The organism is Psychrobacter sp. ANT_H59 (assembly GCF_008369225.1).
GTDB lineage: Bacteria > Pseudomonadota > Gammaproteobacteria > Pseudomonadales > Moraxellaceae > Psychrobacter > Psychrobacter cryohalolentis.
On sequence record NZ_VOBE01000002.1, the window covers coordinates 1 to 57671 of the forward strand.

The 57671-nt window shown below is 42.4% G+C and carries 46 protein-coding genes and 4 tRNA genes (1 of these 50 running past the window's edge); 24 read left to right on the top strand and 26 right to left on the bottom strand.

Features of this window, described 5'->3' with window-relative positions; all coding sequences use genetic code 11:
• The 8 genes from FQ083_RS03090 to FQ083_RS03125 all read right to left on the bottom strand — a co-directional run.
• Positions 1 to 108 (bottom strand): GTP-binding protein (locus FQ083_RS03090; protein WP_227679051.1); only part of this gene is annotated, 108 nt, incomplete at its 3' end.
• A 483-nt stretch (positions 109 to 591) separates the two neighbouring features.
• Positions 592 to 666, bottom strand: a tRNA-Thr gene (locus FQ083_RS03095).
• Positions 667 to 783: 117 nt separating this feature from the next.
• A tRNA-Gly gene (locus tag FQ083_RS03100) sits at positions 784 to 857 on the bottom strand.
• Between the two features lie 85 nt (positions 858 to 942).
• Positions 943 to 1026, bottom strand: a tRNA-Tyr gene (locus tag FQ083_RS03105).
• A gap of 67 nt (positions 1027 to 1093) precedes the next feature.
• A tRNA-Thr gene (locus FQ083_RS03110) sits at positions 1094 to 1169 on the bottom strand.
• 475 nt (positions 1170 to 1644) lie between these two features.
• A complete protein-coding gene (locus FQ083_RS03115) occupies positions 1645 to 2778 on the bottom strand; it encodes an FHA domain-containing protein (protein WP_149408800.1) in 1134 nt (377 codons plus the stop codon).
• 82 nt (positions 2779 to 2860) lie between these two features.
• Positions 2861 to 3715, bottom strand: coding sequence for an RsiV family protein (locus tag FQ083_RS03120; RefSeq protein WP_149408801.1), 855 nt, complete (start codon positions 3713 to 3715; stop codon positions 2861 to 2863).
• A 189-nt stretch (positions 3716 to 3904) separates the two neighbouring features.
• Entirely contained in the window at positions 3905 to 5500 is a 1596-nt protein-coding gene (locus tag FQ083_RS03125; protein ID WP_011512790.1) for a peptide chain release factor 3, read from the bottom strand.
• Positions 5501 to 5818: 318 nt separating this feature from the next.
• On the opposite strand from FQ083_RS03125, the gene FQ083_RS03130 reads away from it, so the two are divergent.
• The 6 genes from FQ083_RS03130 to FQ083_RS03155 all read left to right on the top strand — a co-directional run bounded on the left by FQ083_RS03130 (position 5819) and on the right by FQ083_RS03155 (position 13287).
• Positions 5819 to 7171 (top strand): MBL fold metallo-hydrolase, encoded by a 1353-nt coding sequence (locus FQ083_RS03130; protein ID WP_149408802.1) that lies wholly within the window; start codon positions 5819 to 5821, stop codon positions 7169 to 7171.
• A 290-nt stretch (positions 7172 to 7461) separates the two neighbouring features.
• Positions 7462 to 7875 carry an Ohr family peroxiredoxin gene (locus tag FQ083_RS03135; RefSeq protein ID WP_011512788.1) on the top strand — a complete coding sequence of 138 codons (414 nt, stop codon included), beginning with the start codon at positions 7462 to 7464 and terminating at the stop codon, positions 7873 to 7875.
• Positions 7876 to 8114: 239 nt separating this feature from the next.
• A complete protein-coding gene (gene polA / locus FQ083_RS03140) occupies positions 8115 to 11081 on the top strand; it encodes a DNA polymerase I (protein WP_149408803.1) in 2967 nt (988 codons plus the stop codon).
• A gap of 192 nt (positions 11082 to 11273) precedes the next feature.
• Positions 11274 to 11804 (top strand): hypothetical protein, encoded by a 531-nt coding sequence (locus FQ083_RS03145; RefSeq protein ID WP_149408804.1) that lies wholly within the window; start codon positions 11274 to 11276, stop codon positions 11802 to 11804.
• A gap of 118 nt (positions 11805 to 11922) precedes the next feature.
• Positions 11923 to 12711 carry an SDR family NAD(P)-dependent oxidoreductase gene (locus FQ083_RS03150; RefSeq protein ID WP_149408805.1) on the top strand — a complete coding sequence of 263 codons (789 nt, stop codon included), beginning with the start codon at positions 11923 to 11925 and terminating at the stop codon, positions 12709 to 12711.
• 219 nt (positions 12712 to 12930) lie between these two features.
• Positions 12931 to 13287: a hypothetical protein gene (locus tag FQ083_RS03155; RefSeq protein ID WP_020442752.1), complete on the top strand. Its 357-nt coding sequence runs from the start codon at positions 12931 to 12933 to the stop codon at positions 13285 to 13287.
• Between the two features lie 85 nt (positions 13288 to 13372).
• Here the strand turns inward: FQ083_RS03155 and hemH are convergent, their stop codons facing one another.
• Entirely contained in the window at positions 13373 to 14392 is a 1020-nt protein-coding gene (gene hemH, locus FQ083_RS03160) for a ferrochelatase (protein ID WP_149408806.1), read from the bottom strand.
• Positions 14393 to 14904: 512 nt separating this feature from the next.
• Here hemH and FQ083_RS03165 point away from each other — a divergent pair.
• From FQ083_RS03165 to FQ083_RS03180, 4 genes are all read left to right on the top strand, one after another.
• Positions 14905 to 16227: a homoserine O-acetyltransferase MetX gene (locus FQ083_RS03165; RefSeq protein WP_149409147.1), complete on the top strand. Its 1323-nt coding sequence runs from the start codon at positions 14905 to 14907 to the stop codon at positions 16225 to 16227.
• Positions 16224 to 16841 carry a methionine biosynthesis protein MetW gene (metW, locus tag FQ083_RS03170; RefSeq protein ID WP_149408807.1) on the top strand — a complete coding sequence of 206 codons (618 nt, stop codon included), beginning with the start codon at positions 16224 to 16226 and terminating at the stop codon, positions 16839 to 16841. Before FQ083_RS03165 ends, metW begins: the two co-directional genes overlap by 4 nt.
• 402 nt (positions 16842 to 17243) lie before the next feature.
• The gene (locus FQ083_RS03175; protein WP_149408808.1) at positions 17244 to 17825 is read left to right on the top strand and encodes a tetratricopeptide repeat protein; all 582 of its coding nucleotides are present in this window, start codon (positions 17244 to 17246) and stop codon (positions 17823 to 17825) included.
• Between the two features lie 268 nt (positions 17826 to 18093).
• Complete coding sequence (locus FQ083_RS03180) at positions 18094 to 19152, top strand: rhodanese-related sulfurtransferase (RefSeq protein WP_149408809.1); 1059 nt, start codon at positions 18094 to 18096, stop codon at positions 19150 to 19152.
• Between the two features lie 123 nt (positions 19153 to 19275).
• On the opposite strand, the gene serA is transcribed toward FQ083_RS03180, so the two are convergent.
• Positions 19276 to 20502 (bottom strand): phosphoglycerate dehydrogenase, encoded by a 1227-nt coding sequence (gene serA, locus FQ083_RS03185; RefSeq protein WP_149408810.1) that lies wholly within the window; start codon positions 20500 to 20502, stop codon positions 19276 to 19278.
• A gap of 399 nt (positions 20503 to 20901) precedes the next feature.
• Here serA and FQ083_RS03190 point away from each other — a divergent pair, with 399 nt between their 5' ends.
• Positions 20902 to 22344: an FAD-binding oxidoreductase gene (locus tag FQ083_RS03190; RefSeq protein WP_149408811.1), complete on the top strand. Its 1443-nt coding sequence runs from the start codon at positions 20902 to 20904 to the stop codon at positions 22342 to 22344.
• A gap of 318 nt (positions 22345 to 22662) precedes the next feature.
• On the opposite strand, the gene FQ083_RS03195 is transcribed toward FQ083_RS03190, so the two are convergent.
• A complete protein-coding gene (locus FQ083_RS03195) occupies positions 22663 to 23295 on the bottom strand; it encodes a BLUF domain-containing protein (RefSeq protein WP_149408812.1) in 633 nt (210 codons plus the stop codon).
• A gap of 533 nt (positions 23296 to 23828) precedes the next feature.
• Here FQ083_RS03195 and FQ083_RS03200 point away from each other — a divergent pair.
• Together FQ083_RS03200 and FQ083_RS03205 are read left to right on the top strand one after the other, a co-directional pair.
• The gene (locus tag FQ083_RS03200) at positions 23829 to 25466 is read left to right on the top strand and encodes a carbon-nitrogen hydrolase family protein (RefSeq protein ID WP_149408813.1); all 1638 of its coding nucleotides are present in this window, start codon (positions 23829 to 23831) and stop codon (positions 25464 to 25466) included.
• Positions 25467 to 25753: 287 nt separating this feature from the next.
• Positions 25754 to 26305, top strand: coding sequence for a protein disulfide oxidoreductase (locus tag FQ083_RS03205; RefSeq protein ID WP_149408814.1), 552 nt, complete (start codon positions 25754 to 25756; stop codon positions 26303 to 26305).
• Positions 26306 to 26401: 96 nt separating this feature from the next.
• On the opposite strand, the gene FQ083_RS03210 is transcribed toward FQ083_RS03205, so the two are convergent.
• A complete protein-coding gene (locus tag FQ083_RS03210; protein WP_149408815.1) occupies positions 26402 to 27760 on the bottom strand; it encodes an NCS1 family transporter in 1359 nt (452 codons plus the stop codon).
• Between the two features lie 64 nt (positions 27761 to 27824).
• The gene (locus tag FQ083_RS03215; RefSeq protein ID WP_149408816.1) at positions 27825 to 28523 is read right to left on the bottom strand and encodes an aspartate/glutamate racemase family protein; all 699 of its coding nucleotides are present in this window, start codon (positions 28521 to 28523) and stop codon (positions 27825 to 27827) included.
• 153 nt (positions 28524 to 28676) lie between these two features.
• On the opposite strand from FQ083_RS03215, the gene FQ083_RS03220 reads away from it, so the two are divergent.
• The 3 genes from FQ083_RS03220 (at position 28677) to lspA (ending at position 33524) form a co-directional block, all read left to right on the top strand.
• Positions 28677 to 29393, top strand: a complete 717-nt coding sequence (locus FQ083_RS03220) for a GntR family transcriptional regulator (RefSeq protein ID WP_149408817.1) — start codon at positions 28677 to 28679, stop codon at positions 29391 to 29393.
• A gap of 656 nt (positions 29394 to 30049) precedes the next feature.
• The gene (gene ileS / locus FQ083_RS03225) at positions 30050 to 32893 is read left to right on the top strand and encodes an isoleucine--tRNA ligase (protein WP_149408818.1); all 2844 of its coding nucleotides are present in this window, start codon (positions 30050 to 30052) and stop codon (positions 32891 to 32893) included.
• The gene (gene lspA / locus FQ083_RS03230; protein WP_149408819.1) at positions 32886 to 33524 is read left to right on the top strand and encodes a signal peptidase II; all 639 of its coding nucleotides are present in this window, start codon (positions 32886 to 32888) and stop codon (positions 33522 to 33524) included. The genes ileS and lspA overlap by 8 nt, the downstream gene beginning before the upstream one ends.
• Before the next feature lie 157 nt (positions 33525 to 33681).
• Here lspA and FQ083_RS03235 read toward each other — a convergent pair whose 3' ends face one another.
• Both FQ083_RS03235 and FQ083_RS03240 read right to left on the bottom strand, forming a co-directional pair.
• Entirely contained in the window at positions 33682 to 34350 is a 669-nt protein-coding gene (locus tag FQ083_RS03235; RefSeq protein WP_223145219.1) for a helix-turn-helix transcriptional regulator, read from the bottom strand.
• 96 nt (positions 34351 to 34446) lie between these two features.
• On the bottom strand, positions 34447 to 35109 hold the full coding sequence (locus FQ083_RS03240; RefSeq protein ID WP_262880834.1) for a cold shock and DUF1294 domain-containing protein: 663 nt from the start codon (positions 35107 to 35109) through the stop codon (positions 34447 to 34449).
• A gap of 156 nt (positions 35110 to 35265) precedes the next feature.
• On the opposite strand from FQ083_RS03240, the gene FQ083_RS03245 reads away from it, so the two are divergent.
• Both FQ083_RS03245 and FQ083_RS03250 read left to right on the top strand, forming a co-directional pair.
• The gene (locus tag FQ083_RS03245; protein WP_011512767.1) at positions 35266 to 35763 is read left to right on the top strand and encodes a peptidylprolyl isomerase; all 498 of its coding nucleotides are present in this window, start codon (positions 35266 to 35268) and stop codon (positions 35761 to 35763) included.
• 41 nt (positions 35764 to 35804) lie between these two features.
• The gene (locus FQ083_RS03250) at positions 35805 to 36845 is read left to right on the top strand and encodes an aldo/keto reductase (protein ID WP_149408820.1); all 1041 of its coding nucleotides are present in this window, start codon (positions 35805 to 35807) and stop codon (positions 36843 to 36845) included.
• Between the two features lie 155 nt (positions 36846 to 37000).
• Here FQ083_RS03250 and FQ083_RS03255 read toward each other — a convergent pair whose 3' ends face one another.
• Positions 37001 to 37801, bottom strand: a complete 801-nt coding sequence (locus FQ083_RS03255; RefSeq protein WP_149408821.1) for a lysophospholipid acyltransferase family protein — start codon at positions 37799 to 37801, stop codon at positions 37001 to 37003.
• A gap of 426 nt (positions 37802 to 38227) precedes the next feature.
• Here FQ083_RS03255 and hflX point away from each other — a divergent pair, with 426 nt between their 5' ends.
• The 4 genes from hflX to FQ083_RS03275 all read left to right on the top strand — a co-directional run bounded on the left by hflX (position 38228) and on the right by FQ083_RS03275 (position 42400).
• Entirely contained in the window at positions 38228 to 39697 is a 1470-nt protein-coding gene (gene hflX / locus FQ083_RS03260) for a ribosome rescue GTPase HflX (RefSeq protein ID WP_149408822.1), read from the top strand.
• A 283-nt stretch (positions 39698 to 39980) separates the two neighbouring features.
• On the top strand, positions 39981 to 40409 hold the full coding sequence (locus FQ083_RS03265; RefSeq protein WP_011512763.1) for a hypothetical protein: 429 nt from the start codon (positions 39981 to 39983) through the stop codon (positions 40407 to 40409).
• 31 nt (positions 40410 to 40440) lie between these two features.
• Positions 40441 to 41130: an LrgB family protein gene (locus FQ083_RS03270; RefSeq protein ID WP_149408823.1), complete on the top strand. Its 690-nt coding sequence runs from the start codon at positions 40441 to 40443 to the stop codon at positions 41128 to 41130.
• A 448-nt stretch (positions 41131 to 41578) separates the two neighbouring features.
• The gene (locus FQ083_RS03275; RefSeq protein ID WP_020442732.1) at positions 41579 to 42400 is read left to right on the top strand and encodes a lytic transglycosylase domain-containing protein; all 822 of its coding nucleotides are present in this window, start codon (positions 41579 to 41581) and stop codon (positions 42398 to 42400) included.
• A 134-nt stretch (positions 42401 to 42534) separates the two neighbouring features.
• On the opposite strand, the gene tsf is transcribed toward FQ083_RS03275, so the two are convergent.
• The 10 genes from tsf to FQ083_RS03325 form a co-directional block, all read right to left on the bottom strand.
• The gene (gene tsf / locus FQ083_RS03280) at positions 42535 to 43419 is read right to left on the bottom strand and encodes a translation elongation factor Ts (protein ID WP_011512758.1); all 885 of its coding nucleotides are present in this window, start codon (positions 43417 to 43419) and stop codon (positions 42535 to 42537) included.
• 256 nt (positions 43420 to 43675) lie between these two features.
• Complete coding sequence (gene rpsB, locus FQ083_RS03285) at positions 43676 to 44470, bottom strand: 30S ribosomal protein S2 (protein ID WP_011279657.1); 795 nt, start codon at positions 44468 to 44470, stop codon at positions 43676 to 43678.
• A 356-nt stretch (positions 44471 to 44826) separates the two neighbouring features.
• Positions 44827 to 45276: a chemotaxis protein CheX gene (locus tag FQ083_RS03290; protein WP_149408824.1), complete on the bottom strand. Its 450-nt coding sequence runs from the start codon at positions 45274 to 45276 to the stop codon at positions 44827 to 44829.
• A 41-nt stretch (positions 45277 to 45317) separates the two neighbouring features.
• Positions 45318 to 45767, bottom strand: coding sequence for a chemotaxis protein CheX (locus FQ083_RS03295; RefSeq protein WP_149408825.1), 450 nt, complete (start codon positions 45765 to 45767; stop codon positions 45318 to 45320).
• Positions 45768 to 45813: 46 nt separating this feature from the next.
• The gene (locus FQ083_RS03300) at positions 45814 to 46176 is read right to left on the bottom strand and encodes a response regulator (RefSeq protein WP_011512755.1); all 363 of its coding nucleotides are present in this window, start codon (positions 46174 to 46176) and stop codon (positions 45814 to 45816) included.
• Between the two features lie 20 nt (positions 46177 to 46196).
• Positions 46197 to 48398: an ATP-binding protein gene (locus FQ083_RS03305; RefSeq protein WP_149408826.1), complete on the bottom strand. Its 2202-nt coding sequence runs from the start codon at positions 48396 to 48398 to the stop codon at positions 46197 to 46199.
• A 12-nt stretch (positions 48399 to 48410) separates the two neighbouring features.
• Positions 48411 to 49283, bottom strand: coding sequence for a transporter substrate-binding domain-containing protein (locus FQ083_RS03310; protein WP_011512753.1), 873 nt, complete (start codon positions 49281 to 49283; stop codon positions 48411 to 48413).
• 367 nt (positions 49284 to 49650) lie between these two features.
• Positions 49651 to 50910: a multidrug effflux MFS transporter gene (locus FQ083_RS03315; RefSeq protein ID WP_149408827.1), complete on the bottom strand. Its 1260-nt coding sequence runs from the start codon at positions 50908 to 50910 to the stop codon at positions 49651 to 49653.
• 197 nt (positions 50911 to 51107) lie between these two features.
• Entirely contained in the window at positions 51108 to 51920 is an 813-nt protein-coding gene (locus FQ083_RS03320) for a crotonase/enoyl-CoA hydratase family protein (protein ID WP_011512751.1), read from the bottom strand.
• Positions 51921 to 52046: 126 nt separating this feature from the next.
• Positions 52047 to 55556: an ATP-binding protein gene (locus FQ083_RS03325; RefSeq protein WP_149408828.1), complete on the bottom strand. Its 3510-nt coding sequence runs from the start codon at positions 55554 to 55556 to the stop codon at positions 52047 to 52049.
• 402 nt (positions 55557 to 55958) lie between these two features.
• Here FQ083_RS03325 and cysM point away from each other — a divergent pair, with 402 nt between their 5' ends.
• On the top strand, positions 55959 to 56915 hold the full coding sequence (gene cysM, locus FQ083_RS03330) for a cysteine synthase CysM (protein ID WP_149408829.1): 957 nt from the start codon (positions 55959 to 55961) through the stop codon (positions 56913 to 56915).
• A gap of 87 nt (positions 56916 to 57002) precedes the next feature.
• A protein-coding gene (locus FQ083_RS03335; RefSeq protein WP_149408830.1) for a 3'-5' exonuclease crosses the window boundary here: on the top strand, positions 57003 to 57671 show its 5' portion. It continues 147 nt past the right edge of the window; the window shows 669 of its 816 coding nt (coding positions 1-669); its start codon is at positions 57003 to 57005; its stop codon lies off the right edge, out of view.

The following is a 57671-nucleotide window of genomic DNA, read 5'->3' on the forward strand; positions in this document are numbered from 1 at the left end:
AGCTACGGTTGCGATTGCAGCGGTAAGGGTGGTTTTACCGTGGTCAACGTGTCCGATGGTACCGACGTTAACATGTGGTTTTAGACGTTCAAACTTGGCCTTTGCCATGGGTATTTCCTCTTTTTTTGGTGAATATTTATCAATCAAAGATCGGTAAATAACTGTTTGACGGCTTATGATGTATGACCATCAAACCGTTGACACTGTGTTTTTTCTATTAAACCAATATTTATTAAAATACTAGCTATAACGCTATACTATCTTTATATTCGATATTTTAGCTGTTAAGCGTATAAATAGGGGCATTATACGTGCTTTTCAATCTGTTGAACATGACAAGTTAATATACAGTACTGCTATTGCACTACTTTATCTAACTCTTATTTATTTAATTCTTTATACAGCTCATTTATTAGGTAAAGATAACACCTACTAATAAACTGACAGCGCAAAAAGGCAACACCTCAGTGTCACCTTTGAATTATTCTCTGCCACACTGTATGTATAATTTTCGATATTTTATAATTTTGATACCAATACTGAGCTATGGACAAGCACTAGCAAAGCGAATATAAATAATGGAACAATAAATGGAGCTCATATTGAGAATTGAACTCAAGACCTCTCCCTTACCAAGGGAGTGCTCTACCGCTGAGCTATATGAGCGTGCTTTTAACAACTACAGTAGCCAACCACTAAGTTGCACTAAAAAAAATATCACGATACAGCAATAATAACTGACTGTCGTGATGAGTATTGATGATTTGTGCAATGGTACATATATGGAGCGGGTGGCGGGAATCGAACCCGCGTCATTAGCTTGGAAGGCTAAGGTGTTACCATTATACCACACCCGCATTTACTCTTATCTGGGTTGACTCTGATAAAGAATCATGGATTGATATAGAGTATGCTTGGCGCTAAGACGAACTTAGAAAAATATGGTGGTGGGAGAAGGATTCGAACCTTCGAAGCTTTCGCGACAGATTTACAGTCTGTTGGGTTTGACCGCTCCCCAATCCCACCTTAGGTTGCTTTAAACAAAAATGGCTTTAGTTTAAGACATATTCATAAAAAGCTACTTTGAGAGAGATGGTGCCGACTGCCGGGATCGAACTGGCGACCTACTGATTACAAGTCAGTTGCTCTACCAACTGAGCTAAGTCGGCTTGTTCTCTCAAAGTGGTGGCTATTCTATCAAATATTTTGAGATGCGCAAGCCCTTTTTTAGTATTTTTGGCTTTATTTTAATAAAAAATCTCAAGCAGCTGATTATAAAAGGGTTTTTATTTTGTGAAAATAGTTATTTTTACTGCTCTTACTTCAACGGTCTATCTTTTAGCCAAAAAACCTAGTCACTTAACTTCTTTGGATTGGTTATTCATTGCTAGAAACATTCAATAATTGTGTAAACCTGCCAAGCGCTAATACTTATCAGCGGCAGAATTTTTAAAAGATACCGTTAAAACTTGTGATTCCTACGATGCTAAGATAAAACTTGTTCGCTATAAAATTACTATTTAAAGCGATGCAAAATTTATCCTAACATAGCACTAATCTCTTAAAGCAAATCAACTACAACTTTTACCAGTTGGCCAATTTATTATTTAAATAAACAAAGATAGCTCTCTTGTTAAAAATTGGCTATACCATGCCTGTATTAAACAACCATAGGGCTAAGCCAATAATAATAATCGCGACAAACACCCATATAAACCAACTACCACTCGGTTTCTTTTCAACTGCTCCAGTAGTGGCAGGGTTATCCAGTGCTTGATCCATCGCATTATTGCCTGTAGTACCCAAATCGCGAGATTGACCTAGATTGGCTGTGCCCGAAAACTGTGAAGTGGCTGCCTGTTTAGCACGCAGTACATCTGGATCTGCTTCTTCTTGCAAGGCCGTCTTAGTGGTTTTGTCATGCTCTGGCTCAATAGCTGCTTCAATGACTGGCGCCTCACTTACAGGAGACGTTTCTGAAAGGGTTTCGGATACAGCGTCTTTATGTAGCAAAGGCTCATCAGCTAAGACGGGCTGCTCTACAAGTGATTCTTGATGAGCAGAAGGCATTGATGTAGTTTCGGTTGGGATAGACTCTATTACTTCGGGCTCAGCAGCCACGCTAGGGACACTTGAAGTTTCAGTAGGACTATATTCTACTTCGCTCAATACAGGTTCAGCTTTATCTGCGGCGGATAAGATATCAGTGATGCCTGTTTCTTTAATCACTGACTCATCTGTTTGAGCAGCGCTAACAATCGGCTCTGCTTGCACAGCAGCAATAGGCATTGCTTCTAAAGAATTTTCGACAGGTAATATCTCTTCGATTATCGTTTCTTTAACCACTGGCTCTGCTTCAACAATAGGTGCTATTTCAGTATCAGGACTCAACATTAACGTTGGCTTATCAATCTCTACTTGCTCATGAATAACAGTAGCAGCCACTGGCTTATTTACCTGAAAAATAAAGCTTGCAAACCCAAGCGTATCCTCTGCTGCTAACTGCTTCGATTCACTGGCAGCAATACGCTCATCATTAATAAAAGTGCCGTTTGACGACTCTAGATCTTTTACGTATAGCTGACCGTTTAAGACACTCAATTGTGCATGATTGCGTGAAATTTGCTTGCTACCTAGTACCAGATCATTATCACTACCACGGCCCACAGAGAGGCTGTCAGTGACCGTTAATGTCAGATCACCAAGTGCCTCTGTCAAGGCATTCAACTGCCATGTATTGGTCGTTGCGGCATTCATATTATCGATATCGTTTGTCATGCGATGACTCCTTATTTATTATTAAATATTCATGATGGTCATTAGCTGATCCATCCTATTGTATCTGACGTTTATAGCTATATTATTTAGGGATAAAGCGCGGTTGTATGATACCGCTAAGCTTACTATAAGGAATGCTAAGCACTGGCATACCATAGGCATAGGGAGCGATAGCATAATGCTGATAACGAATATCAATCCCTTTATCCGTCAATGTGACGTTATCACTTAAGGTGAATGGCCAATTTTTTTCGTAGTTTTTCACATCTTTATCGACCGTTTTCACCCAGTCTTTATAAGCATTATAGGCAAGCGCCTTAAACTGTGGCTTTTTACCGCTTTGCAGCATATCAGCCAGTTTAATTTGTTTTTTCGTCTTCTGGTCAAACACTAGATATTCGCTATATGGCATGCCATGTGCGCCGCCAGTAAAGACATATGAGCTTATCTCGATCGTCTCAAAATCATTAATATGACCCACATACTCAGGTGTCACCGTTAGGTTGTAGGCAAATGCACTGTCACTCGGTAGCTCATTAAATTGCGAGGCAGCAAAACCATCAAGCGCGCTTTTGACAGCAGCTGGAGTGGCTTTGGTAGTGATAGGCGCAGATTCAGAGGGTTTACTATTTACAACCAGCGTATTGATACGCTGATTGGTGATATCATTTATCCACTTGTAATTGGTTTTAAGATATTTAACTTCAATCTCCGGACAGTTATCACGCGCCGCACAGGTTTCTTGTAGTTTTTTGGGTAACTGATAATCGAGGTACTCTGTGCTACTAAAAAGGCTACCGGCATATGCTGAGAAGCTTAACGTGCCAAACAGCAACGCACTACTTACTATTGACAATAAACGCAGCCTACCCGCATCCGTAGAAGCTTGCTGGACTGATTGTGACTCAATAATAGGACGTTTATTAGCAGTTTTCATATAGCCTCTTTAATATATCTATAAGATTTACTGATATTCTACCGTAACCTTTGTCCTATATTGTAGGAACACTGTTCGTGTTTTTTCTAGAATCATAGGGATTAAAATCAATAATACGCTGTTTGATAAGCTAATAAAAAAGACACGATAACGTGTCTTTTAAGATTAAGCAAAGTGGCATAATGGATTTTAGTGCTCACGCGTATTGCTAAACGTCACTTCTGGATAGCGATCTTGCATCAGCTGCAAGTTCACCCGTGATGGCGCAAGATAAGTCAGATGACCACCGCCATCTAGCGATAGTTGGTCATGGGCTTTGCGCTTAAACTTGGCTAACGCCACTTCGTCATCGCAATGAATCCAGCGAACGGTCGCAATCGATACTGGCTCAAAGATACACTGTACTTTGTACTCTTCTTTGAGACGATGGGCGACCACTTCGAACTGTAGTACACCAACCGCGCCTAAGATCAAATCATTATTAATCTGCGGCATAAAGACCTGTGTTGCACCCTCTTCACTCAACTGCTGTAAACCTTTTTGCAGGGCTTTTGATTTAAGCGGATCTTTTAGAATAACACGGCGGAATAGCTCAGGGGCGAAATGCGGGATACCGGTAAAGTTGAGCTCTTCGCCTTCAGTGAAACTATCGCCGATAGAGATGGTGCCATGATTGTGTAAACCAATGATATCACCCGGATAGGCTTCTTCTAACGCTTCACGGTCACCTGCTAAAAAGGTCAAGGCATCAGCAATACGTACGTCCTTACCTAAACGTACATGCTTTAATTTCATACCTTTTTCGTACTTGCCTGAGCAGACACGTAAAAATGCAATGCGATCACGATGACGCGGATCCATGTTTGCCTGAATCTTAAAGACGAAACCACTAAACGTTGTCTCAGTCGCCGCTACTTCACGTTCATTAGTCGGATGCGCTTTTGGTGGCGGCGCATATTTGATTAAAGTATCAAGTACCATATTGACGCCAAAGTTACCTAGCGCTGTACCGAACAATACGGGTGTCATCTCACCGGCTAAAAACTCGTCAACATCGAAGTCTTCTAGCGCCATTTGTACCAATTCTAATGACTCTTCAAACGAGGCGAACATTAAAGCGCCTAAGCGCTCACGGATATCAGGATAATCATAGCCTTCGCGCGTCTCAGCGACCGTCATATCACCGCCATGACCTTTCTCATAAAAATAGGTTTTGTTTTCGGTTAAATGATAGACACCAACGAAATCCTGTCCCATACCGATAGGCCAAGTGACAGGAATACATTTAATCTTTAATACCGCTTCGATTTCACTCAATAGCTCAAGCGGCTCACGAATCTGGCGGTCAAGTTTATTGACGAATGAGATGATGGGCGTATCACGCATTCGGCAAACCTCCATCAATTTGATGGTACGTTCTTCGACACCTTTTGCGCCATCGACCATCATCAGCGCACTGTCTACAGCGGTCAGAGTACGATAGGTATCTTCACTAAAGTCAGCGTGACCCGGTGTATCTAGCAGGTTGACCATATGTTCTTTATAAGGGAACTGCATGACCGAGGTGGTAATAGAAATACCACGCTCCTGCTCCATACTCATCCAATCAGATGTGGCATGGCGGTCGGTTTTACGACCTTTGACCTCGCCCACTACTTGAATCGCTTTACCCCATAGCAGCAGCTTTTCGGTCATCGTAGTCTTACCAGCATCAGGATGCGAGATGATGGCAAAGGTGCGGCGCTTGGCCACTTCTTTATTTAATTTCTTTGGATCTACGCTCATAATGAATAACTTATCGTTAAATTTTGGAAGAAAAAAACAAGAATTTAGAAAAGGTCTAACAGTAAATGTGATGGATTTTGGTGCGCGTATTGTAGCGGATTTATGGTTAATATACTATTCATCCCTTAGCTTGCAACAGCCTTATTTACACCACTTATCTAGATCCATGATTTTTACAAAACACTCATTTAATTGTATAAGAAACCTGTTTGACAATCAAAACATCATCATACAACATTGATTATTCAAAGATTTTTATTAAAAGAGATAAAAACAATCATATGTTAGTCATTGTAAAATTATTAGAAGGAGACAGTTATGTTGCTTGAAAAGATTAAGACACCTGGGCTTGCCCATCTATCTTATCTGGTGGGGTCAGGTGGTCAAGCTGCAGTGATAGATCCTCGCCGTGACTGCGCTATTTATGTAGAAAAGGCACGGGCACAAGGGTTAGAAATCACACATATTTTCGAAACTCATCGCAACGAAGACCTTGTTTCCGGTGCTCCGATTCTAGCAGAAATGACCGGCGCCAGTGTTCTTCACGGTCCGAACCCAGAACAGCCTATCGTCTATGCCCAAACGGTGCGCGATGGTGATTGTTTTACCATCGGTCAGCTTGAAATACGCGTTTTAGAAACGCCCGGTCATACTGATGACCATCTTGCCTATGCTCTATTTGACACAGCTTACCCCGATAAAGCTGTGGCGGTCTTCACCGGAGATGCCCTATTCGTCGGTGACGTTGGCCGTACTGACTTCTATCCTGATAGAGATGAGGAAGTCGCAGGTCTACTCTATGATTCGCTACAAAAAATCTTAGCACTAGGTGATCAGGCCATTATACATCCTGCACACGGCGCGGGCTCTGTCTGCGGATCAGGTATGGCAAAGCGTGAATTCTCTAGTGTCGGTCATGAAAGATTAAATAACCCACGTTTACAATTCACAGATCGCGACGCCTTTATCAGCTTTAAGGTCAGCGAAAATCATTATCAGCCGCCTTATTTCAGACTGATGGAGCGCTTGAACATGGAGGGCGGTACTGCACCTCCGTCTGTTATTCGACCGCGCAGCTTTTCGCTACAGGAGTTGAAAAGCTGCGGTGCCGATCATCTGATTGATATTCGTGAGCCGATGGCTTATGCTTCCGGTCATTTATCTGGAGCGATGAGCCTACCCGTGAGCATGATTTCAGCCTTTGCCGGGTGGTACATCCACGAAGGCGAAAGCTTGGCATTAATTGCCTCTGATGAGGCACAACTCGCCACGGCTATGGAGCATCTGGTTCGAATTGCCCTTGATAACGTATTAGGTGGCTATGTCGGCGTGGTTCCCGCTGCTGCGAAAGGTGAAAAAATGCAGCAAACCCCTATGATTGATACTAGTGAGGTTGAAGCTCGTCTAAAGAATGACACTGAGGGCTGGACCCTACTCGATGTCCGTGATGCCGACGAACGAGATACTGTCGCAATCGAGGGGTCAAAACACATTTACGTTGGACATCTTAACAAATGTTGCCGTGAACTTGATAAGAAACATCATTATACCTTGATGTGTGCTAGCGGAGCACGGGCCACAATAGCCGCAGGATGGCTTGCAAGCCAAGGTTTTGAAAACATCGATATTTATCTTGGTTCGATGGGCGCATGGCAAGCAGCTCATAAATAAATCTATAGATACAAGCTGTTTGTATGAGCAACGATTTGTTTCGACTAAATCAGTCTTATCGCCTTCACTTTATTGCAACGACTACTGAACGACTACTGATAGAGAGCTAGTTATAATATGATTTTACTGAGAAAACTAACTTACAAATTCATATCATACTTTTACTACCGCTATATGAAGCTTGTCTTATCCTCTGGTATGCTAGATGGGCTATTTTATAACTAGCTATAACAAGACTCAAAAATACTACCTAGAAATGATGGAAAACAATTTATATAAAAGGATACATTATGGAAACCCTATATTCGACCAAAGCATCTGTCACTGGTGGCCGTGCAGGTAAAGCTAGCGTACAAGACAGCGATTTAACCATCAATATGGTTGCACCTGGTTCTGGTAAAGACGGTAATAACCCAGAGCAACTGTTCGCTATGGGCTATGCTGCTTGTTTTGATGGTGCACTTGGTGCCGTCAAAGGGGCAGAAAAAGCAAAGTTTGATTCTACTACTGAAGTATCAGTAGATTTAAAGAAAGGCGAAGGTCTAGACTTTAAATTGGCCGTTAAAATTCACGTTATCGGTGAAAATACAGAGCTATCAGCGGATGAGTTTCAGCAATTGGTTGAGAAAGCCAATAAGGTCTGCCCATATTCTAAAGCGACCCATGGTAATGTCGATAGCGAAGTAACCTCAGAAGTAAAATAAATTTCTAGTAACTACAATAGTTACAATGATAAAAAGAACTCAGTTGATCTGGGTTCTTTTTTTATGAATTATCATTTTAGGTCCTACACATCATAACTGTTTATACATTCTATTCATTCATCATCTATTCGGCACGCAGCGCTTTTATCGTTATAATGAGGGTATCTTTTTATCCCATACTTACTGCACAATATTTACTGACCAATACTTGCGACCCAAAACCTGATAAGTGACTTTCTATGACTGCCAACGATCACAACTCCCACTCGCCTATTAATCCCAATACGCTACCAAATTTTGCAACGATGCCCAATGTGGCGACAATGGACACCACGCATGTGGACAAAAACCAGCCACCTTTTATTTTGGTCGATGGCTCTTATTATCTGTTTCGTACCTATCATGCGCTGCCAAAAACCATGCAGAATTCGCAAGGGCTAGTCACCAATGCAATACGTGGCACGCTCAATGCACTTTTAAAGCTCATGCGCCGCTATCATCCAACCCATATGGCCGTTTGTTTTGATACCAAATCACCAACCTTTCGTCATGCTATGTCAGAAGAGTACAAAGCCAATCGTCCAAAAATGGATATCGAGCTTGCCGAGCAGATTCCTTATATTCATCGTTTGGTCACTGCGCTTGGGATTCCACTGTTACGTATCGAAGGCGCAGAAGCCGACGATATCATCGGTACGCTCGCCTATCGTGCAGTTGCCGAAGGGCATCACGTGGTTATCTCAACTGGTGATAAAGACATGATGCAGCTGATTAATGACTGCGTAATACTAGAAGATAGCTTCACAGGCAAGATGACGGATAGCGCTGGCGTGGTTGAAAAATTCGGTATCAATCCTGAGCAAATGATTGATTTTTTAACTTTAATGGGTGATTCCTCTGACGGTATCAAAGGCGTACCCGGTATTGGTAAAAAGACCGCCAAAGATTTGCTCAATGAATATGGCAATATCGATAATATGCTCAAAAACGTCGCCAATATCAAAGGGCGTGCTGGCAAAAACCTGCTCGAATATGCCGATGATATTCCGATGAACGCGCAGCTGGCAACCATTGTCACTGATTTAGAAGTGGGGCAAGACTGGCAAGATTTAAAAATAAACACTGATCCTTGCGCCCACATCGATGAGCTACGTGAGCTATATAGTGAGCTCGAATTTAGGAATGAGCTAGCGTCACTTGATCACCCTAATCATCCAGCCAATGGTAATGGGCATGGCACGCAAAGTGTTGCTCATAGTCAGGCTGATGCTGAGTCACAAGCGCAAATCGCTAAATCCCTACAATCAAGCACTATCGGTGATATTAGCGATAGCAAAATTCATGATAGAGCATGGCATACTATTTTAGACGAGCCTGCCTTTGACAACTTAGTTCAATTGTTAGCATCTGCGCCGCATTTCGTTATCGATACCGAAACCACGAGTGTCTATTGGCGTCAGGCTGAATTGGTTGGCTTGTCTTTTGCTGTGCAAGCACACGAAGCTTATTATATTCCGCTGACTCATGCGCTAGAAGGCGATGAATTAACAGCAAAACAGCTCGACCGCGATACCGTTTTGGCGCGTTTAAAGCCTATTTTAGAAAACCCGAACATCGGTAAAATCGGTCAACATTTAAAGTATGATGCCCATATTCTTAGCCTTTATGACATAAACCTCTTAGGCAATATTCATGACAAGCCCAACAATTGGGCGATGGATACCATGCTTGCCAGCTATGTGATTAATGCTGCCATTACCCGTCATGGCATGGATGATTTGGCACGGCATTACCTGCAAACGCAGACCATTAGCTTTGAAGATGTCGCTGGTAAAGGCGCTAAGCAAGTGAGTTTCGATCAAGTGGCGATTGATATTGCTAGCGACTATGCTTGTGAAGATGCTGACATTACTTATCAATTATTTGAGCTGTTTAGTCAAAAGCTTGCTGATGATACCAATAACGCTAAGCTACTACATGAATTAGAGATTCCAACCGCAGAGATACTGTGCCAAATGGAAGCAAACGGTATCTTAATTAGGCGTCCGTTTTTAAACGAGCTATCTAAACGCTTTGATGAAGAAATCATTGCCCTAGAAAAACGTGCGTACGAAGTCGCCGGTGAAGAGTTTAATCTTGGCTCTCCTAAGCAGCTTGGCGAGATGTTATTCGATAAGCTGGGCGTCGTGGGTGGCAAAAAAACCAAAACCGGTCAATATTCTACCGGTGAAGCCGTCTTATCAAAAATCGACCATCCATTAGTCGATATTACCCTAGAGTATCGCGGACTCTCTAAGCTTAAAAGTACTTATACCGATGCGCTGGATAATGTGGCAGATGCCAAGACTGACCGTGTGCATACCAGCTATCATCAAGCATTGACCAGTACTGGGCGCTTATCTTCGACTGATCCCAATTTACAAAATATTCCTATTCGTACCGCTACTGGTCGCTTGATTCGTCAAGCATTTATTGCGCCAGAAGGTCGAGTCATATTAGCGGCGGATTATTCGCAAATTGAGCTGCGTTTGATGGCGCATTTCTCAGGTGATAAAAATCTCACTCATGCCTTTAATGAAGGGCTAGATATTCATGCCGCCACTGCCGCCGAAGTACTAGGAAAAGAGGTCGCAGAGGTTACAGCAACCGAGCGCCGTAACGCCAAAGCCATTAACTTTGGTCTGCTATATGGCATGAGCGCCTTTGGACTGGCCAAACAGTTACAGATGAGCCGTAGTGAGGCGCAAGACTATATCGATATGTATTTTGAGCGCTACCCTGGCGTCAAAGACTATATGATCAATACTCGTGCCAGCGCTTATGAGCATGGCTATATCGAGACGATATTGGGTCGTAAGCTTTATACCCCTGATATCAATCATAGCAATCGCATGGTCAAACAAGGCGCTGAACGGGCAGCAATTAACGCGCCATTACAAGGTTCTGCAGCTGACTTGATTAAGCTTGCTATGATTGCCGTCGACAAAGTACTACCTAAAGAGCAGGCAAAAATGCTACTGCAAGTTCATGATGAGCTGGTGTTCGAAGTGGATGCCGACAAGGTCGATAAAATAAGCCAATTGATTACTGATGCTATGCAAGATGTCTTGACAGCAACAGCAGTTGAAAAAGGCTGGAACGTCAATTTTGCAGTGCCGCTATTGGTTGAGACGGATTGTGGTCAGAATTGGGATGAGGCGCATTGATTCTTAAGGAGATTTTAAGTAGGTTTAATGCTATTTAAGATACTTGACACTCGCAGCGTAAACTAAAAAAAACAGTCGCGTATCATCATTGTCGGTATAATAAACCTATCTTATTTTTTCCCAAATTATTTTTTAGTCTAAAGTGAGCCTTAGCGCTCACTTTTTTTATTCTAAAAATCAGGAGCGCTTATTTTGGCTGCAGATGGCATTATCGAAATCCCCGGCATTATCTTACTGATAGCCTGTATATTACGTTGCGTGCAATATGTAGTGCAGAGTGAAAGCAAGCAAAGTCTTTATTTTTGGCTGGCATCAGTATTGACGTTTTTTGCGGTGATCCGTCGCGAGTTAAACTATTTACCCGAGTTGTTTATTGCTAGCGATTTTTCACTGTTAAATCAGTCCTATGACTGGTGGGAAGATGCGGTGCTTCTTATAGTTTATCTGCTTATCGTGGGTTTGTTAGCGTATACCTGGCGTTATCTCTGGGCAGTATTAAAATCGGTGCCGATTTATTTATATCTTATGATAGTGGGGTTGGCATTATTAGAATATATGGGCGAAAACGCGATTATGATTCCTCAAGGTTTGGGAGAGATCGTTGAAGAAATGGCAGAAACTGGCGTTTACGCGATTGCATTGACCTATATATGGCGTTTCAAACCGATTATGTTTGAAAGACGCTTGCCACCTAATAAGCGCTATTCATCATGCCAAGCGTAGCAAACACTGGTCATGATAGCATTTGTCTTAGCGCTAACTTTTAATAGAGAGTTTGCTATACTAAAAATTAGCGCATTTTTTCAGGCATCATTTATCACCAATCATTAAGCGAGTCATTATGAATATATTCATTACGGGTGCATCACGCGGTATCGGTCTAGCGACAGCAAAACGATTGCTCGCAAAAGGTCATAACGTCGGTCTTTTTGATATTGACACGGTTGAGCTTGAGCGTGCGATTGATGATAAAACTTTTAAAAAAGCGCTAAAAGGCAATCGTCTCGTCCATGGTCATCTAGATGTCATTGACCCTGAAGCATGGGATACAGCAATCGATCATATGCTGGAGAATTTTGGTGGTATTGATGTCTTGATTAATAATGCTGGCGTATTGGTGAGTGGCGCGTTGCCCAATACCGACTTGGACAAGCAATTGTCATTGATTGATATCAATTGTAAAGGTGTGCTCATCGGCTGTCATAAGCTAGCGCCGCATTTAGCCGACAGCAAAAATGCCAAAATCATCAATCTCTCATCTGCCTCAGCGATATATGGTCAATCTGAAGTGGCACCTTATTCTGCCAGTAAATTCTTTGTCCGCGGTTTAACGGAAGGGCTAAACATTGAATACGCTGAGCTAGGCATCAAAGTGATTGATGTCATGCCATTGTGGGTAAAATCCGACATGACGAAAGACATCAAGGTCACCAGTATCGACCGTTTGGGCATCAATCTAACCGTTGACGATGTGGCTAAAACCTTGTGTAAATTAAGCGCTCAGCCGAATCGCAAGCTGTCACGGACTCACTATCCTATTGGCTTTCCCGCTAAAATGCTGCATACAGCGTCGCAAGTCGCACCTGACTCATTAATGCGCTTTATCAATAGTAAAATCGGTACTAAATAAATTTAGATTATAAAGTTCAAAAGTAACATGACAATATTGAAACGGCTACCAAGATTTGGCAGCCGTTTTTTTACGGTTAAATAAGCAACCTTCGTACATATTTTTAACATCCTGTGACACCTTACTACTAGAGGCAATGATGATAAGCGGACAAAATAGCTATACGACCACCTTTAAACCCTACTAGGCTTGTTAACTATAAAAACTAAGGAAGACAGTATGGAACACTCAAAAACCCCGCTACCAGAAGAGATGAATCACATCGAAGGTGATGAAAATATTGATAATGATATCGATGAAGGTCAAGATAACCAAGGTAGCCAAGAGGTCGATTTAGACAATCCTATGCTGCATGTTATCGACAATGATGACTTTGACGATGATGCAGGATTTAATAATTCGCAAGTCGGAAGTGATGCAACTCAAGGTCTTACCCCTGTACATCATCAAAATATCGATGAATCACGTATTGATGAGTTGCTGGTTGAAGAGAATTTAGATGATAGCCATTACCCCAGTATTGCCGACATTGCTGACAAAGACGCGGCAAAACTAAGCCATGACAATGACTTTTAAATAGTACTTTTAGAAAATTATTGATAAAAAATACCGAACGTGATGTTCGGTATTTTTTTGAATATTCATTTGATATTAAAAACGTTTATGCCCAACCATCCAGAGTCCCTGCCCAACCTTTTACCAATGGCGCACTCATTGCCTCTAACAAGTCTATATGTGCTTCGTCAGCATTGAGCGCTGGAATATAATGGTATTCTTGCCCGCCAGCATGCAGGAAAGTCTCGCTGTTTTCGATAGCCAATTCTTCCAAGGTTTCTAGGCAATCTGCCGAAAACGCAGGGCTAAGAATCTGTACCGAGCGTACACCTGAGTTGCCCCACTCTTTGAGTACCACATCAGTATAGGGCTTAATCCATTCTTGCTTACCAAAGCGTGACTGGAAACTGATAATCCATTCATCTGGATTTAGACCAAGCTCATGAGCCACTTGGGCCGCCGTACATTTACAGCGTTTCGGGTACGGGTCGCCTTTATCAGCATAAGGCTGCGGAATACCGTGAAAGCTAAACATGAGCCTTTCAGGCTTGCCATGTACCGCTTGAAAACGGCGGATGCTATCTGCTAATGCTTTAATATATAAAGGATGAGCAAAGTAATCTTTGACTATCGTTATATTGGGCAAATTACGCTGCTTCAGCGACCACTTAGTAATCGCATCATAAACCGCACCTGTTGAAGTCGCCGAATACTGCGGAAACACGGGTAACATGACGAAATGGTCAACCCCTTCGCTACGCAATTGATCCATGACATCAGGCAAACCCGGATTACCGTAGCTCATCGCGGCATGAACAGACACGCGAAATGGCGCAGCCCGTTCAGCCAAACGCTTGTCTAACATCTCAACTTGCGCGTTAAGAATATTGCGCATTGGCGAATCGCCATCCCAAATACTGGCATATGCTTCTGCTACCCGTTTCGGGCGACTTGGCAGCACAAACAGATTGAGGATAATCGCCCATAAGAATTTTGGGATTTCAATCACGCGCGGATCGGACAAAAACTGTTTGAGATAACGACGGACAGCTGGCGCGGTCGGCTCATCTGGCGTACCAAGGTTGACAAGTAAAACGGCAATACGGGGAGGCAGGTCAGGTTTCATAGCAGCACTGTTTTATAGTTAAGTTGATGAAGGAAGCTCTACAAAAGATTGTTAAGACAGTATTCAATGAGCACGCTGTTAGTGTAGCATTTTAACCCTTTATAACGCATGGCAAAAGTGTCCTTGTACAATTTGACACGCAGTTATCACTACTCGCCTACGTCGATAGCGCCTAAAACTTGTAGCAATGACCCAGCATTTTTTTCGATTGGCTTAATAACATAAAAACTAAGTATGAAAGGCTGCGCTTGAAGGTTGTACTCATATGCGCATCGCCCTACAATAGGCAAGCACATGGTCAAAAAAACAGTGTAGATAAAACGCTTTTAGTAAACCATTTAAAAATATCGGCAAAACGAGTTGTCGATACAGTGTCCTTCTTATTTTATTGATGATTGTTGTCTTGTGAGGTAGCTTTGAACGCACGCCCTGATAATACCAGTGACCAGTCCGCCACAGATAAAAGCAATGCTAAAGGCAATGCTAAAAGCTCAATCAACACTGAGGAATTATTGAACTCAGTCGGAGTCGTCACGCCCCAGACTCTTCATTTCGCTGAGCCATTAACTCTAGAGTGTAATCGCACTTTACCATCATTCGATTTGATTATCGAAACCTATGGTACGCTTAATAGCGACAAGTCAAATGCTGTGCTTATTTGCCATGCCCTATCAGGCAGTCATCACGCAGCAGGCTTTCATAGCGATGAAGATCAAAAAGCTGGCTGGTGGGACAATATGATCGGACCCAATAAGTCCATTGATACCAATCGATTCTTTGTTGTTTGTGTCAATAATATCGGTAGCTGCTTTGGCTCTACTGGTCCCACGACAATAAATCCAGATAGCAGTCAAGCACAAGTATATGGACCTGACTTTCCTCTGGTCACTATCAAAGACTGGGTCAAGACCCAAGCCATGCTTTCAGATCGCTTGGGCATTGACGTCTGGCATGCCGTCGTTGGTGGTTCAATGGGCGGTATGCAAGCTCTGCAATGGTCAGTAGATTACCCAAACCGTTTAAAACGCTGCGTGGTCATTGCCAGTACGCCCAAGCTGTCTGCGCAAAATATTGCCTTTAATGAGGTGGCACGCCAGTCTATTTTATCTGATCCTGACTTTAAAGACGGACGCTATCTGCTAGCAGGCACTTACCCTCGCCGAGGGCTTATCCTTGCGCGAATGGTAGGACACATTACCTATCTAACTGACGATGCAATGAAAGCCAAGTTTGGCCGTGATTTAAAGTCCGGCAAGTTTATGTATGGCTATGATGTTGAGTTCCAAGTCGAAAGCTATCTGCGCTATCAAGGTGAGCGCTTTAGCGAAAATTTCGATGCCAATACCTATTTGCTCATGACCAAAGCGCTAGATTACTTTGACCCGACACGGGATTATCCATTAGAGTCTGCTATAGATTCGTCGCCAGAATCTTTAGCCTCGTCTCTTGCTGAGTCTGTAAAAGCAGATAGTAGCGAAGACGAGCTAGCAAATACTTTAGCGGACAGTGCGGATATCGACAATATAAGTGCAAGCAATCATCAAGAGCTGACCGCATTGAAAGCCGCCTTTGCCCATACTGAATGCCAGTATCTGATTGTGTCATTTACCACGGATTGGCGTTTTGCTCCCGAACGCTCACAAGAGATTGTCGATGCGCTGATGGCGACTGGCAAACCGGTCAGCTATATCAATGTCGATGCGCCGCACGGGCATGATTCTTTCTTATTTGATATTCCGCGTTATATGGGCGCTGTCAAAGGCTTCCTAAACGCACCATTTATGACTGATAACCGAGACCAAAACAGTCAAAAAACATTAGGAGCGCGCTCATGAGAATGGATCATCAATTGGCTGAGCGTTGGATTGCCCCACACTCACATGTGCTTGACTTAGGCTGTGGTAATGGCGAGCTGCTCGCGCATTTACAGCAAAATCGCGGCGTAACTGGTTATGGACTTGAGATTGACGAGGACAAAATCAATGAAGCCATCGCTAATGGTTTATCCATTGTTGAGCAAGACTTGAATGACGGCTTGGCACGTTTCGCTGATAATAGTTTTGATACTGTAGTAATGGCACGTGCACTACAAGCAGTCAAATCGCCCGATATACTGTTGCTTGATATGCTGCGCGTCGCTCGTGAAGCGGTTATTACTTTTCCTAATTTTGCCCATTGGCAGAACCGAATACATTTGGGTTTGAAAGGTATTATGCCGGTCTCAGAAGCGCTGCCTTATGAGTGGTACAACACCCCAAATATTCATCTATGCACCTTTAAAGATTTTGAGAAACTGTGCGCGCAGCATGATATTCATATTATCAATCGTTTTGCAGTCAGTGATTCTGAAAAAGGGCATTCACCGTTGATGACAGCATTGATAAGACAAGCGCCAAACCTATTGGCAGATGTCGCTATTTATCGCGTCACCAAACAAAAACTTAAATGATATTTGCTACTGCTAGCTCTTATTAAAAGTAATATTGACACCCATAAGTACAACCTTAACCTTAATAGAGTCTTAATCTATTCTTACACCTAAGTAACTCTATGATTTTATTGAGGACAACGAGGTATAGATAGGCAGTAAATCGTGTAATTAGTATTTGAGTTTCGTAAGTTTGGGTGTTAAGCTAGCGAAATAGTGTCAACTGCACCCCGATTAATACCGTTTGTCGGCTTTATTGGAATCTATTGGCACATGATAACGATTAATTATATTGCTAATAATTAGGTAAGTTGGTCTTGCAAGATGTCGCCTAATTGTTATCGCCGTTTAACTGTCTTTAGCGAGACAATGTTTAGCGGGACAATTTTTTTTGCTTATTAACTGCCTAATTTTGGAGCTGCTATGAAATTATTAAAAGCTGCGTTGTTTACTGCCATTTTTTCTTTTGCAGGTTTTGCCAACGCTGAGTTAATATCAAACGTACCACTCGATACGTCACGTTTTGAGCTAATGCCTATTAGCGAGCTATCTAATCGCGCGGCTCAAGGTAACGATCATGCTCAATTTTATCTGGCCAAGCGTTTGCAAAAAGGCGAAGGCATTGCTCAAAATACCAAACAAGCGGTTCAGTGGTATACCAAAGCGGCTCAGCAAGGCGTTGCCCCTGCTCAGCTTAACTTAGCCATCATGTACTTGCGCGGTGAAGGTGTACAACCAAACCTACAACAAGCGCGTGGTTGGTTAGAAAAAGCCGCTATGCGTGGTGATAACCGTGCTAGCTATACGCTTGCCTTGTTAGATGAAAAGCAAAAAAATCTAGTCGATGCTTATAAATGGTACGACTTGGCTGCCCGTGATGGCATGCTCGATGAAAAAGTCCGTAATAAAGCCCGTGGCAAAATTGGTCAATTGGCATTAAACTTATCCAGTGCTGATATCGCTAGTGCTCGCAGCAAAGCAGATACTTGGTTTCAGAGTAAATAAGCTATAATTTACTTTATACAATGAATATGCAAAAAGCTCAGTATTTTACTGGGCTTTTTTATTGACTATTTTTATCATCGCCTATATCTGGCTTAAGAAGGATAAAACACCCAAGATATTCCTAAAATTTGTTACACTACGCGCGCATTAGCCAATGCCACAATCGTGCTAGTGTTATGAATCTTACCAACTCATTTTAACCGTTAATGATAAAAAGCACCTTAAACCCAATGCACTAGGTTTGCGACCTAGCCAGCAGGAGAAAAATATGAGTACCTCACAGACTGATAACGTAAAAGCATCAACCCATGCGACCGAATACGACAGCGTGACCAATAATATTGTCGTTGCCGCTCTTTATAAGTTTACGCGCTTTGCTGACTTTGAAAAATACCGCGACCCAATTCTAAATACCATGCTCGATAACGACGTCAAAGGTACGTTGCTAATCGCTAGTGAAGGTATTAATGGAACGATTTCTGGCACACGCCAAAGTATCGATAATGTCGTAGACTATCTGCGTAGTATCGAAGAGATTGGCAGTTTTACTTTTAAAGAATCTTATACCGATGCTCAGCCTTTTTATCGCACCAAAGTAAAGCTTAAAAAGGAAATTGTCACGATGGGTGTGGAGAATATCGATCCATTGCAGTCGGTAGGGCGCTATGTCAAGCCAAGCGACTGGAATGCCCTAATCTCAGACCCTGATGTCATCCTGATTGATACGCGTAATGATTATGAAGTAAAAATTGGCACGTTCCAAAATGCGGTCAATCCTAATACCGAAACGTTTCGTGAATTCCCAGAATACGTGGCAAAAGAGCTAGACCCAAGCAAGCATAAAAAAGTCGCCATGTTCTGTACGGGCGGTATACGCTGCGAAAAATCAACGGCATTTATGCGCGAGCAAGGTTTTGAAGAGGTTTATCATTTAGAGGGCGGCATTTTAAAATATCTAGAAGAAGTACCTGCCAGCGATTCTATGTGGGAAGGCGATTGCTTCGTCTTTGATAACCGTGTCTCAGTCAATCACAACTTAGAAAAAGGTAGTTATGAGCAGTGTTTTGCCTGTCGTATGCCGATTACGCAAGATGAGATGCAAAGCCCTGCCTACATAAAGGGTGAGTCATGTCCGCACTGTATCGATAAAGCGACTGACGAGCAAAAAGCACGCTTTCGTGAGCGTGAGCATCAAATGCAATTGGCAAAAAAACGTGGTGAAGCCCATATCGGTAGTGACGTCATTGATGTTATTGAGAAGCGCAAAGCAGCTAAGATCGAAGCTCGCCGTCAAGCAGACGCAGCCAATAAAACTAAAGCTGGCTAAATTTATGCCTTAGAAATATGTAAAATGCGATAAAAAAAGAGAGGCTCTTATGAATAGAACCTCTCTTTTTTGTTATTCGCTATTTATAGTGCTAACTATAAATTCAAACTGTTATTACAAAACTTAAAACAAAATACGCACACGAATTGTCTCTTGAACGTCTTTTAACTGATCTAAAGCCGCGGTTGAGTCGTTATAATCGACATCCATAACGAGATAGCCGACATTGCCTTCTGTCATCAAGCTCTGCGCCAAGATATTGATATTTGCTTCAGCAAACAGACGGTTAATCTGTGACAGGACGCCTGGTACGTTTTTGTGGATATGTAGCAGGCGATGTGTGCCTTCTTTAAACGGAATCGATACTTCTGGGAAGTTGACCGCCGTTGCCGTATCGCCTTGGTCAGAATATCGCACAAACTTATCTGCAACTTCCAGTCCAATATTTGCCTGTGCTTCTTGCGTTGAGCCACCGATATGCGGAGTCAAGATGACATTATCGAACTTACGCAGTGGTGACTCAAACTCTTCATCAGCAGATTTTGGCTCTTTTGGGAACACATCAATTGCTGCACCCAAGATTTTGCCAGATTCAAGCACGGCAGCAAGGTCATCAATCTCAACACAAGTACCACGCGCGGCATTGATAAAGTAGCTGCCGTCTTTCATATGCGCAAACTGCGCCGCGCCCATCATGTAGCGTGTGCTTGGCAGATCAGGTACATGCAAAGTCACGATATCAGCAGTAGATAACAGCTCTTCTAAGCTAGCTACTTGGACTGCATTACCTAGTGGCAGTTTGGTCAAAACATCATGATAGATAACTTTCATGCCAAAGCTTTCAGCCAATACAGACAGCTGCGAGCCAATAGAGCCGTAACCGACAATACCGATGGTTTTGCCGCGTACTTCATGTGAGTTAGTCGCAGACTTACCCCAACCACCGCGATGTACAGTGGCACTCTTTTCAGGGATACCGCGATAGAGCATGATGGCTTCAGCAAGTACCAACTCAGCGACCGAACGGGTGTTTGAGAATGGCGCATTGAAGACCGGAATACCGAATTCACGAGCAGCATCTAAGTCTACTTGGTTGGTACCAATACAAAAGCAACCAATGCCGATAAGCTTATGTGCATGCTGAAGCACTTCACGTGTCAGCTGCGTGCGCGAGCGAATACCAATAAAATGAGCATCTTTAATCTTTTCAATCAGCTCATCTTGATCCAATGCATGACTGATATTTTCAATGTTTTGATAACCAGCATCTTTTAATACTTTTAAAGCATTGTCGTGCAGACCTTCAAGCAATAAAAACCGGATTTTGTCTTTTTGGAGTGATAACGCCATGTGAGAACTGTCCTATAATTGTCTTATAAAAATCATCTGAGGGATAAGCTTGGATGAATGAAACGAAAAGAGTCTGGATATCTTACACAAAATTGGGCGGCGATGTTAGCAGATTAGATGAATTATTGGTTATCAATCCTGAAAACTTTTTATGCTATAGTGAATCCTGCTATCCAAATGAGCAAGTACCCCTTCTTTATGCTGTGTACGCATATACAGAGGCAAACTAATAACACTCTACGATTGCGACGACTATTAAATTGCAATAATATACATCGTTAATATTCCCTTAACAACATACATCATTACACACGTTCAGTTATAGCCATTTGGTTATATAATAACTCTTATAATAATCCTCTTTATGCATAGCACTCACGTTGATACCGAGATTTGACCATGACTTCTTTATCTAGCCAAGCCCTACCTGAAACCCATGCATCTGCTGTTCAAACCATCCTCAGCGCTCTGCTTGATACCCATCAGTTTGATGCCAGCCAAATTAAAACTGATAGTGAAAGCTTAGAACATTGGGGTAAAGACTGGACCAAGCACTTCGCACCCGCACCTGCGGCTATCGTCTTTCCAAAGACTACTGAGCAAGTACAAGCAATTGTATTACTTGCCAATGAGCATGATGTGGTATTGACGCCAAGTGGCGGTCGTACGGGATTGTCTGCGGGTGCAGTCGCTGCCAATGGTGAGATTGTGGTCAGTATGGATAAGATGAACCATATCGGACAATTTTATCCTGCCGATCGTATGGTTGAGATTGAAGCCGGTGTGGTCACGCAGCAGTTGCAACAGTTTGCTGAATCGAAAGACCTCTACTACCCTGTCGACTTTGCCTCAGCAGGCTCCAGTCAAATCGGTGGCAATATTGGCACCAATGCTGGCGGCATCAAAGTTATCCGCTATGGCATGACCCGTCAATGGATTATGGGGCTGACAGTAGTAACTGGTAAAGGTGATATCTTGCAATTGAACCGCGGTATGGTCAAAAATGCTACTGGCTATGACTTACGTCAATTGTTTATCGGTAGCGAAGGCACACTTGGCTTTGTCACTCATGCACAAATCAAGCTTGAGCGTCAGCCGCAAGACTTAAACGTCATGGTGCTTGGCATGGACAGTTTTAATGATGTAACGAATGTGCTATCTGCCTTTCAAGCACAGATTGATTTAACAGCCTTCGAATTCTTTGATGATGTGGCAATTGATAAGCTGATGGCACACGGTCAAGTGCAAGAGCCATTTGAGTCGCGTACCAAATTTTATACGCTATTAGAGTTTGAAGCATCGTACGAGCCGATCATGGATAAAGCCATGGCGATATTTGAAGATTGCATGGAGCAAGGCTGGGTCGTCGATGGCGTCATGAGCCAAAGCATCGCACAAGCTGAAGAGCTGTGGAAGCTACGCGAATATATCTCTGAAACCATCTCAGTATTTACGCCTTATAAAAATGATGTCTCAGTACTCATCAGCTACGTCCCTGAGTTTATTAATGAGATTGATCACATTGTCAGCAGCAACTATCCTGACTTTGAAGTGTGCTGGTTCGGTCATATTGGTGATGGCAATTTGCACCTCAATATTTTAAAACCTGAAAACATGAGTAAAGATGATTTCTTTGCCGAGTGTCAGGTTGTCAATAAATACGTGTTTGAGACCGTACAAAAATATGGCGGCTCGGTATCTGCAGAACACGGCGTTGGTATGACTAAAAAGCCGTATCTACATTATAGCCGCAGCGAAACTGAGATTGAGTATTTAAAAGAGGTCAAAAAAGTCTTTGATCCCAATAATATTATGAACCGTGGTAAGATTTTCGATATGTAAGGCGTTTTTACTCCTGATATATCTTTAATTATTAAAGATATATAGAAAGACGCTCAATCGATAAGATTAGCGTCTTTTTTTATGCTCAAATAACACTAGGGCGTGTCCTCAATTCAACTGATCATATCTAAACGGGCTAAAAATGGCTAAATTTTGCCAAACATCGTTAAATAGCTGGTTAATATCCCGATATCATCTGCGCTATTTTCCTCGTTTGACTGCAATTTATCTCATTTTTATCACCATTTTTGAAATGAGGACACGCCCTAGTACGATATATTTAAGTGAATCGCCTATATCTTTCTAAAGTGGCATAAACTATACATACAGCAGCGCTAAACCTGCGACGAGCAGCACACTCAAAAAACCCTGAACAACTAAAAATGCTTGATGCGGCGCAGCGACATGGCGCACCATATTACCTAGCGCATTGTAAGTGATGCCTGCTGCATTGATATGAGGCGGCGTATCAAAATTTTTGATCACTTGTAAGAATAATTCGGTATGATCGGGTCTCCAATCGTGGGGCGAAAATGGCAAAAACGGTGATAGCTGTGCCGCTTGTTTTTTGGTCGCAGGTGACCATAACCAACGTTCCAAAAACAGTAAGCGCATACGCCAATCAGAAAAACTGCGCTGCTTGAGGACTTGCACTAATAGCACTTGAATGTTTTTATGACGTGTATCGACATATATACGCTGAATTAGCGTCAGTACTCTGGCCTTTTCACCCTCAATGCACTGCAAAAAATGCCCATTGCCATAGCATAACGTGCCTGTAATACCCTGCTGCTGATTATAATTACGCGCATGACTTTCTACTTCTTCAAATATTGTCGTACTAAAACGCGAACTAAGCGTCATGCTACTGACGTACACCAATTGCACCAGTGCAGTATCTTCAACTTCATCTAATTTTCTAAAAGCAGCAGTATGAATTTCAGGCGTCATTAAAAATTCCTAACGGGTTAATATCAAATATGAGCAAGAAAAAACAACCAAATACAACTAAGTATAAATTTATCAAATGATGTCTCGACGAGGCAGAAAGACTCACAAAAACCTAGCAAATCTTTACGACGTTTGACTGTCATTAGCTGACGAGCTTGATATCATACCAGTCGACATTTATTTCAATAAAACTATAATCAGCAGTCAATGTACGTCGAAAGGTAGTTAAAGCACCCTTGAAGTGCGATAGCGCCACTTGCAAACTTATAAAAATGCCTCATTAAAATAGATCATATGAGAAACGATCCTTATAACTTATTGTAAATACACAGATAAATGATTGTAACGATTCTCACAGCCTATTGGTATATTTTTCTCAACATTGTTATGCCGAAACATTGTCCTTAAGTTGAGAATTAAGTTTGCCGTTATTTATCCCACTTATATAAAAATTAATCGCAAGATGTGTCGTACCTTCATTTATCAATATCACTTATTAACACCCGCATACAGAAACAACAGACAGGAATTTTATGAGTAAGATAGAAAAACCAGAAGACTTTCATTTAACGATTGCTGAGATTAAGAAAAAAGACTACCCGCAACTAAAAGCGTTAATGGATCGAGTCTATGTCAATTTAGGCGGCGCATGGTCAAAGAATACAATTCATACTTTGATTGACGCTTTCCCAGAAGGGCAGATTGCTTTATTTGATCACGACGAGCTGATTGGTATCGTATTATCTATGCGCGTTGATTATGCAAAGTTCTCTAATCCACATACCTATGATGACTTGATTGGTCATAAAGAGATTATCAGAGACAACCCTGAAGGCGATGCTATCTATGGTTTAGACGCTCTCATTGACCCTGAATATCGTGGTTATCGCTTGGGTCGCAGGCTGTATGATGCCCGTAAAGAGCTTTGTCGTCAGTTGAACTTCCGAGCAATTTTAGCTGGTGGTCGTATTCCAAACTACCATAACCATCAAGATTTAACGCCCGGTGACTATATCGATGCGGTTGCCTCACGTGAAATTCATGATTCTGCGCTTTCTTTCCAGTTATCGAATGGTTTTATCGTCAAGCGTATTTTGACCGCTTATTTGCCAGATGACAAACAGTCTAAAGGCTTTGCGACCTTGCTTGAGTGGGCAAATATTTATTATGAACCAAAAGACTACAAGCCAAATACTCGCAAATCTGAAGTGCGTATTGGCGGTATTCAATGGCAGATGCGTGAAGTTGAATCGCCAGAGGAACTACTGCAACAGGTTGAATTCTTTGTCGACGTTATGGCTGATTACAACTCTGACTTTGCCTGCTTGCCAGAATTTTTTAACGCGCCATTGATGGGTTTGTGTGAGTCGACGGATCAAAACATTGCGATTCGCTTTTTGGCAGGTTATACCGAGTGGTTTAAAAACGAAATATCGCATTTAGCGGTCAGCTATAACGTTAACGTTATTATGGGCTCCATGCCATTACTAGATGAAGACGACACGCTGTACAATGTCAGTTATTTATGTCGCCGCGACGGTACGGTAGAAGAGCAACGCAAAATCCATATTACCCCTCATGAGCGTAGCGCTTGGGTTATCGAAGGCGGTGATGAGGTCAAAGTATTTGATACGGATGCTGGTCGTATTGGTATCTTGGTCTGTTATGATGTTGAATTCCCTGAGCTTGCCCGCTTGTTGGCGCTCGACGATATGGATATTTTGTTCGTGCCTTTTTGGACAGATACCAAAAACGGCTACTTACGTGTGCGCCACTGTGCTCAAGCACGAGCCATTGAAAACGAATGTTATGTGATGATTTGTGGATCAGTGGGTAACTTACCGCAAGTTGAGAGCTTAGACATTCAGTACGCGCAGTCGTCTATTTTTTCACCGTCAGATTTTGCATTCCCGCATGATGCGATTATGGCTGAAACGACGGCGAATACCGAAATGGTATTCTTTTCAGATGTGAATTTAGACAAGCTCACTCACGTCCGTAACGAAGGTTCGGTCCACAATTTGCTTGATCGCCGTGATGACTTATTTAGCTTAAAATGGAAGCGAAAATCCAAAATTCCAGCGAGCAAGTTGAGTGATGAAGAGCGCCGTGAAAACTCAGGTAGTGTGCTCACTGGCGATCCACTACAAAACCGTGCGCAAAAGCCTTAAGTAAGGACTATCCAACCATTAATTAATAGCATACTTAATTAATGAGACTCTTAATATTTTAATCATACGGCTGACTATTCAGCCGTATATTTTTATCTATTAAAAACTATAGTCAATTCCAAATAAAACAGATACCTTATGTTCCAACGCAGTACTGGTATAAATTTTTCTGGCATGCTGTGCCTACGCCGACAGAGGCTGCGTAAAATTCATCCCAGTCCTACTGTAGCGCTTTAATACTGAACTCACTATACTTATAAAAGCCACCGAGCAAAAAAGCAGCCACTATGACGACTGATAGCGACAAGACGACTGAGAGATCTAAAAAGACACCCAAGCAAAAAGCACTGTCACTTATTAAAACTGTGCTGCTCTACGGCTTGGTATTTGCCATTATTTATACTGCTGTTAACTGGTGGCGACAGCCGGTCATGCCAGCCGATCCACAGTTGCAATTGATGGATTATCAAGGGCAGAGTATTGATTTGGCAGCAATTAGTGCGGATAAACCCACGCTGGTCTATTTTTGGGGTACGTGGTGTCCGATATGTAGCGTGACCTCACCGAATATTAATGCGTTGGCTGCAGAAAATAGCTATCCAGTCGTTACTGTTGCTATCAAGTCCGGCTCTGACCAAGAGTTACACAGCTATCTTAAGCAAAACAACTATAGTTTTAATACTGTAAACGATAAAGAAGGCGCTATCTTTGATGATTGGCAAGGGCAAGTCACGCCCTCTTATGTCATATTAAAAAACGGCGAGATGAGCCAAGGGCTTACAGGTATTCAACCATTATGGTCATTAAAACTAAGACTGTGGCTGTCGTCAGTTTTTTAAGACTGAAACTAACTATAATCTTAGTCTAGCACCTCACGCAAAAACCCTATAGCAGAGCTCACTGTTATAGGGTTTTTGTATAAACATTTGAACAAATTAGGACATAAAACGCTGTGCAGCCGGCATCTTTAACATCAAGATCCAATAGATAGCGCCTGCTGGAATTAAGCTTGCATACCAAGAGATACTTGAGAATAGTAGAGCGACTACAATCCCCACTACCATAGCGATAACAGCTGCCATGTTGACGCCCTTATAGGGACCATTCTCATCATATAGCTTGTCAAGATCCAGCTTTTGCTTACGTAAGAAATAGTAGTCAACGACTAAGATGGCAAATATAGGACCTAAAAATGCTGAATAAGTTTGAATAAATAAGTTTAATCCTGCCGCAGATTCATCTTTTACCAACTCCCAAGGGAATGTCCCAAAGGCAAGCAACCCAACAATAACTGCAGCGGTTTTATACTTAATTTTGAAGATATCCATTAATGCATAGGCAGGCGGTACGACGTTGTTTAAGATATTGGTAGTGACCTGCGCAAAAGCAATGAAAAGCATCGTAATGATTAATAAAGGCTTGTTATCAACGGCGCTAGAAAACACCTTGATAGGATCAACTTCACCAGTCGCACTGGTCACCATCACACCAATTAGACCCATAAACAATGTTGCAGGTAGGATAGAGTTGGCATAGATGGCTACTTGACGAAAAAGACCAACATCTTCTTTTAGTTCACGCGAATAGTCGGAGACGTTAAGCATCATCGTACTGTAAACGCCTAAAAACAGCATGGTTGCGCCCCAAAATGGCGCTCCCCAAGTCCCTTCTGTATTGATAAGATTGGTTGAAATCACATCACCATATTTATTAATCACACTAATAAACATGTAAATCAGTGAACCAATAATAAAAATTGAGCCAATGTTTTCGAGCCATTTGATACCATGAAAACCCAAAACGGACAGACCAATTTGTAAAAACTGAAAACCAACAAAGAAGACGACTATATTACTGTAGCCAAACAAGGTATCAGATACTAAGTTCAAGGCACCGGCACCAATCCAACTTTGAAAGCCAAACCAGACAATCGCAGGTACAGAGCGCACCAGTGCTGGTATGCGACTACCAGTGAAACCAAAAGATGAACGACTTTGCACCATAAATGGGATACCATATTTATGACCTGCGCGACCGTTAATCATAAGCGCTGCACCAATAACCGTACAACCAATGGCGATTGCTAGCACTACTTGTAATAAGTTAAGGGTACCAACCAAACCTGACCCAACGGTGAAGGTACCAATAGAGACACACCCACCTAACCAAGTAAATAAATAAGACCAAGAGCCCATAATTCGTGTGGTTTGCGGCGCTAGGCTCTCTTCACCAACCCCTTTATGCTCTATTGTTTTTACGCCTGCCGTAGCAACGGCTCCTTGAATATTGTCCATCACCTTCTCCTTCCTTGAGAATGTTGAATATTTATTGGTTGATAGCTGTTTCGTCCATTTCTATTTAATGTTGGATAGGTGCTGCATAGGCGCCAATTTTACTGGTTTTTAAACCACAGCCAACCAGTGCCTCAATCATACGAGTAGCCACAGTCACACCATCAATCACAGGCACACCCGTTTCTGCAGTCAGCCATTCTGTTAGGTCTGCCATCCCAGCACAGCCCAAAACCACCGCTTCGCAGTTGTCTTCACGTACTGCACGTAAAATTTCATCACGAACTTTTTCACGGGCACCAGAGTCAGCTTCCTCAAGAGCAAGCACGGGTATGGCAGCAGAGCGTACTTTTCTACAGCGATGAGATAAACCATAACCATGAATCAAATCTTCAATCACAGGTACGGAACGTGGCAAAGTGGTGACTACACTAAAAGAGGTTGAAATCATACTAGCGGCTTTGACCGCTGCTTCACAAATTCCAATAACTGGACCTGAAAACACTTCGCGGCAAGCACCAATACCCGGGTCATCAAAGCAGGCAACGACCACACCATCAATTCCTTCTTGTTCCGCTTGTTGTAAGCGTTTAATCAAACCAGGGACAGAGAGCGCTTCATCATGATGTCCTTGAATAGATGCAGGCGAATCCGTTCCAGAAGCGCCAATAATGGTCGTACCTGCACTGGCTTTTTGACGCGCGCTTTCAACGATTTTATCGGTCATAGAAGTGGTCGAGTTTGGGTTCATCACTAGAATTTTCATAGAGCCTCGCTATTCATAGGTTATCGTCATTATTCACAGATCGGCAGCATGTAATATTTGTTAACTATTATTGTTAACTATTATTGTTAACAAAACAATCTATTTTTTTAATATTTGTTGTAGCGATAACAGTCGCACACTATAATTGCGTCTATGAAAATAGAGAAAACCAAACAAACAGTTCCTGCGCTCGATGAAATACCCGAGCAAACCATTATCAACTCCATCACCGCTGCGGTGTCAGAGCAACGCTTGCCCGCTGGAACAAAGCTTGGCGAGCAGATGCTGAGTGACTTGTTTAACTGCAATAGAGCCAATGTGAGGCGAGCACTCTCTACCCTTGCAACGATGCATGTGGTGCAATTACAGCCCAACCGAGGCGCTTTTGTTTCAACTCCGTCACCGAAAGAAGCAGGTGATGTGTTTGAAGCACGGCGCACGATTGAGCGTACGCTTGCCCGTAAAGTAATCAAAAATGCCAGGCTGCAAGACATTGCTGACATGCGTGCTACGATAGCTGCCGAAGCTGACGCGCGGGCGCAAGGTGATAAGCCTGCGGAGCTACGCCTATCGCGCACTTTCCATATGCAGTTGGCAATGATTTCAGGCAATACAGTTTTAGAGCGATTTTTGAGTGAACTTACCTTACGTACCACGCTAATCATTGGGCTATATAATAAAGTTGGCTCATCTAACTGCGCTGAAGACGAACATCTTGGCATGGTAAATGCCATTGAAAACAGGGATGAAGAAGGTCTGTTATTGCTCATTAATCAACACTTGAATCACTTAGAATCTAGTCTGGATTTTAAATGCGCAGCAAAACCTTTCTTTAGATTAGCCGAGCAGCTGACTATCGTGCCTGCTTGAGTATTGGTAATAGAAATGCACTTGTAGCACCCTTTAAAGCCGTTTACATTAAAAAACCTGCCAATCATTTGACTGGCAGGTTTTTTACTTAAAATAATCAGCGGCGATAAAAACTAGCCAATTAAAGCATCCATTTTTCTATACTGATAATCTAGCGCTTCTGCTACGGCTTTATACGTCATATGAGCTTGCGTGGTATTCACACCTTAATAAACCCATATTAGTAATTGTATGTTTCATTTCTTTGAATCGAATTGAATCGGATATGATATGTGATGCAGATTGAAATCAATGAATAAGAACAGTTAAATCAACAATGACTATCAACTACTGAAAGTAGGGATTATCTGACGATAGTGATATGATGCTGTCTTGCACATAAAGACAGCATCAACGTTGATTGCTCAATTTATTATCACCTTTATTATCCTAGCAGATATAAAGTAACAACCAATCGCTCGTTAAATGAATTTTGTGACGGTTTTGACGGACATAGAAACGATACTCGGCAGCTCTTCTTACCCCACTCTTTTTGTCATATAATAGCGAGTGTTATCTACTTTCAATCAAATTATTACTTTAACTTTTGTAGCCAGCTTTACACGCACTTTTTAATTCAATTTACATTTTCATCACCATTCTAAAAGACGCCTTCTATGACTGATAAAAGTACTGATATGCCAAGCCAAGACTATAAAGACACCTTAAACCTTGCCGACACGCCGTTTGCGATGCGTGCAAACCTTGCCAAACGTGAGCCAGATTGGCTAGCAGCTTGGGAAGCAGATGATGTTTACGGTAAAATTCGTGCGGCACGTGCTGGGGCAACCAAATACATTTTGCATGATGGTCCTCCATACGCCAACGGTCAGATTCACTTGGGTCATGCAGTCAATAAAGTACTCAAAGACATTATCGTAAAATCAAAAACGTTATCTGGTTTTGATGCGCCTTATGTGCCCGGTTGGGACTGTCATGGTCTGCCTATCGAGCAAAAAGTCGAAGCCAAACATGGTAAAGTCGGTCAAAAGGTTTCTGCAACCGAATTCCGTGGTCTATGCCGTGAATACGCCAGTACGCAAATTGAGCTACAAAAGGCGGATTTTAAACGCTTAGGGGTGTTTGGCGATTGGGACAATCCTTATCTAACCATGAACTTCCATCAAGAAGCCAACATCGTACGTGCCCTTGCCAAAATTTATGACAACGGTCATGTAACTCGTGGCATGAAGCCGGTTAACTGGTGCTTAGACTGTAGCTCTGCGCTCGCTGAAGCTGAAGTTGAATATCAAGATAAAGTCTCAGACGCTATTTATGTCAGCTTTGATATCGTAGACCGTGACAAGGTTTCAGTATTGGCTCAGATCGAGGGTAATATCGCTGCCGTTATCTGGACGACGACGCCTTGGACCTTGCCTGCCAACCAAGCTATCTCAGTACATCCTGAGCATGACTATAGTGTGGTCGCCACCGAAAACGGCAACTTACTACTGGCGACTGACTTGGTTGAGTCAGCGTTAAGTGAATTTAAACTTGAGAATAAAGGTGTCTTAGCGACCGTATCAGGTCGCGAGCTTGAAGGTCTACATGCTCAGCATCCGCTTATCGAAGCTCGCCAAGTGCCATTAATCTTGGGCGATCACGTAACGACTGACAGCGGCACTGGCTTAGTCCATACTGCACCGGGTCATGGTCTTGACGATTATATCGTCGGTCTAAAATATAATTTGCCTGTTGAAAACCCTGTGAGTGGTACGGGCGTTTATTTAGACAGCGCAGCGGTATTTGCCGGTGAGCACATCTATAAAGCCAATCCACAAATCATCGCTGCTCTACACGAAAACGGTCATCTGGTTAGCCATACCAAAATTGAGCACAGCTATCCGCACTGCTGGCGTCATAAATCGCCAATCATTTTCCGTGCCACGCCGCAGTGGTTTATCAGCATGGAAACTCAAGGCTTACGTGAGCGTGCACTTGCTGATATTCCAGCGGTTCAATGGACACCAGCGTGGGGTCAAAACCGCATTGAATCTATGATGACAGGTCGCCCTGACTGGTGTATCTCCCGCCAGCGTACGTGGGGTGTACCGATTGCTTTCTTTACTCATAAAGAAACGGGTGAACTACACCCAAATACACTTGAACTGATGGAAACGGCAGCACAAAAAATCAACGAAGGTGGCGTAGAAGCATGGTTTGATGCCAGCTGTGAGGATTTCTTGGGCGCGGAAGCTGCTGATTATGATAAAGCGACTGATACGTTAGATGTTTGGTTTGACTCTGGCACGACACATTTTGCCGTACTTGATCAACGCGATGAGCTGACCAACCCTGCTGATATGTACTTAGAAGGCTCCGACCAACATCGTGGTTGGTTCCAGACGTCGTTGCTGACCTCGGAAGCCATGTACGAGCGTCCACCGTTTAAACAAGTTTTGACTCATGGCTTTGTGGTTGATGAAAACGGTCGCAAGATGAGTAAATCACTGGGTAATATCATCACGCCGCAAGAAGAGATCAATAAAACAGGCGCGGATATGTTGCGTTTGTGGATTGCATCAAGCGACTACCGTTATGAAATGAGCGCTGGTAAAACGGTCTTTAAAGGCGCAATCGATATGTATCGCCGCATTCGTAATACCTTGCGCTTCTTGCTTGCCAATACTGATGACTTTGATCCTGCTACCAATAGCGTTGATATTAATGAGCTGGTTAGCCTCGATAAATTTATCATTGAGCGTGCGCAAACGGTACAAGCACAAATCATCAGTGCGTATGATGCGATGGACTTTCACCAAGTCACGCAGCATATCACCGCATTCTGCTCGCAAGACTTGGGCAGCTTCTATTTGGATATTATCAAAGACCGTCAATACACCACACAAACTGATGGTCAACCGCGCCGCTCTGCACAAACAGCGATTTACCATATTGCTGAAGCATTGATTCGCTGGATTACACCGATTTTATCCTTTACGGCGCAAGAAGCATGGGAAGTATTGCATGGCGATGATAGCTATGTATTCACTGAAGAATGGTACACCTTCCCAGAGTTTGAGCTGAGCGCTATTAGCAATGATGACTGGCAACGTATTATGCTGGCAAAAGATATGGTCAATAAACATATCGAAACTGCACGTGGCGAGAAAATCATCAATGCCAACTTATCTGCTGACGTCAGTCTATATGCTGATGGCGCTATGCATGAAAGCCTAGCTAAGCTTGGCGAAGAGCTGCGTTTTGTCCTTATTACCAGTAGCGCAACCTTAAAGCCTTTGAGCGCTGCCCCTGCTAATGTAGCAAACATCAATGAGCAAACAGATAGCAATAATATAACGGCAGATTTAGTCGTCGAAGTGAATGCTGCAGCGGGCACCAAGTGCGTGCGCTGTTGGCATATCCGTGATGACATTGGCACAGATAGCGCACATCCAGAATTATGTGCGCGCTGTGCAACCAACGTCAGCGGTGATGGAGAGGTGCGCCACTATGCCTAACTCAACGCCTAATCCAACAAATTCGCCTGACGATAAGCAGGTGCCTATCGACGTCCACAGTTCACCTAAACCGGCTCATGCCACTACGGGTAGCTCATCGACGCCGAAGAGTCGACTGAACAAGACGCCAAAGATGATCGCTAATGGTCGCCTTGCGCTTAACTGGTATCTGTTGTCACTGGTCGTGATTATCCTTGATCAATGGACAAAATGGCTCGCAGAAACCAATCTGACCTTTCTTGAACCTGTGCCTGTGATTGAGCCGTTTCTAAACTGGACGCTCGCTTACAATTACGGTGCTGCTTTTAGCTTTTTGGCAGATGCAGGCGGTTGGCAAAAGTGGTTTTTTGCAGGGTTAGCGCTATTGATGTCACTATTCTTGATAGGCTATCTAGCTAAAGCGCCCCGTCAAGCCAAGCTCTTATCACTAGGTTTGGCATTGGTATTAGGCGGTGCCGTGGGCAATTTGATCGATCGCTTATTACATGGTCACGTCATCGATTTTATACATGTGCATTATGCTGATGTTTGGCATTATCCCATTTTTAATATTGCTGATATTGGCATTTCTATCGGTGTATTATTGATTGTCATCGATATGCTGTTTTTGGAAAAAAAGCGTGACGTTTAACGCGTCTTTATAATATTAAAAGTACAATCTATTAACAATAAAAAGCCCTACTATATCGATTATAGCGGGGCTTTTTATTGTTTAAAAACGCAATAGAGTCGCACAAACTACTGCCTTTATTGAGCATTTCAAACCTGTATTATTATTTCACTATACCCTATCCAGCCCTATATATTAGCCTACCCACTATCACAAGGCTATCTGTATTCTCTACGTTCACCAGCTTATCCGGATAATCTGAATGTAAGCTATGCAATCGAAGTACATTGCCCGCTTCTATAAATACCTGCTTAAACATCATATGTTTACCATTTAAAATCACAGCATATATACTTCCATCTTTTATGCAGTTGTCATTTATCGCTATTCCCACTTTATCTTTAATATTGATATAAGGTTGCATACTGCTATCTGTCGCATAAATTAATCTAAAAGACTGGGGGTCTATACCTTTCTCCTCAAAAAACTGAGGATGAAAGTAACATTCTTCTTCGATTTCTTCATGACAGAAATAGGTTTTATATATCGGTACTTTTATTAAATTGTCGGATGTCTCTTCACCAAAACCTAGACCATTATTTGCCTTTTTAGCGACATCATGTTCATGATCCAACCAGTTGATAGGTTTATTAAAAAATACTTCAATTTTATTTGCTGTCTCATCACCAATGGCTTTAATAGGATTCTTGCCGATATAGTGACCTAATAACGCATAGTTAATGTTTGTACCTTGAGATAACATCATTCTTGTTATTTTATAATTTTGCATCAGTGTTCTGACGTTTTCACGTCTAACCATCTCTATACTGGTAAATTTTTCAGTCACTTATCTCTCCGATGCTTTCATTCAAAACAGCTATAAACAAATCTGTCTCAAAAAATAAATTTTAATGGATGATTTGATAGAACTAAAGTCACTCCATTAAATAAAATTCTTCTGTAAAAAATCCAAACCGCCATCCGCCAATATAAATAGTAACCCTGCCATGTTAATGATGACAGTCAAATAATACGCAATACGGAATTCAGGCTTTTGTGACTTATGACGCAAGTAGGTTTGTGCGACCATTGCCCCGACCCAGCCACCAAGCGCACTTAAAACATGTAATGTCATCTCAGGTGTTCGCCAGTCGTTGTTTTGAGCAGCCGCTTTGTCTTTAGCATACATGGTATAGGTTATCATACCCAATACAGCATACCACCCAACAACTAGCCAGCTAAGCTTATTCATGACCGCCAGTAATATCAGTACACCATAAAATCCAACACCAAGAAACAAGCGTTTCTTCTGCCCTGCTTCAAACTCTGCTTGGGCGTTACGTTTGTGATTACGCTGGCGAATTTGCTTATTTTTTTGCGCCATCTTTTGTTGTACAAAGCTCAGCTCTTGCACGTCTTTTGCTTGCAGGCGTCTTTGATTGTCATATCCAACGATAAAAACAACCTCTTCACCGATAGCAGGACGACGCTGCGCTTTAAACGCGCTGACATGAAAAAACACCGACTCACCTGCTTCGGTTTCAATAAAGCCAAAGCCTTTATCGTCTTGCCATTTTGTGACTCGACCTTGTTGTTTATTTGCCATCAGTTTTGCCATAAATGTTGCGCTCACTTTTAGATTCGCCAAATATATTACACTATTTACGTTACACTATTGGCGCTTACAACCTTTTCTAGATGACTTATCATTTCTTATATTGATTCCACCTAACTTCCTACTCCAGTAATAGGTAAATTTTCCATGACCGACTCGCAATTTATAACACCCAATGAAGATGTACGTATTACTTTTGGCAGCCTAGTTAAGCTGCATTTTGAAGTATCGCTCGAGAATGGCACCGTAATTGATTCAACCTTTAGCCGTGATACACCCGTTACTTTAACTATAGGTGATGAGAGCTTGCTACCTGGCTTTGAGCAAGTGCTGATGAATCTGCGTGCAGGCGATACGCGTTCCGCTCATCTTGAGCCAGAGCAAGCATTTGGTGAATGGAATCCTGACAACATCCAACGCTTTAGCCCTACTCAGTTTGCGCTTATCGCTGACAATCCTGAAATTGGTATGCTAGTAGAATTTGAAGACAAAGGCAAAAACACTTTACCCGGTACGATTAGCGCCATCACTGATGACGAAGTAGAAGTAGACTTTAACCATCCGCTTGCTGGACAATCTGTGCAGTTTAAAATTAAAATCTTTCAAGTGACGCCGCCGGGTGTCACAGGCATCAAGCTCATGTAATATAAAAATTGCTTTAGAATAAAATAAAAAAGGAAGAACATATGCAATATCAAACACTGCCGCAACTCAATGAAAAAGTCTCCAAAATCTGCTTGGGAACGATGACGTGGGGACAGCAAAATAGCGAAAGCGATGCACATGAGCAGATGGACTTAGCACTCAGCGAAGGCGTAAATTTTTGGGATACTGCTGAGATGTATCCCTCACCGCCAGACAAAGACAAGCAAGGCGATACTGAGCGCTTTATGGGCACATGGTTCCAAAAGACCAAACAACGCGATAAAGTCGTTCTTGCCAGTAAGATATCGCCAATGGATTTTTTACGTGATGGGCAAACGCGTTTTAATACCGCGCATATCAGCAGTGCTATTGATGGTAATCTTGAGCGTTTGCAGACCGATTATATTGATATCTACCAACTACACTGGCCTGAACGTCAAACGAACTATTTCAGTCAGCTCGGTTATACCGAAGCAATGGCAGCACAGCCGCTCGATGATTTGACGCCTTTTTTAGAAACCATCCAAGCGTTAAATGACGAGATTAAAAAAGGTCGTATCCGTGCTTATGGATTATCAAACGATACTGCTTGGGGATTGATGCGCTACTTATGGGAAGCGGATAAAAATGGTTTGATCGCACCTATTACGGTGCAAAACCCTTATAGTTTGCTTAACCGCTTATATGAAGTGGCTATGGCAGAGATTGCGCATCGTGAAAATGTAGGTTTACTGGCTTATTCACCGCTTGGTTTTGGTGTGCTATCTGGTAAGTACCTTGATGGTAAACGTCCTACTGGCGCGCGCCTGACCATGTATGATCGCTTTGCCCGTTATACTAATGAAGAAGCACTATCAGCCACCGCCCAATATGCCAAAATCGCAGCAGATGCCGGTTTAGATATGGCGCAGATGGCATTAGCCTTTGTTAACTCACGCTCGTTTGTAACCAGTAATATCATTGGCGCGACCACCATTGAGCAGCTAAAATCTAACATTGATAGCATTAATTTAACCTTAGATTCAGATGTACTAGATGCTATCGAAGCGGTACATACTCAACATCCTAATCCGTCACCATAATTTTGCGTGGTCATAGATTGATATTGTTCAGCTTTCAACAATCTGAAGTTCAGGTATTTGCATAGCAAAGAAAAAGGCGCAAGTCGTTAGTATTAACTACTAAGATTTGCGCCTTTTTTATACACGTTTAACTAACCAATTTAAAGCATATAGAATTAAACTTTCGCTATTTTTGTCAATACACGCGAATGTAATTCAGCTAAGCCTTCTTGCATACGTAATTGTAATAAATCTGTCAGCTGACTTTTACTCAAACCTTTAGGATCGATTGCTTCTAGTGGTAAGACGTAAGCGGTGACATCTTTACTATCTAAAACCTTTTTCAAACTGTCTTTCATCGTCAGCTTGCCGTAATAAGGCAGTTCTTCACTTAAGGTACCGTCTTTATTGACATACGCAATCACCAGCGGGCGCACAGGTACATCAGCTTCTATCGCCGCTTGTAGCAATGTGCCATGGATACGTTTGATTTTTTTGCCATCTGTGGTAGTCGCTTCAGGGAAAAAGATAACCGAGAAGCCTTTGGTTAAAAAGTTAGCAATTTGCGACGCAACTGAGCCGACATCACCGGAACCACGCTCGATAAATACTGTACCTGCCGCGTGTGCCAGCTTACCAAAGATAGGCCATTCACCTATTTCGGCTTTGGATAAGAAAAAAGCAGGGCTCACTGTACCGACCACAGGGATATCCATCCACGATACATGGTTAGAAACCCATAGCCCGTGATGTTGCTCTACGCGCTCAACGGCGATAACCTTGACGCCAAAAGAGCCTGCCATTTTGCGACAAAAAGCTTGAATGTAGCGCGGCAGTGTTTCGCGTGGTGGCTGTTTAAATGCCCCGATACGTTGGGCGGCGCGTAGCCCACCAGCAATTGTGGTGGTCATACCAGCAATCTGTTTGCCGCGCCCCAATTGCTGTTTAATTGAAAAGCCTGGCTTGGGTTGGCTCATCTGTGTCCCTCGTAATTAAAACTTATGATTATATATGGTAAACAAACGCAATGAGTATAACAAAGTTTATGCAGTCAGTGACTACTTGTTCACTGATTTATGAATAGGTTTTGTGAGTAATTTGCTGCTAATGTCTCTAACTGATTCATTTTAGAAAGAATATTGCGCTGCAAAGATGAAATCCTACTTAATGAACGCTGTAACATAAAATCATCGCTAATTGTGTGAATACGCTTTAATATCAACTGATAAGACCACATATAAATGGTTATCTGAACGCGACTATGATGGATATTCTATTTAGATAAGCTTGGTAATTTACTCAATGTATTGAATAAAACCCAAATATTTAGAAGTGATATTTAGAACTGGTATTTAGAATAGGCAGCGTTGCGATTTATTTACTTTATGGATAGGTGATACTCTTTGGAATATTTTGAAAGACATACCGGTGGCGAGCGCGCCATCATCGTACATTTAGACATCCGCCAAATTCAAGATCCTGATGATTTAGGTGAATTTGAATTATTGGCAGACTCAGCAGGCGCAGACCGCTTGGCACTCGTCACAGGCTCACGTGCCCGTCCTGATGCCAGATATTTTGTTGGTAGCGGCAAAGCAGAAGAGATAGCAGAACTGGTACGCGAGCATGATGCGGACATCGTTCTTTTTAACCACAGCTTATCGCCTTCACAAGAGCGTAACATTGAAGCCTTGGTACAATGCCGCGTACTTGATCGCACGGGTCTGATTTTGGACATTTTCGCGCAGCGTGCACGTACTTACGAAGGTAAGCTACAAGTAGAGCTGGCACAGCTTAACCATTTGTCGACACGTTTGGTACGTGGTTGGACGCATTTGGAACGTCAAAAAGGGGGTATTGGTCTACGTGGACCCGGTGAAACCCAGCTTGAGACGGATCGTCGCTTGCTACAAGTGCGAGTCATGCAGCTCAAAAGTAGAATCGAGAAAGTCAGACAGACGCGTGCGCAAGGTCGAGCTCGCCGTCAAAAATCAGATGTGCCGACTATTTCGCTTGTGGGTTATACCAATGCTGGTAAGTCTACCTTGTTTAATCGCTTGGTCGATGAAAACATTTATGCGGCCGACAAACTGTTTGCGACACTCGATCCGACGTTACGCCGCTTAGATTGGCAAGGTGTAGGACGTGTGGTACTGGTCGATACGGTCGGTTTTGTCCGCCATCTTCCACATGAGTTGGTTGAATCTTTCCATGCGACCTTAGAAGAGACACTTGAAGCAGACCTATTGCTCCATGTCATCGATTCTTCGAGCGAAGACATGCATGAGCAAATTCAGGCGGTGAAAGATGTACTGGCTGAAATTGATAACGATGTGCCTGTGCTCAATGTCTACAACAAGATCGATTTGACCGATGAGCCTGCACGTATCGGTTATGCCAGCGAAGGTCAACCCAACCGCGTCTATGTTTCTTCTAGAGAAAATTTAGGCATGGAAGAGTTGTCATTAGCCGTGCAGCAGTTACTGACTGGCACACTGACCACTTTTGATTTGACACTACCTTATAGCGCAGGGCAGTTAAAAAATGCTTTGTATGAGCTCGGCGTTATTCAAGAAGAAAGCTATGATGACAGTGGTCATGAGTGCTTAACGATTCGCTTGCCAAGCGATAGACTGAGACAGTTACTTGGTCAAGCCAACTTAGAACCTTTAGATGTATTGCCATTAGCGCAAGCAACATTGCTGATGCCGATACTTGAAGAGTTTGAGCAGCCTGATGATGTGGAAGAACAAACGATGACGGATGCTGAAGAAAAAGCGTTTGCTGAATTTGAGGCATTAAATGCTGAAGCTGAGAGAGTAGCGGAAGACTCGATGATAGAAGATACTCAAACATCTGATTTGCAAAAATAAGTCATTTACTTAAAATACTTTGAATAAAATTAAAAAGGACGCTATTGATAAATAGTGTCCTTTTTAATGCTGAATCAACATAGCGCACAAGTGAAATTCGTATTAGCAACAGCTATATATTGATGTATCGATTTTATTACTTACAGACTATATGGTCACTATTGACCGATACGCTTTATTAGTTGCGACACTCTATATATAATCTTTTATATACTGCACTCGTGAGTCTCCTCTCACTCATCTTTTTACTCTTTTATCTATCCCTGACGTGGTCCACTTGCTTATGAAGTCTACCCATTCTTCAAAAATGCCCTTATGGATGGCATTACTCCTGACGCTCACCATTGTCGTTACTGTACGTGAGTCGGCAGTATTTGTCTGTCAGTTGGCGGGTATTGAAAAAGCGGCCAATATCGTCGGCTTACTGACCATGTTTTTTATTCTGATGATTTGGCGATTTATCAAAGGTATTCCAGGCTGGCTTACCCAAGCGAGTAATACTTTACTTGTCGATAGTGGCTTTGCTTTTTTGCCAGTTTCAGCCGGTGCAGGCTTGCTATTATTTGCTTTAGGAGATGAGCTATGGGGCTTTATGCTTACCATACTGATTAGTACGCTGATACCGATTTGGGGATTTGCCGTGTTATCCAATCGCTGGCTGAACCGTAATAATGATATGAACGGCAACACTACCATTAATGAGCAAAAATGACAGCCTTGAGCGGTATGAATAAAGGAATCTTATGAGTTTTGATAATGTGTTTGTGGTAACCTTTGCGGCGATATTACTGACTTTAGCAGCCCATGTAATTGCTCGCATATTGGCACGCAAACTATCATGGTTACCGATGGTCATTACCGCACTAGTATTGGTCGTTATATTTCTATTCATTTTCCAATGGGATTACAATAATTATTACGCCGTAGCTAAACCCGTTTTTGACCATCTATTAGGTTATGTTACTGTCTTATTGGCAATACCTTTGGCTGCCATGAATTTCAAAGGTCTACCCATCAAGAAACTTGTCTTGATTGTGGCGATGGCAAGTTTGATTGGCGCATTATTACCGATGTCATTAGCCTATCTATTTTCACTCAGTCACGATACGATATTAGCATTTGCCAGTCGTTCAGTGACCACGCCGATTGGTCTTAGCATCGCAGATTTAATCAAAGCACCTTTAGCGATGGCAAACCTGATTATTATCGTTTCAGGTCTCATCGGCGGGACATTAGCACGTTTCTTATTTATTGGCATTGAAGATGACCGTGCTAAAGGCTTAGCGCTTGGCTTAGTTGCTCATGCGTTCGGCACCGTAGAAGCATGGCAAATCAGTCATACAGCGGGCAGATATGCCGCGTTTGGCTTGGCGGTGAATGGTTTGGTCACTGCTGTCTGGGTACCTATATTTATCACAGCACTGTCTGCTTAATAGTCCTTTAATATAGCACTGCTATTCTAATACGGCTGCGAATATTTAGATGCATCGTGTATTTCAATGCTTTTTGGCCAATATTAGTGATAATAGCCCTCCTCTATTTTGCCTTCACTGTAAATGGTCTGTCGCTACTTCTGACCTCGCATTCAATAACGTACACTGCAATACCATATTGATTTTATTAAAAATTTTTACAATTTAAATGTTTGTTTGGCCAGCTTGTCAGGGCAATCAGATGTAGTAAAAAGTTATTATATGTTATAGTAAGCAACTATTATTTTTTGTATCTATTGCAATTGGTTTTGTTAACCGTGGTTCTGCGTTGTAGTACTTAAGCTTAGTGACTATGAAATATTGCAGACAGGATAACCGCTTTATTGCGCAAACCAATGCGTCCATAAGCAAGGCAATTTGCTACTACTCGATAAAAAGTGATAACCCTATGATAAATGTTGCACCTTTTATAACCCGCTGCCTGTCTCCCGTTTTACTCACCGCCGTTGCCCTATCTAGCCTACCTATCGCTGCTCAAGCAGGCAATATGTATATCTATAAAGACAAAGGCGGACAAGTACTTCTCACCAACGTCAATCCCAGTGGTAATTTTGATAAATTTACTAAAAAAGTAAAAGTCACTTATTATAAAGATTCTAGTCTGTATGATGGTGGTAGCAGCAGTAATAGCAATGACTATGGGAGCAGCTCTGCAAGCAGCAGCGGTACTCGTAACTCTTATGATAGCTATATTCTGGCTTCAGCGCAGCGCCACGGTGTCGATCCAGGACTTATGAAAGCCATGATGCATACTGAGTCTGCCTTTAATCCCAATGCTCGCTCACCAGTTGGTGCGCAAGGTTTGATGCAGCTAATGCCAGCTACAGCACGTCGATTTAAAGTGAGTAACCCTTGGAATCCTGCTGATAATATTGAAGGTTCTGCCAAATATATCGCTTGGCTGATGCGCCGCTTTAACAACAACGTCGAGTTTGCGGTCGCGGGTTATAATGCAGGTGAAGGTAACGTCGATAAATATAATGGCATTCCACCGTTTAAAGAAACGCGTAACTATGTCAAAAGTGTGATGAGCCGCTATCATAGCCTGTATAAAAACGATTCAGGGCTATCTGGTAATACGATGAATGCTAACAATAGCAATACAGCCAATACCAGTAATGGCGGTGGCATGCAAAACGTTAGTTATGGCACGAGTAGCAACAGTAATAGCGCAAGCTATGCCAACTCTGCTTATTTAGCATTGCGTTAATCCAAAATAAAAATCACAGACATAAAAAACCCGTTAAATAAATAACGGGCTTTTTTATGCTTGATTGCTTCTTATGTCAAACAATCTATAAGTACTGAGCAAAAACAAACTCAGTACTTACTGCATTTTAAAACTTACTTGTTAGCTAGTGCTTGAGTTGCAGCAACTTCAGCAGCAAAGTCTTCTTGCTTCTTCTCAATACCTTCACCAACTTCTAGACGTTTGAAGCCAAGTACTTTTACGCCTTCAGCTTTTAGTACGTCACCAACTTTTTTCTCATTGTCCATAACGTATGGCTGACGTAATAAAGTAACTTCTTCTAGGTACTTACGTAGACCACCTTCGATCATTTTTTCAACGATGTTGTCAGGCTTGCCAGACTCACGTGCTTTTGCTTCAATGATGTCTTTTTCGCGCGCTAATAGATCAGCAGCGACGTCTTCATCAGCAACAGCAACTGGGTTGAACGCAGCGATGTGCATAGCAAGATTTTTACCAGTTTCTGCACTGCCGCCTTCATAAGATACCACTACGCCGATACGTAGACCATGGCGGTATGCAGCAATGTTAGCGCCTTCAAGTACTTCAACACGGCGGATTTGGATATTCTCACCGATTTTTTGTACTAGAGATACACGTGCTTCTTCAACTGTTTGACCATTGCCATATGGCAATTCAGCGATAGCAGCTACGTCAGTCACATTGTTTTCTAATGCAAGGTTTGCAACTGTTTCTGCAAAGGCTGCGAAGTTTTCATCTTTTGCAACGAAGTCAGTTTGGCAGTTCACTTCTAGCAAGAATGCTTTGCTGTCGCCTTGAGCGATGATGATAGCGCCGTCAGCTGCGATGTTACCCGCTTTTTTAGCCGCTTTTGCTTGACCAGATTTACGTAGGTTATCAATGGCAGTTTCGACATCACCGTTTGATTCTTCTAACGCTTTTTTACATTCCATCATGCCAAGACCAGTACGGTCACGCAATTCTTTTACCATTTTGGCAGATACTTTTACTTCTGACATAAGAGTTACCTTTTATTATGTAGGTGAGCATTATTATATATGGGAGTGCACGATATCTAAACGCATTTGAATTCTGTATAGCGGCTTAACAACGCCACTTTAACAAATCCGCTTTAACAATAAGGCATGACGAGTAATACTACATCATGCCTATTGTTTGTCTTTATGCTGTCTATACTATAAGTCATGTTATATGGCTGTTAATAGAAAAACTATCAAGGCAGCCTTACAACATTAAACCATATCACTCAGCGATTTATTCTGCTGGAGTAGCAGCTTCTTCAGTTTGAGCATCAGCTGCTTCTTCAGTAGCAGGTGCTTCTTGCTCAGCTTTACCACCAGCTTGAGTTTGTGCGTATTCTTTACCGGCGATGATTGCATCAGCCATAGAAGTTACGTACAAAGTCACAGCACGGATAGCATCATCGTTTGCTGGGATGATGTAATCAACGTTATCAGGGTTAGAGTTAGTATCAACGATACCGATAACTGGGATACCTAGGTTCTTAGCTTCTTTGATAGCGATTGCTTCATGATCTACGTCTACAACGAAGATTGCGTCAGGTAGACCGCCCATGTCTTTGATACCGCCCAATGAACGCTCAAGTTTTTCCATATCGCGAGTACGCTCTAACGCTTCACGCTTAGTAAGCTTAGCGAAAGTACCGTCTTCAGCTTGTTTTTCTAGCTCTTTTAGACGATTGATTGACTGGCGTAGTGTTTTCCAGTTAGTCAACATACCACCTAACCAGCGATGGTCAACGTATGGCATGCCAGCACGTGCTGCTTGCTCAGCGATAACGCCGCTAGCTGCGCGCTTAGTACCAACAAATAATACTTTGTTTTTCTTAGCAGCTAAGCCGTTAACGTAAGTCAATGCTTCGTTAAACGCTTTTACCGTGTGCTCAAGGTTAATGATGTGAATCTTGTTACGGGCACCAAAAATATATGGACCCATTTTTGGATTCCAAAAACGTGTTTGGTGACCAAAGTGAGCGCCGGCTTGTAATAGGTCGCGCATTTCGATTTTGGTTGGATTCTTTGTAGCCATGTTAAATGTCCTGTTGGTTGGGTTATGCCTCCACATCACAAAAACTGCCTATCTAGCGACACGCATCTGCTATGAGTTAGGTATATCAATGAAGCACCTAGCCATGAAGCAAATTAATCAAGTCGCCAAACACCCAGCAATTCTTTGCCATGATGTGTGTGTCATTGGTTGATGGGTTGGTTAAAAAACTGAGCTACGATTTGAACGTACAGAATACTATATGATAAAAAATAGCTGGGCTGTATTTTATCATATAACGCTTAGCGACTGCTAGCGCTATTATAAGGTTTAAGTGGATGATAATGCATAAAAAAACGACGGTGAGACGTCGTTTTTTTAATCAATTTGGAATAAGATTAAGCGATACTGATACCGATGACTGCTTTATAGCCTCGCCACGTAAATGGCGTGACATAGCTTTGGCGGTCTTTTGGTAGATAAGGAATACTGGGTATACCTTCAATAATCTTGGGCGGTGAGATAATAAAATCGGCACCAAACTCGGTACGAGCGTTGCCAGAGATGGTATTTGCCATCTCACCTAACAAGTCTTTCATCATCGTCATGGAAGAGTCAGGCTCGCCCATCACTTTGATGACTTCACGCAGCATATTGCTTGGGGCACTGACATAGACACAGCCTTCAAGCGGTCCAGATATTTTAATCATGCCGCTATAATCGTAACCAACCGCATTTTTATTGCTGTTTAGGTAAGGCGTATCAATGACCACTGCCTCACCATCAATCTGGGCAAAAAATGCACTGATTGAACTTAAAAAGACGCCTAACTTTTCTACATTAACCATAATTGTTCATCGTCCATAGTTATCATCACGGGGTTGTGTAATCAATCTTGCAAACAAACCACAATCTCTCCGATTTGATTGCGCCAACTCACTGGAATGATAAAAGAACGGCCACTTTTAGGCAAAATGATACTTTGCGGCGAGCCTTTAAAGACAAACGGGACAGAGATATGAAATTCTGGACCAAACTCGTGACGAGCATTACCCGAAACCGTATTGGCAACCTCGCCTGCTAAATCGACCAGATTGTCCTCACTTTTATCTATCTCGCCCATACTGTCTAGAATACTGCTCAATAACGCTGTGGTCGCCGTAAAATAAACCACCCCTTTTTGCACTCCTGATATACCGATGACGCCCGTATAATCATGGACTTTTGGCTGTTGGTTTTCTAACAAGTAAGGCGTATCGACCACCAACTCATCATTACCAAACTGAGTAAAATAGTTGGTAATGATACTCACAAAAATTTGTAAATTTTGCTCTTTCATAATGTGTGTTCTTTAATAAGGTATTTATTAAAATTATTGGACAATATTAGTCTTGTACCAACTCATACAAAGACTCTACCAGCTCTTCTTCTGAGAACGGTTTGCACAAGAACCCACTCGCGCCCAATGATAACGCTTCAATGCCAGTAGATTTGTCAGACAAGGCTGAGACCACCAAGATACGAACGTCAGGGTCGATAGCAATGATTTTTTCAATACATTCAAGACCGTCCATTTGCGGCATGGTCAAATCCATGGTCACCACATCTGGACGATGAATATTGAACTTTTCAAGCGCTTGAACCCCACTGGTTGCCGTAGCAACCAACATGAATTGACCCGAGTCATAAGCGCGCTGAATACGGTTTCGAATAATATTTGAATCATCGACGATCATTAATTTATACATAGATTTTTTATTGTCCTTAATTACGCAGCAGGCAAGGTGATGACAAAACGAGTCATTTTCCCAAGCTCAGTATTTACATTCAGCTTACCGTTGTGCTCTTTGACCAACGCCTTGATAACGTCTAAGCCCACACCACGACCGCCATCTTCATCGGCATGTTCTTTAGTCGAGAAACCAGAAGCAAACAAAGTTTTGAGCAGATCACCATGAGTCATCTGACTCGCCTCTTCTTGCGTGAAACGACCATCAGCAATCAGCTTATAACGAATGCCTTCATAATCAATACCTTGACCATCATCTTGCAGTGCGATGATTAAGTTTTGACTGTCACGTTGCATCTCTAAATCAATGCTACCGATGGCAGACTTGCCCGCTGACTGACGCGCTTCAGGTGATTCGATACCATGTACCACTGCATTACGTAGCAACTGAATACTGATTTCTTTGATCGGTTGTTTGAGGCGTTCAGGGATGTTTATATGTGCTAAATTATGACCGTTAAGCTGTATTTTCTTGCCCTGTCTAACAGCAATGTCTTTAGCAAAATCTTGGTAATAAGATAGATGCTCGTCATCTGACTCATCGCTCAAATCGATTTCATTACCGCCATCGACATTTATGTTAGTGGTAACAACGCCTGCTACTTGAGCTTGGACAACACTTGGTTGTGGTGCAGTCTTTACTGGCATTACAGGTTTTGCATTATTGTTAGCTTTTGGCGCTGCCTGATTGATACGTTCACCTAGCGTTTCAATGGTATTCGATAGGCTCAATAAGTCATCCAAATGCACGGCGAGCGGTAAGAAGTTATTACCCGACAGCTTGCCTTGATTTTGCAGCGCATCAAGCTTATCTTCAGCATCTGATGCGATTTTGGTAAAGCTATGCAGTTTAAGCGCAGATGCCTCACCTTTTAGGCTATGCATTTCACGATAAATCGCTTTTAGCTTCCCTTCTAGCTCAAATTGCGAGCTACCAGGATTTTTCAGGATATTGTTCATCTTATCGATGTGAGCTTTGGTATTACTAATAAACTCATTAATAATTTTTGGATTCACGTTTAAGATGGTCGTCAACATCTCAATCTGCATATCATTTTGCGAGCGCTCTTTTTCTAGGCGCTGCTCTAAATAAACCGCATCTGAGACGTCATTGACGTTGACCAAAATACGGGCAATGTCTTTATCTTCATAAACACGTGAAAACTTAAAGTCTAAGAAGCGACTGGTCGTACTCTCTTCTCCAGACGCATTGTGTAGCATGACTTTATGCAAAGGATTCAAAGAATCAACCAGCTTTTCTTTGACACGTGGATTGTATAACTGCTCGATAAACTGACGGGTGGTTCTCAAATCCTTGTCTGAAATACGGCCACGCAGTACATCAGCAAAGTTTTCTCCTGCCAACCTATCCTCACCAATAATGCCGTTAAGCGCGCGAGAATGCTGCTGACCAATATTCAAGTCCTTATCCAACAAGAACAGGCCGGTATTAACCGTTTCCATAATTTCTTGCGTTTCACGACGAGCGGCCAACGCTTCAGCATCGGTATCACGCAGACGACGTACAAAGAAAAATACGAAGATTAGGAAGTAAGCAAAAATAGCTGCAACCCCTAATATCTGAATTAGGCGGATAGTGTCTGCTTGGCGTTCAGCGTTGATAAACACTTCATCGGTGAGCTGGTCTAACGAATCGTTAATTAGTAGACTCGATGTTTTTGCCTGTTCAACCGCTTGAATCAATTCATCAGATGAATCGACCATGATGTTGTCAGCGTCTTTAAGGTAAGTCTGAATCTTAGGCTCTAAAAGTAACCACTGCTCATTCGCCGCAGCGACTTTGGTTTGAGAGTTATTATTAATCTTCGGTAAGTCATAGCTTTTACCATCGACATCGGTAATTTCACCACCCTGTTCAATAGCAGTGATAGAGCTAGTAATAAGCGCTGTATTTTGCTCCAAACGCTCTAATACTCGTTGTATATGCGGCGAGTTGGTGTCTTCACCGTAACTGCTGTCCAAGTCGAATAAGTCTTTAATTACCGCTTGGGCGCTATTAGCAACTTGGTTGGTTTTATCAATTAAAACTGTATTTCTTTCAAGCAAGCTTGAGGTATAAAAAGTAAACGCTAGCAAGGCGCCAATCAAAGATAAAAATAATGCAATCGAAATAATCAGACTGCGATAGCGCTTATTATCGACATTGTGTGTGGTTGCCATCTTTATAGTCCCTTAGCTCGATTGCTGATTATTTGAAGTACTTTTGGTCGCAGGCTCAGTCGCACCCAGCCATTTCTCTTCAATCTCTTTAAATGTGCCTTTTGCTTTTAGCTTGGTAATGCCTTCATTTACACTCTTGATCAGCTTGGTATTTTCTTTTGCCATCAACACGACTTGCTGTGCTGAAGGCGCATCCGCTGCTTCATAAGGGACAATCTTAACTTTATGTTCTGGATAACCTTTTATAATGTATTGCAAAACTGGCATATCATATAAGAACACATCAGTATTACCTTGAACTAAGTCCTGATAAGCCAAAAATGCAGTAGATCTTGAAACCAGCTCAACTGAGCTGCCCATCTCTTTTAGAGTGTCTTCTTCTTTAGAACCCTCTAAAGTACCTGTTTTTAGACCTTTGATATCGTTTAAATCTTTGATATCAAACTTTCCTTCCAAATACATAATAGTAGCTGGATTGAAAAAGTAAGGCGTTGACAGACCATATCTAATTGCACGATCATCTTTATAAGAAATACCAGAAATAGCTAAATCACGCTTTCCCGATTCCACACTATCGAACATATCCTGCCATGACTCTTTGTAGAATTCGACTTTAAAGCCTTGCTCTTCCCCAATGGCTCTAATCGAATCGACATCAGTGCCTTGCATGTTGCCATAATCATCTTGAAATGAGAAAGGCGGTAAATCACCAGTCATTGCCACCTTTAATGTCGGTGCTGTAGCAGGAAGTTTACTGACAAAATTGTCTTTATGTTCCGTTACTGTTGCGCCAGCTGCATTAGCGTTGTCTTGGGTAGAAGAATTTCCACACCCAAATAAGCCTACACTCAATATAATCGGTAATGCTCGATATAATAGCTTCATCTCTTATCCTTAAGCCTCAATTTTATCCAAAAAATCAATTTCAAAAACAATTCTGTAAGTTTAAGAAAGGTATAAAAAACACTTAATTACAGAAAATTACCTTAGATAATAATTGAGCAACTCAGTCATTGCAATCACTTTGTTTTGTCAAGACAAACAATTGTTCATATATAGCTATAAATGTATATACAATATATAAATCAGGTTCAAGATTTTTACCTATCAAGCTAAGCGTACTGAGGCTTGTACCAAAAATAGATATTATTAACAATGCATAAAAAAAGCATAAAAAAAAGCACTCAGACGATGAATACGTACTGAATACTTTTTTACTGATGAATATTAATAAATAGAATTTGTCAGTTAATTAATCTGCATTATCTAAATCCAAATTACGGTCTATCTGCCAAATTAAATAGCAACCAAGACTCATCAGTGCAAACATCGCGATACCGATTTTCAGTACTGGATTGACGGGGAATAAGTTTAATAACAATCCACCAAAGATACCTACTGAGAACATAAGTGAGCCTTGTAGCGCACTGGCCATACCAGCACGGCGCTTTTGAAAAGCGAGCGCAATCGCTGAAGCGTTGGGCTGTGTCAAACCTAGACCTGAGATACAAAAGAAAATACAGACTAAGACCAATGGCAACCAAGCATCCGTGCCAAATACAATACCGAGGGTAAATAGAGCCCCTGCTGAGATGACCTGCATCATCGCACCAAAACGTAAAATACTCAAAATACGGAAGCGATTGGTCAGCCATTGGTTAAGCTGCGTCAATGCCACAAAGCCTGCGGCATTCATACCAAAGAGCCAGCCAAAATGTGTGGCTGACATGCCATAGGTATCCATGATAAGTTCAGAGGCTGAGCTGATATAAACGAACATTGCGCCCATCAATAACCCGCCGCCAATCGCCGGATAGTTAAAGGTGGGATCTCTCAGCAAATCCCAATATTGACTGAGTATCTCTTTGGCAGGACGCACATTGCGGTTTTCTTCGCTAAGGGTCTCAAAAAAGAAAAATTTGGTCAGTAATAAATTTAACGTGCCAAAAGCCGCCAAAAACCAAAAGATAGAATGCCAGCTAAAATACTGCAAAAATACTGCGCCAAGTGATGGTGCTAGTATCGGCGCTAAGCCCATTACCAAAATCATGATAGAAAACGCTTTTGCCGTTTGCTTAGCGGTTAGACGGTCTCGGATCGCAGCACGGGTAACCACTGCCCCTACGCAAGCACCGAGCGCTTGCAAAGTACGACCAGCGAATAACACGTATTCATTGTTGGTGGTTGCACAAATAATAGAGGCAATCACATATAAGACCATGCCTATATATAAAGGCTTGACACGGCCAACGCGGTCACTAAAGGGACCATAAAACAATTGACCAAATACCAATCCGACAAAGTAAGCAGGTACGGAGTTTGCCATAAAGGCAGTCGACACACCAAAGTCATCCGCCATCGATGGTAACGCTGGCAGATACATATCAATAGATAAAGGTCCTACCGCAACGATAAGACCCAACATCATAATCCATGCGACAGGTAAATCGGCAGAGCGCACGCGGTCAGCAGCAAGCGGTTTATTAGAAAGGGGGGATTTTGGAGCAGACATAGTTAAACCATTTGATCTAGTGATTGTTATTTTATTTTTATCGACGAACCGCTACGCAAGCAGACAGTCTTATATCGCACTGTCTGCCTATATTTCAATAGAGGTATCACGTTAATAAAACAAACTTTAATCAATAAAACAATGGTTCGTTTGAAATAAGATGAAGTCATTTAAAACAATAAGCTATCTAAACTGTATTAACGGAACTGGCGCTTGCCAAATACAGTACTGGCTTGCTTCGCTTTTCTAAGGGCAAGTTTACGATTGCGACCGAACATCATCTTTAATTGCCAGACTTTTTCTATATATAAAGTCGTTGCAGATTGTTCAAACATGGCATTGATAACGCGTTTACTTGCCAGCACGGCATCTGGTGACCGTTCAGCAAATTCAGCGGCAAGTTGCTGCGCTTGCTCAAGTGGCGTCTCACTGCAATGACTGACCAATCCTAGCTCTTTGCCCTGCTCTGCACTAACGATACGGGCTGTCATTGCCAGCTCTTTTAGGATATCAGCGCGTACCACGCCAAAACCAGATTGCGTCAAGCCCATATCTGGTACTAGTCCCCATTTAGCTTCCATAATAGCCAATTTACAATCAGGATGGCTGATACGAATATCACATGCCAGCGCCAGCTGTAAGCCTGCACCTATGCAATATCCTTCAAGTACGGCAATGACAGGTACTGGGACATCACGCCATACTAAGCACACGCGCTGAAATGAGCTTTGCCAAGGTTTGATCAGCTCCCATAGCGCAAAAACTTGGTTTTTGGGGTGGTTTAAGTCGCCCAAATCAATCCCTGCGCAGAAGGTGCCTTCAGCGCCATTTAAAATCACCGCACGTATTGTTTTGTCTTTACTGATGCGACCGGCTACCGCAATCAACTCTTCGACCACTTTAAAACTCATGGCGTTTTTTTTCTCAGGTCGATTGATTGTCACGGTTAAAATATCGTCGGTCGCGCTAACTTGCAGTGTTTCATATTGGTAGGTGGCGATAGTGTGCATAATCATCCTTAATAATTAAAATAATAGCTTATATATAGAGTGATATTAACAGCCTTGCCTATCTCCTACCTTATCAATAACTGACTGCCACGATATCGTTAGCTCTTAGTATCATAAAACTTTTCCTTAAATCATTTTCCAAGTCATATCGTTTTCACTTAGACGATGGTAATTAAGCTGCGGATAAGCAGACAAATCCAGCGTTTGCAAATTATTCAAAGCAGTTAATAAAGCCTTATAATAAGGCTCTAACATTGCAAACTGTGCAGGCGTGGTATGCTGGATATTTAATAAACACTTATCTTCTAAATCTTGGCTGGCTTGGCGCAGTTGTGGCACGCCCGTATAACGACTGCCGCCCAATATCCGATGAGCGATTTGCGCGAGCATACTGCGATTGTGTGCCTCCCACGCTTGCGTCAATGCTTGTTTTTCCTCATTAATGGTATCAAGCATCATAATGATTAGCTTTGCAGCAAGATCTGGCTTATTGGCTGATCGCGTCAATGCATCTTGCCAATCTAGAATATCTAAGGTATTAAATACAGAAGCATTTAAGTTATTGTCGTTTTGCAGATACACAGTACTGACTGATAGTTCATCTTTATTATCATCGAGTGTTTGAATAGAACGCGTACCAAATGCCGCCTGCCCTTGTTCTTGAAAACGCAGGTTTTCATAGCGTGGCTGCGTTTCGCGCAGATTTTCACGTCGATAGTCTTCACGTGGTTGACTGTCACGCAGGTAGTCATCACGGATTTTTTTCAGTGACAGAGGTCGCTTCACTCTTTTCTCATTGCTCATCTTGGTAGGTTTATAACTCTGAACCTGCTCGCTTCGAATCATTTGATAGGTAGGCGGCGCTGCATTTTTAGGCGCAGATGAGGAAGGTTGCAGCATCATATTTGGTACATCAGAATTTTGAGCGTCAATGGTTTTTGAGTCTAATACTTGTAAGTCACCTGCTATGCCAAGACCTTGTGGATACTCATCATTTTCTGCCGTTAATGGTGATGACGACGCATTACGCCCAAGCCATTTTTGTAATACTTGTAGCAGCTGCGGCTGGCTAATAGGCTTACCGACATAATCATTGATACCACTAGCGACTAATTTATCCCGCTCGTCTGCCAGCCCATGTGCAGTCAGTGCAATAATGGGAATATGACTATCTGCTGCTTCAATCTTACGGATTTGTCGCGCCGCCTCATGCCCTGACATACGTGGCATTTGAATATCCATAAAGATAAGATCGATCCTATCTTTAGGTTGTGCGTTACCCTTTTCTTCTATCGTTACGTCTTCGATATGTAACGTGCTAACCGCTGATTTACTGACATCATCTCGCGTGACCGCTTTTGAGATTTGAGTTTTTTTCGACAGGCTTTGTTTTTCAGTTTTGGTAGCTTTGATATTTTTCGCTTGTTGTTTACTGATTAGCTCTATCGCATCAAATCCGTTACTGGCCGTAATAACATGAATACCAAGCTCGCTCAGCAGCGCATCAAGCACCAGTAAGTTTGGCAAATGATCGTCAACTGCCAATACGGTAACGCCTTTCCAACGTGGTTCTGCCATACCAGTAGGTACACTACGCTTTTGCGTATCTAGCATGGCATACAACTGTCTCTTGTCTAATGGTTCATACAAAATATTGGCATGGTAACGATTGAGTAGTGCTTGATCGGCGGCAACTTGATAACCAAAGACGGCCAGTTTACCTTGATAATGTAGACGGATTTGCTTAAGCAGCGCCATCATATCGTCTTGGGTATCATCATCAACGATGACCCAGTCCCAATAATTACCACGCTCTTTTAACGATTCAAGCAAACCTGGCAAAGAATTGGCTTGGGTTAGCTTAATAGGCAAATGATGCAAACTAGCTTTCAGTACTTGTATAGACGCGGTATGGTTAATCCAAATAAGGACATTAAATTCATCGGTTGCACTTGCCAATGGTGCCAATACGGGCAGCTCAATGGTTTGTCCTGTCGCTGCCTCTACCACATCAACATGTGCGGGCATACGAAACCAAAAAGTTGCGCCTTGATTGGAAATATTCTCTTGCATATTGTCATAAAAACCAATATCGCCGCCCATCAGCCGTGTTAATTGTTTAGAGATGACCAGTCCCAGTCCTGTACCACCATACTGACGCGTGATGGATGGGTCTCCTTGACTAAAGCTTTGAAAGAGCATTTTTTGATCAGACAGCGAGATGCCTTTACCACTGTCTTGCACGCTAATCATCAAATAATTGTCTTGATAGTCATCTAAACTGACGCGCACCACCACGTCACCGCTATCAGTAAATTTAATCGCATTACCAACAATATTGGTTAGTACTTGTTTGAGGCGCAGCGCATCACCATTGATACGCATTGGCACATCGTTGTAAAACAGTACCGCCATGCGCAGACCTTTTTCTGCAGACACCGGCGACAGCATATCGACCACATCATAGATAGTGTCATAAAGATCAAACTCATGGCGATCTAGTACCAACTTGCCCGCTTCGATTTTAGAGAAATCAAGCACATCATTGACCAATGCCAATAAGTGCGCAGACGATTTACGGATGGTTTGTACATACAAATCTTGTTCAGGATTGAGCTCACCGTGACGCGCGAGCAAATTAATAAAACCATCAATACTATTGAGCGGCGTACGCAGCTCATGACTGATATTGGCTAAAAACGCTGATTTGGCTTGGCTGGTAGAAATTGCCGCATCACGCGCATTACGAATAGAGATGTTTTGCATCTCCATCTCATCAAAAGCCAGACGCAAATCATCTTCGGTCTGCTCCGCATGCTCTTTCAGCTCTTGAAAACTGACATACAAACGACGTAATGTTCTCACCAAGTCTTGTTGTAATAGATTTAGCTCACCATTCGATTCAACAGGGATAGGCTGATAAAGATTATCGACGTGAGTACGCTGTAATTGCAGCCGCAGCTCATAAATCGGCGCAATCCAACGTTTTGAATAAATGTTTAAACTTAGTAGTAGAATTAATAACGTAAACAAACCGGTAATCACCAATGCCATAGCGATACGATAGCGCGCAATATAAAGCGGCTCACTATCCATATCGACTAATAACCACAGTGTCTGACCCTCAAACTCACCTAATATACTGCCGTAAGCGGTACCGATAGGAGTGGATTTTTGCGCTAAAAAACGCTCTGATGGATCGATTGCAGGCCACGCCTCTTCCGTACCATAGCCAACTGTCGCAAGTATGTCGTTGCTCTGATTGACAATAGCGATACGCTGAACATGTTGCTCTGCCCGCATACGCCTGAGTTTATCTTGGATGCCTTCTAACTTTGCAATCGCAGCTTGCGAGACTTTATTATTATTGTCATCAGCGTTTTCATTATTATTTTCTGAAGTCTGTATCTTGGCAGCATCTTGCTCTAACAGCTCAGGTATTATCTCTGCAATCGTAGGTGAATAGCGGATAAGCACCGCCTCAGCCAACACTGCTTGCTCTGAATTACTGGCACGCATGGTTTCATAAAACACCAAGATACCGCCCACTGCTGCGAGTAAACAGATGGGCAAAAATACCAATATGACCAGCTGACCATAGGCACTACTGGTATCAAAACGTTTTTTGTAAGCCATACTGGGCACCATCTCCACTACTGTTTTTGTTACTGGCATTTTACAATGCTTTTACTGACCGCTTAGGTATCATCTATTAACGACTATATAGCTTATGATTATCTTAACAGGATTCCATTAGCCGCTGTTAGACAATCATCGATAAAGCTATCTGCGTTAAGCGCCATCAAAAACAAGATGATACAATGTCGCAAATTTTTATTTTCCATAATAAATACCTGACAGTCACGATGTATTGACTTATTATTGACGCATTTATAAAAACATGGTTATTTAACACTTTAATACCATAATCTTATCAAATAATAAAAACGCTGCCGTTACCTCAAAGTATTGCCAAATATATAGCACTTTACTATAGCGTTAAACTACTTTAAAAATAGATACTATTAAGGATACTTTATGTCCGCTACAGCTCAGTCAAACGCCAATTTCATTACTCAAATTACTGACCTTGCTGATTGCGTCGGTCAAACGCCGTTAGTCAAATTGCAGCGCTTACCTGAACAAGAGCAGATTGACAATGGTGCTATTATGCTTGCCAAGCTTGAAGGTAATAATCCTGCTGGTTCTGTCAAAGACCGCCCTGCTTTTAATATGATTTATCAAGCGGAGCTACGCGGTGATATTAAGCCAGGTGACATGTTGATTGAGGCAACCAGTGGCAATACTGGTATTGCATTAGCCATGGTAGCGGCGATGCGTGGCTATCCGATTACCTTGTTTATGCCAAGCAACTCAACCCAAGAACGTAAAGACGCCATGACGGCTTATGGTGCGACGCTGATTGAGGTAGAAGAAGGGATAGAAGCCGCGCGCGACATGGCATTACAAATGCAAACGGACGGTAAAGGTATTGTCTTAGATCAGTTTAATAACCCTGATAATAAACAGGCGCATTATCTGACTACAGGTCCTGAGCTGTGGGCGCAAACAGACGGTAAAATTACCCATTTTATCAGCTCTATGGGTACCACAGGCACCATTACCGGCGTGGCACAATATTTAAAAGAGCAAAACCCTGATATACAAATCATCGGTTTACAGCCTGATGAGGATGCAGCTATCGCTGGTATCCGCCGCTGGCCTGCCGCTTATATGCCAGGGATTTTTGATGCCGAATTAGTCGATGAGATTATGGATATCGATCAGCGCGTCGCTGAGGTTTATATGCGTAAGCTTGCTAAAACCGAAGGGATTTTTGCGGGCGTCTCATCAGGTGCAGCAGCATGGGCAGCCACACAAGTTGCTAAGGCAAATCCTGATGCCGTCATTGCCTTTATCGTCTGTGACCGTGGTGATCGTTATTTATCGACCGGCTTATATAATGTTGATGATAGCTTAGATAATGTAAACTAAGATAATTTATAAATCGCTGACAATGCCGTTGATGCGGTCAGTGCGTTTAATGCAGTGTAGTAAGACAATGATCAGGTAGAAACCTCTATGTCACAAGCTTTTTCGTCTGACCCTATTTTGGTCTTTGATATTGAAACGGTTGCAGATACCGATGCTGGCCGCCGTATCTATCCGCAATTGGCTAAGCTCAACGATGCAGATACACTCAGTGCGTTAACTGCCATTCGTATACAAGAAGTCGGGCATGATTTCATGCGTTTGCCATTACAGCGCATTGTCTGTATCTCTGCTCTATATATTAAAGATGGTACTTTTTCATTATTTTCCCTCACTGCAGACAAATTTAGCGAAGAAGAGATTCTTGCCAAGTTTTTTCGCGCCTTTAATGATATTGCAAAACTGCCTAAACTGATCAGCTGGAATGGTTCAGGTTTTGACATGCCTGTGCTTATTTATCGTGCCATGCAATATGACTTGGCAGCGCCTTGGTTATTTGAAGAAGGTGAACGTATCAAAAACATGCGTTTTGACAACTATGTCAATCGCTTCCATACGCGCCATATTGACTTAATGGATCGATTTAGCCAATACGGTGCCAGTCGCCGTGAAGCAATGGATGTCGTTGCTAGCTTATATGGCTTGCCCGGTAAAACAGATGTTGATGGCAGTATGGTCGGCGAGCTTGTCAGCAATAATGACTGGCAAACGCTGTCAATATATTGTGAGTCTGATGTGATGAATACTTGGTTAATATAC

What these genes read in the sequence shown, in the direction of transcription:
- FQ083_RS03115 (WP_149408800.1), bottom strand. Translation starts at nt 2,778, where the DNA reads ATGACAAACGATATCGATAATATGAATGCCGCAACGACCAATACATGG.
- FQ083_RS03120 (WP_149408801.1), bottom strand. Translation starts at nt 3,715, where the DNA reads ATGAAAACTGCTAATAAACGTCCTATTATTGAGTCACAATCAGTCCAG.
- FQ083_RS03125 (WP_011512790.1), bottom strand. Translation starts at nt 5,500, where the DNA reads ATGAGCGTAGATCCAAAGAAATTAAATAAAGAAGTGGCCAAGCGCCGC.
- FQ083_RS03130 (WP_149408802.1), top strand. Translation starts at nt 5,819, where the DNA reads ATGTTGCTTGAAAAGATTAAGACACCTGGGCTTGCCCATCTATCTTAT.
- FQ083_RS03135 (WP_011512788.1), top strand. Translation starts at nt 7,462, where the DNA reads ATGGAAACCCTATATTCGACCAAAGCATCTGTCACTGGTGGCCGTGCA.
- polA (WP_149408803.1), top strand. Translation starts at nt 8,115, where the DNA reads ATGACTGCCAACGATCACAACTCCCACTCGCCTATTAATCCCAATACG.
- FQ083_RS03150 (WP_149408805.1), top strand. Translation starts at nt 11,923, where the DNA reads ATGAATATATTCATTACGGGTGCATCACGCGGTATCGGTCTAGCGACA.
- FQ083_RS03155 (WP_020442752.1), top strand. Translation starts at nt 12,931, where the DNA reads ATGGAACACTCAAAAACCCCGCTACCAGAAGAGATGAATCACATCGAA.
- hemH (WP_149408806.1), bottom strand. Translation starts at nt 14,392, where the DNA reads ATGAAACCTGACCTGCCTCCCCGTATTGCCGTTTTACTTGTCAACCTT.
- metW (WP_149408807.1), top strand. Translation starts at nt 16,224, where the DNA reads ATGAGAATGGATCATCAATTGGCTGAGCGTTGGATTGCCCCACACTCA.
- FQ083_RS03175 (WP_149408808.1), top strand. Translation starts at nt 17,244, where the DNA reads ATGAAATTATTAAAAGCTGCGTTGTTTACTGCCATTTTTTCTTTTGCA.
- FQ083_RS03180 (WP_149408809.1), top strand. Translation starts at nt 18,094, where the DNA reads ATGAGTACCTCACAGACTGATAACGTAAAAGCATCAACCCATGCGACC.
- serA (WP_149408810.1), bottom strand. Translation starts at nt 20,502, where the DNA reads ATGGCGTTATCACTCCAAAAAGACAAAATCCGGTTTTTATTGCTTGAA.
- FQ083_RS03190 (WP_149408811.1), top strand. Translation starts at nt 20,902, where the DNA reads ATGACTTCTTTATCTAGCCAAGCCCTACCTGAAACCCATGCATCTGCT.
- FQ083_RS03195 (WP_149408812.1), bottom strand. Translation starts at nt 23,295, where the DNA reads ATGACGCCTGAAATTCATACTGCTGCTTTTAGAAAATTAGATGAAGTT.
- FQ083_RS03200 (WP_149408813.1), top strand. Translation starts at nt 23,829, where the DNA reads ATGAGTAAGATAGAAAAACCAGAAGACTTTCATTTAACGATTGCTGAG.
- FQ083_RS03205 (WP_149408814.1), top strand. Translation starts at nt 25,754, where the DNA reads ATGACGACTGATAGCGACAAGACGACTGAGAGATCTAAAAAGACACCC.
- FQ083_RS03210 (WP_149408815.1), bottom strand. Translation starts at nt 27,760, where the DNA reads ATGGACAATATTCAAGGAGCCGTTGCTACGGCAGGCGTAAAAACAATA.
- FQ083_RS03215 (WP_149408816.1), bottom strand. Translation starts at nt 28,523, where the DNA reads ATGAAAATTCTAGTGATGAACCCAAACTCGACCACTTCTATGACCGAT.
- FQ083_RS03220 (WP_149408817.1), top strand. Translation starts at nt 28,677, where the DNA reads ATGAAAATAGAGAAAACCAAACAAACAGTTCCTGCGCTCGATGAAATA.
- ileS (WP_149408818.1), top strand. Translation starts at nt 30,050, where the DNA reads ATGACTGATAAAAGTACTGATATGCCAAGCCAAGACTATAAAGACACC.
- lspA (WP_149408819.1), top strand. Translation starts at nt 32,886, where the DNA reads ATGCCTAACTCAACGCCTAATCCAACAAATTCGCCTGACGATAAGCAG.
- FQ083_RS03240 (WP_262880834.1), bottom strand. Translation starts at nt 35,109, where the DNA reads ATGGCAAATAAACAACAAGGTCGAGTCACAAAATGGCAAGACGATAAA.
- FQ083_RS03245 (WP_011512767.1), top strand. Translation starts at nt 35,266, where the DNA reads ATGACCGACTCGCAATTTATAACACCCAATGAAGATGTACGTATTACT.
- FQ083_RS03250 (WP_149408820.1), top strand. Translation starts at nt 35,805, where the DNA reads ATGCAATATCAAACACTGCCGCAACTCAATGAAAAAGTCTCCAAAATC.
- FQ083_RS03255 (WP_149408821.1), bottom strand. Translation starts at nt 37,801, where the DNA reads ATGAGCCAACCCAAGCCAGGCTTTTCAATTAAACAGCAATTGGGGCGC.
- FQ083_RS03265 (WP_011512763.1), top strand. Translation starts at nt 39,981, where the DNA reads ATGAAGTCTACCCATTCTTCAAAAATGCCCTTATGGATGGCATTACTC.
- FQ083_RS03270 (WP_149408823.1), top strand. Translation starts at nt 40,441, where the DNA reads ATGAGTTTTGATAATGTGTTTGTGGTAACCTTTGCGGCGATATTACTG.
- FQ083_RS03275 (WP_020442732.1), top strand. Translation starts at nt 41,579, where the DNA reads ATGATAAATGTTGCACCTTTTATAACCCGCTGCCTGTCTCCCGTTTTA.
- tsf (WP_011512758.1), bottom strand. Translation starts at nt 43,419, where the DNA reads ATGTCAGAAGTAAAAGTATCTGCCAAAATGGTAAAAGAATTGCGTGAC.
- rpsB (WP_011279657.1), bottom strand. Translation starts at nt 44,470, where the DNA reads ATGGCTACAAAGAATCCAACCAAAATCGAAATGCGCGACCTATTACAA.
- FQ083_RS03290 (WP_149408824.1), bottom strand. Translation starts at nt 45,276, where the DNA reads ATGGTTAATGTAGAAAAGTTAGGCGTCTTTTTAAGTTCAATCAGTGCA.
- FQ083_RS03295 (WP_149408825.1), bottom strand. Translation starts at nt 45,767, where the DNA reads ATGAAAGAGCAAAATTTACAAATTTTTGTGAGTATCATTACCAACTAT.
- FQ083_RS03300 (WP_011512755.1), bottom strand. Translation starts at nt 46,176, where the DNA reads ATGTATAAATTAATGATCGTCGATGATTCAAATATTATTCGAAACCGT.
- FQ083_RS03305 (WP_149408826.1), bottom strand. Translation starts at nt 48,398, where the DNA reads ATGGCAACCACACACAATGTCGATAATAAGCGCTATCGCAGTCTGATT.
- FQ083_RS03310 (WP_011512753.1), bottom strand. Translation starts at nt 49,283, where the DNA reads ATGAAGCTATTATATCGAGCATTACCGATTATATTGAGTGTAGGCTTA.
- FQ083_RS03315 (WP_149408827.1), bottom strand. Translation starts at nt 50,910, where the DNA reads ATGTCTGCTCCAAAATCCCCCCTTTCTAATAAACCGCTTGCTGCTGAC.
- FQ083_RS03320 (WP_011512751.1), bottom strand. Translation starts at nt 51,920, where the DNA reads ATGCACACTATCGCCACCTACCAATATGAAACACTGCAAGTTAGCGCG.
- FQ083_RS03325 (WP_149408828.1), bottom strand. Translation starts at nt 55,556, where the DNA reads ATGGCTTACAAAAAACGTTTTGATACCAGTAGTGCCTATGGTCAGCTG.
- cysM (WP_149408829.1), top strand. Translation starts at nt 55,959, where the DNA reads ATGTCCGCTACAGCTCAGTCAAACGCCAATTTCATTACTCAAATTACT.